General features: G+C 71.3%; 44 protein-coding genes, 1 tRNA gene and 1 pseudogene (1 of these 46 running past the window's edge). 23 read left to right on the top strand and 23 right to left on the bottom strand.

Going from position 1 to position 56,611, the window contains the following annotated elements:
* Positions 1-123, bottom strand: the 5' end (the start) of a protein-coding gene (locus tag ACIRD8_RS34165; RefSeq protein WP_404000480.1) for a cytochrome P450. 1,167 nt of this gene lie to the left of the window's left edge; 123 of the gene's 1,290 nt are visible here — the first part of the coding sequence; its start codon is at positions 121-123; its stop codon lies beyond the left edge, outside the window.
* 185 nt (positions 124-308) lie between these two features.
* The gene (locus ACIRD8_RS34170; protein WP_404000483.1) at positions 309-947 is read right to left on the bottom strand and encodes a proteophosphoglycan 5; all 639 of its coding nucleotides are present in this window, start codon (positions 945-947) and stop codon (positions 309-311) included.
* A 160-nt stretch (positions 948-1,107) separates the two neighbouring features.
* On the opposite strand from ACIRD8_RS34170, the gene ACIRD8_RS34175 reads away from it, so the two are divergent.
* Positions 1,108-2,016, top strand: a complete 909-nt coding sequence (locus tag ACIRD8_RS34175) for a hypothetical protein (protein ID WP_404000486.1) — start codon at positions 1,108-1,110, stop codon at positions 2,014-2,016.
* 54 nt (positions 2,017-2,070) lie between these two features.
* Here the strand turns inward: ACIRD8_RS34175 and ACIRD8_RS34180 are convergent, their stop codons facing one another.
* Positions 2,071-4,077: an FG-GAP-like repeat-containing protein gene (locus tag ACIRD8_RS34180; protein WP_404000488.1), complete on the bottom strand. Its 2,007-nt coding sequence runs from the start codon at positions 4,075-4,077 to the stop codon at positions 2,071-2,073.
* A gap of 468 nt (positions 4,078-4,545) precedes the next feature.
* On the opposite strand from ACIRD8_RS34180, the gene ACIRD8_RS34185 reads away from it, so the two are divergent.
* Together ACIRD8_RS34185 and ACIRD8_RS34190 are read left to right on the top strand one after the other, a co-directional pair.
* Complete coding sequence (locus tag ACIRD8_RS34185) at positions 4,546-5,799, top strand: GAF domain-containing protein (RefSeq protein ID WP_404000491.1); 1,254 nt, start codon at positions 4,546-4,548, stop codon at positions 5,797-5,799.
* A 109-nt stretch (positions 5,800-5,908) separates the two neighbouring features.
* Positions 5,909-7,432: an aldehyde dehydrogenase family protein gene (locus ACIRD8_RS34190; protein ID WP_404000494.1), complete on the top strand. Its 1,524-nt coding sequence runs from the start codon at positions 5,909-5,911 to the stop codon at positions 7,430-7,432.
* Between the two features lie 172 nt (positions 7,433-7,604).
* On the opposite strand, the gene ACIRD8_RS34195 is transcribed toward ACIRD8_RS34190, so the two are convergent.
* Positions 7,605-11,447: a S8 family peptidase gene (locus ACIRD8_RS34195; protein WP_404000497.1), complete on the bottom strand. Its 3,843-nt coding sequence runs from the start codon at positions 11,445-11,447 to the stop codon at positions 7,605-7,607.
* A 275-nt stretch (positions 11,448-11,722) separates the two neighbouring features.
* Between ACIRD8_RS34195 and ACIRD8_RS34200 the strand changes: the two genes are divergently transcribed.
* Complete coding sequence (locus ACIRD8_RS34200) at positions 11,723-15,388, top strand: S8 family serine peptidase (protein ID WP_404000500.1); 3,666 nt, start codon at positions 11,723-11,725, stop codon at positions 15,386-15,388.
* A 78-nt stretch (positions 15,389-15,466) separates the two neighbouring features.
* On the opposite strand, the gene ACIRD8_RS34205 is transcribed toward ACIRD8_RS34200, so the two are convergent.
* Entirely contained in the window at positions 15,467-15,775 is a 309-nt protein-coding gene (locus tag ACIRD8_RS34205) for a hypothetical protein (RefSeq protein WP_404000503.1), read from the bottom strand.
* Between the two features lie 159 nt (positions 15,776-15,934).
* On the opposite strand from ACIRD8_RS34205, the gene ACIRD8_RS34210 reads away from it, so the two are divergent.
* Positions 15,935-16,075, top strand: a complete 141-nt coding sequence (locus tag ACIRD8_RS34210) for an alpha-L-fucosidase (protein ID WP_404000614.1) — start codon at positions 15,935-15,937, stop codon at positions 16,073-16,075.
* A gap of 56 nt (positions 16,076-16,131) precedes the next feature.
* Here the strand turns inward: ACIRD8_RS34210 and ACIRD8_RS34215 are convergent, their stop codons facing one another.
* Entirely contained in the window at positions 16,132-17,013 is an 882-nt protein-coding gene (locus tag ACIRD8_RS34215) for an alpha/beta hydrolase fold domain-containing protein (RefSeq protein ID WP_404000505.1), read from the bottom strand.
* 160 nt (positions 17,014-17,173) lie between these two features.
* On the opposite strand from ACIRD8_RS34215, the gene ACIRD8_RS34220 reads away from it, so the two are divergent.
* Complete coding sequence (locus tag ACIRD8_RS34220) at positions 17,174-17,830, top strand: YceI family protein (protein WP_404000507.1); 657 nt, start codon at positions 17,174-17,176, stop codon at positions 17,828-17,830.
* Positions 17,831-17,834: 4 nt separating this feature from the next.
* On the opposite strand, the pseudogene ACIRD8_RS34225 reads toward ACIRD8_RS34220, so the two are convergent.
* Together ACIRD8_RS34225 and ACIRD8_RS34230 are read right to left on the bottom strand one after the other, a co-directional pair.
* Positions 17,835-18,008 (bottom strand): annotated as a pseudogene (locus ACIRD8_RS34225) (helix-turn-helix domain-containing protein); the annotation flags it as partial.
* Positions 18,009-18,101: 93 nt separating this feature from the next.
* Positions 18,102-19,421 (bottom strand): aminotransferase class I/II-fold pyridoxal phosphate-dependent enzyme, encoded by a 1,320-nt coding sequence (locus ACIRD8_RS34230; protein WP_404000510.1) that lies wholly within the window; start codon positions 19,419-19,421, stop codon positions 18,102-18,104.
* A 47-nt stretch (positions 19,422-19,468) separates the two neighbouring features.
* Here ACIRD8_RS34230 and ACIRD8_RS34235 point away from each other — a divergent pair, with 47 nt between their 5' ends.
* The 7 genes from ACIRD8_RS34235 to ACIRD8_RS34265 all read left to right on the top strand — a co-directional run bounded on the left by ACIRD8_RS34235 (position 19,469) and on the right by ACIRD8_RS34265 (position 28,748).
* Entirely contained in the window at positions 19,469-20,761 is a 1,293-nt protein-coding gene (locus tag ACIRD8_RS34235; RefSeq protein WP_404000513.1) for an MFS transporter, read from the top strand.
* 84 nt (positions 20,762-20,845) lie between these two features.
* On the top strand, positions 20,846-21,658 hold the full coding sequence (locus ACIRD8_RS34240) for an SAM-dependent methyltransferase (protein ID WP_404000516.1): 813 nt from the start codon (positions 20,846-20,848) through the stop codon (positions 21,656-21,658).
* A gap of 229 nt (positions 21,659-21,887) precedes the next feature.
* Entirely contained in the window at positions 21,888-22,688 is an 801-nt protein-coding gene (locus ACIRD8_RS34245) for an SAM-dependent methyltransferase (RefSeq protein ID WP_404000519.1), read from the top strand.
* Between the two features lie 175 nt (positions 22,689-22,863).
* Positions 22,864-25,140 (top strand): protein kinase, encoded by a 2,277-nt coding sequence (locus ACIRD8_RS34250; RefSeq protein WP_404000521.1) that lies wholly within the window; start codon positions 22,864-22,866, stop codon positions 25,138-25,140.
* A 2-nt stretch (positions 25,141-25,142) separates the two neighbouring features.
* Positions 25,143-27,479 carry a PQQ-binding-like beta-propeller repeat protein gene (locus tag ACIRD8_RS34255; RefSeq protein ID WP_404000524.1) on the top strand — a complete coding sequence of 779 codons (2,337 nt, stop codon included), beginning with the start codon at positions 25,143-25,145 and terminating at the stop codon, positions 27,477-27,479.
* Positions 27,480-27,580: 101 nt separating this feature from the next.
* Entirely contained in the window at positions 27,581-28,144 is a 564-nt protein-coding gene (locus ACIRD8_RS34260; protein ID WP_404000527.1) for a YbaK/EbsC family protein, read from the top strand.
* Positions 28,145-28,271: 127 nt separating this feature from the next.
* The gene (locus ACIRD8_RS34265; RefSeq protein ID WP_404000530.1) at positions 28,272-28,748 is read left to right on the top strand and encodes a hemerythrin domain-containing protein; all 477 of its coding nucleotides are present in this window, start codon (positions 28,272-28,274) and stop codon (positions 28,746-28,748) included.
* Between the two features lie 74 nt (positions 28,749-28,822).
* Here the strand turns inward: ACIRD8_RS34265 and ACIRD8_RS34270 are convergent, their stop codons facing one another.
* Complete coding sequence (locus ACIRD8_RS34270) at positions 28,823-30,352, bottom strand: hypothetical protein (RefSeq protein ID WP_404000533.1); 1,530 nt, start codon at positions 30,350-30,352, stop codon at positions 28,823-28,825.
* Positions 30,353-30,609: 257 nt separating this feature from the next.
* Between ACIRD8_RS34270 and ACIRD8_RS34275 the strand changes: the two genes are divergently transcribed.
* Positions 30,610-31,095: a hypothetical protein gene (locus ACIRD8_RS34275; protein WP_404000536.1), complete on the top strand. Its 486-nt coding sequence runs from the start codon at positions 30,610-30,612 to the stop codon at positions 31,093-31,095.
* A 23-nt stretch (positions 31,096-31,118) separates the two neighbouring features.
* Here ACIRD8_RS34275 and ACIRD8_RS34280 read toward each other — a convergent pair whose 3' ends face one another.
* Positions 31,119-31,631, bottom strand: coding sequence for a DUF1772 domain-containing protein (locus tag ACIRD8_RS34280; protein WP_404000538.1), 513 nt, complete (start codon positions 31,629-31,631; stop codon positions 31,119-31,121).
* A 193-nt stretch (positions 31,632-31,824) separates the two neighbouring features.
* On the opposite strand from ACIRD8_RS34280, the gene ACIRD8_RS34285 reads away from it, so the two are divergent.
* Together ACIRD8_RS34285 and ACIRD8_RS34290 are read left to right on the top strand one after the other, a co-directional pair.
* Positions 31,825-32,691 carry a septum formation family protein gene (locus ACIRD8_RS34285; RefSeq protein ID WP_404000541.1) on the top strand — a complete coding sequence of 289 codons (867 nt, stop codon included), beginning with the start codon at positions 31,825-31,827 and terminating at the stop codon, positions 32,689-32,691.
* A gap of 183 nt (positions 32,692-32,874) precedes the next feature.
* Entirely contained in the window at positions 32,875-33,675 is an 801-nt protein-coding gene (locus ACIRD8_RS34290; protein WP_404000544.1) for an N-formylglutamate amidohydrolase, read from the top strand.
* Between the two features lie 10 nt (positions 33,676-33,685).
* On the opposite strand, the gene ACIRD8_RS34295 is transcribed toward ACIRD8_RS34290, so the two are convergent.
* Both ACIRD8_RS34295 and ACIRD8_RS34300 read right to left on the bottom strand, forming a co-directional pair.
* Entirely contained in the window at positions 33,686-34,117 is a 432-nt protein-coding gene (locus ACIRD8_RS34295; protein WP_404000547.1) for a VOC family protein, read from the bottom strand.
* Positions 34,118-34,324: 207 nt separating this feature from the next.
* Positions 34,325-34,888 carry a TetR/AcrR family transcriptional regulator gene (locus ACIRD8_RS34300; protein WP_404000550.1) on the bottom strand — a complete coding sequence of 188 codons (564 nt, stop codon included), beginning with the start codon at positions 34,886-34,888 and terminating at the stop codon, positions 34,325-34,327.
* Between the two features lie 105 nt (positions 34,889-34,993).
* Here ACIRD8_RS34300 and ACIRD8_RS34305 point away from each other — a divergent pair, with 105 nt between their 5' ends.
* Positions 34,994-35,917 carry an NmrA family NAD(P)-binding protein gene (locus ACIRD8_RS34305; RefSeq protein ID WP_404000553.1) on the top strand — a complete coding sequence of 308 codons (924 nt, stop codon included), beginning with the start codon at positions 34,994-34,996 and terminating at the stop codon, positions 35,915-35,917.
* Between the two features lie 51 nt (positions 35,918-35,968).
* Here the strand turns inward: ACIRD8_RS34305 and rbsD are convergent, their stop codons facing one another.
* The 6 genes from rbsD to ACIRD8_RS34335 form a co-directional block, all read right to left on the bottom strand.
* Positions 35,969-36,358, bottom strand: coding sequence for a D-ribose pyranase (rbsD, locus tag ACIRD8_RS34310; protein WP_404000556.1), 390 nt, complete (start codon positions 36,356-36,358; stop codon positions 35,969-35,971).
* Complete coding sequence (locus tag ACIRD8_RS34315) at positions 36,355-37,284, bottom strand: ribokinase (protein ID WP_404000559.1); 930 nt, start codon at positions 37,282-37,284, stop codon at positions 36,355-36,357. Before ACIRD8_RS34315 ends, rbsD begins: the two co-directional genes overlap by 4 nt.
* A gap of 20 nt (positions 37,285-37,304) precedes the next feature.
* Positions 37,305-39,269: a substrate-binding domain-containing protein gene (locus tag ACIRD8_RS34320; protein ID WP_404000562.1), complete on the bottom strand. Its 1,965-nt coding sequence runs from the start codon at positions 39,267-39,269 to the stop codon at positions 37,305-37,307.
* A complete protein-coding gene (locus ACIRD8_RS34325) occupies positions 39,259-40,806 on the bottom strand; it encodes a sugar ABC transporter ATP-binding protein (protein ID WP_404000565.1) in 1,548 nt (515 codons plus the stop codon). The genes ACIRD8_RS34320 and ACIRD8_RS34325 overlap by 11 nt, the downstream gene beginning before the upstream one ends.
* Positions 40,803-41,819, bottom strand: coding sequence for a LacI family DNA-binding transcriptional regulator (locus tag ACIRD8_RS34330; RefSeq protein WP_404000568.1), 1,017 nt, complete (start codon positions 41,817-41,819; stop codon positions 40,803-40,805). The genes ACIRD8_RS34325 and ACIRD8_RS34330 overlap by 4 nt, the downstream gene beginning before the upstream one ends.
* Before the next feature lie 210 nt (positions 41,820-42,029).
* Positions 42,030-42,857: an SDR family oxidoreductase gene (locus ACIRD8_RS34335; RefSeq protein ID WP_404000570.1), complete on the bottom strand. Its 828-nt coding sequence runs from the start codon at positions 42,855-42,857 to the stop codon at positions 42,030-42,032.
* A 119-nt stretch (positions 42,858-42,976) separates the two neighbouring features.
* On the opposite strand from ACIRD8_RS34335, the gene ACIRD8_RS34340 reads away from it, so the two are divergent.
* Positions 42,977-43,594, top strand: a complete 618-nt coding sequence (locus ACIRD8_RS34340) for a TetR/AcrR family transcriptional regulator (protein WP_404000573.1) — start codon at positions 42,977-42,979, stop codon at positions 43,592-43,594.
* A 64-nt stretch (positions 43,595-43,658) separates the two neighbouring features.
* On the opposite strand, the gene ACIRD8_RS34345 is transcribed toward ACIRD8_RS34340, so the two are convergent.
* A tRNA-Leu gene (locus tag ACIRD8_RS34345) sits at positions 43,659-43,746 on the bottom strand.
* A 190-nt stretch (positions 43,747-43,936) separates the two neighbouring features.
* Here ACIRD8_RS34345 and ACIRD8_RS34350 point away from each other — a divergent pair.
* Positions 43,937-45,274, top strand: coding sequence for a DUF2254 domain-containing protein (locus tag ACIRD8_RS34350; RefSeq protein ID WP_404000576.1), 1,338 nt, complete (start codon positions 43,937-43,939; stop codon positions 45,272-45,274).
* 40 nt (positions 45,275-45,314) lie between these two features.
* Here ACIRD8_RS34350 and ACIRD8_RS34355 read toward each other — a convergent pair whose 3' ends face one another.
* The 4 genes from ACIRD8_RS34355 to sucC form a co-directional block, all read right to left on the bottom strand.
* The gene (locus tag ACIRD8_RS34355) at positions 45,315-45,692 is read right to left on the bottom strand and encodes an SH3 domain-containing protein (protein WP_404000579.1); all 378 of its coding nucleotides are present in this window, start codon (positions 45,690-45,692) and stop codon (positions 45,315-45,317) included.
* Between the two features lie 136 nt (positions 45,693-45,828).
* The gene (locus tag ACIRD8_RS34360; RefSeq protein ID WP_404000582.1) at positions 45,829-47,397 is read right to left on the bottom strand and encodes an aldehyde dehydrogenase family protein; all 1,569 of its coding nucleotides are present in this window, start codon (positions 47,395-47,397) and stop codon (positions 45,829-45,831) included.
* A gap of 270 nt (positions 47,398-47,667) precedes the next feature.
* Complete coding sequence (gene sucD / locus ACIRD8_RS34365) at positions 47,668-48,549, bottom strand: succinate--CoA ligase subunit alpha (protein WP_404000585.1); 882 nt, start codon at positions 48,547-48,549, stop codon at positions 47,668-47,670.
* Positions 48,550-48,551: 2 nt separating this feature from the next.
* On the bottom strand, positions 48,552-49,688 hold the full coding sequence (gene sucC / locus ACIRD8_RS34370) for an ADP-forming succinate--CoA ligase subunit beta (RefSeq protein WP_404000588.1): 1,137 nt from the start codon (positions 49,686-49,688) through the stop codon (positions 48,552-48,554).
* A 166-nt stretch (positions 49,689-49,854) separates the two neighbouring features.
* On the opposite strand from sucC, the gene ACIRD8_RS34375 reads away from it, so the two are divergent.
* The 4 genes from ACIRD8_RS34375 to ACIRD8_RS34390 all read left to right on the top strand — a co-directional run bounded on the left by ACIRD8_RS34375 (position 49,855) and on the right by ACIRD8_RS34390 (position 56,470).
* Positions 49,855-51,546: a thiamine pyrophosphate-binding protein gene (locus ACIRD8_RS34375; RefSeq protein WP_404000591.1), complete on the top strand. Its 1,692-nt coding sequence runs from the start codon at positions 49,855-49,857 to the stop codon at positions 51,544-51,546.
* A gap of 13 nt (positions 51,547-51,559) precedes the next feature.
* Positions 51,560-52,798 (top strand): formyl-CoA transferase, encoded by a 1,239-nt coding sequence (gene frc, locus ACIRD8_RS34380; protein WP_404000593.1) that lies wholly within the window; start codon positions 51,560-51,562, stop codon positions 52,796-52,798.
* Positions 52,799-52,800: 2 nt separating this feature from the next.
* Positions 52,801-54,957, top strand: a complete 2,157-nt coding sequence (locus ACIRD8_RS34385; protein WP_404000596.1) for an acetate--CoA ligase family protein — start codon at positions 52,801-52,803, stop codon at positions 54,955-54,957.
* A 124-nt stretch (positions 54,958-55,081) separates the two neighbouring features.
* The gene (locus ACIRD8_RS34390) at positions 55,082-56,470 is read left to right on the top strand and encodes an OFA family MFS transporter (protein ID WP_404000599.1); all 1,389 of its coding nucleotides are present in this window, start codon (positions 55,082-55,084) and stop codon (positions 56,468-56,470) included.
* Positions 56,471-56,611 lie beyond the last annotated feature (141 nt).

Genomic DNA, 56,611 nt, shown 5'->3' on the forward strand with positions numbered 1-56,611 from the left:
CCGGTACAGGGCCTGCGGATCGGTGTGGAACGCGGGTCCGCCGAGCGGCACGGGGGTGTCGGCGGCGTGCGCGGGGCAGCCGCCGCCCGGGGCGGACGCGGCGGATAAGGAGGGGGTCGTCATCGTACGGACTCCTGGGAGACGGCTTCGCGCGTTGCGGCCATACGATCAACGCGCCCCCACTATAGGGAGGTTGCGTGAAGCTCTGGGCAGCGTTCGGGCAGCGGACCTTCACGCGTGTCCCCGACCACCGTGACCGGCAGCTGTCCTGAGGAGTCACCAGGCAAGGGAGGGCACCCCGCCGGGTTCTACGCCGAGGGGGCCGCGAGGAACGCGCGGGCCGCCGCCGCCCCGGCGTCCACGTCCCAGCCGGTGGCGGGGACGACAGCGGCCACCATGCCGGCATCGACCTCGCCGTCTGCGGCGACGAGCGCGTCGATCGCTTCGAAGGGGGGCCGGCCCCCCGCGGAGTCAGGCATGCGCCGGACGGTGGCGAGAACCTTCCCCCGGGTCAAGGCGGTGGTGAGCACGGGCAGCCCCACACTCGTGAACCCGTCGTCGAGTTCGTAGTCGGCCCGGTACCAGGCCCTGCCGTCGAAGCCGTACACGAAGCCGAGGAAGAGCTCCGCGTCCCGGACCCGGCGGACGGGCGGCTCCCACCACTCGGGCGCACCGGCCAGCAGATCGGTCTCCTTCTCCTCGAAGAAGTCGGACGCCTCGGCGTAGAAGGTCTCCGAGTCGTTGCGGTCCTGCCCGAGCAGCACCGCACGGCCCTCGTCGAGGTGATGCAGATCGGCCCAGCTGCCATGCCCGTCGTCGTAGTGCCACACCGGCCAGAGCGCCTGGCACCGCTCACCGTGCCCTGACGCCGCCTGCACGGCGGCGACGGCCGCCCAACGCCCCCGCAGCGCCATCGGGTCGGGAAGGTCGAGCTGCACCAGGGCCATGGCCGTACTCCTTCGCGCGTCGTCGTGGCCCGGTCGGTCGCCGTGCCTTCTCCGGGATTCCGCGTCCCGGGGACGGGCTCCCGGCCCGCCGGACCACTGGGCGCGGGTCCTTTTCGTCGCACGTGTACCCTCGCCGGGCACCGGTATACGCTGCCTGATCATGCGCATATCAGCACACGGGCCGGCCGTCGGCGCCGCCGCAATCGTCACTGTCCTTCTCGCCGCGGTCACCGGTTGCTCGTCCTCCGGCTCCTCCGACGGTGACGAAGGCTCCAAGCTGCTCACAGCGCTCGGCAGCCTCGCCGAAGACGGCGGCACGAAGCAGGTGACCTTTCTCGACGCCGCCCGTCTACGGGAGTTGAGCAAGGACGACGCGAAGCGGTTCGCCTCCGTCTCGCAGCCGGCCAGTCCCCTGCTGAATCCCTCCCAGCCCGGCCTCCTCGGGCAGGAGTTCGAGGTGGCACAGATCGACACCGCGGTCGACACCGACGAGGCGGGGCACTGGGTGGGCTCGTTCGACGCGACGGCGGTCACCGGGTCGCTGAAGTCCAACGGCTATACGCAGAGCGAGAAGGACGGCCGGGAGGTCTGGGCGCACCCCGGCGGTACGGGGGCTTCGCTCCATGTCTCGGAGGACGAGATCTCCTACTCCACCCGGGACTCCGACGCCATGGCCGCGGTCGACCCGGAGGAGGGTGCCTCCCTGGCCGACGACAAGGAGTTCCGGCGGGCGGCCGAGTGCCTGGGTGACGTCTACCGCGCGGACTTCAACCCGATGAGCTCCTCCAATCCGGTACGCCTGGCCGCGCTGGGCCAGCGGGCGGGCTCGGCGGCCGAGAACACCGAGGTCCTCTGCTTCGTGGTCGAGGACGACGCGGCGGCCGAGAGCCTGGAGGGCGAGCTGCGGGAGGTCGTTCGTGCCGAGTCGCCGAAGTTCGACGGCACGAAGGTGACCGTGGAGAAGGGCGACCAGCCCGTGGTGCGGGCCGTGGTGCCTGACAGCGCCACTCAGCGGCCGGGGCGGCTGATCATCTCCGACCTCGAGCTGTGGATGGCGGCTGCGGAGTAGCCGCGCGGGGAGACGGCAGCGCTGCCGTCTCCCCGCGCGTCCTGCCTGCGGGTGTCAGAGGCACTTTCCGCTCAGCCAGGACTTCAGTTCCTTGGGCCAGGTGGTGACCATCGCCTGCGAGGAGACGGGGGTGGCGAACTGGTCCAGCTTCTCCTGCCAGGTGGCGTACTGGCCGGAGGCCGGCGGAGCGGGCTCTTCCCAGCCGACCGCCGCCGAGTCGACCCAGCGGGGGTAATTCTTGAGTGTGGCGCCGAGACCGGCCGCCTCGATGCGCTTCGTGAGTTCGGCCTTCAGGTCGGTGTTCTTGGCGCCCGTATAGATCATGATCTTCTGCGTGGCGACACGCTCCGCGATGGGTGCGATGACCTCGTTCCACGCGGTCTCACGGATGGACGCGTTCGTGCTGAGCAGTGACTGTCCGGCCTCGCCCTTGAGCTCCACGAACGCTGCCATGTTCTGGCTCCTGGCGCTGTCGAGCCATTCGCGGAAGGTGTACACGGTCTCACCGATGTACGGACCGTGGTCGATCGTGCGGCCCTTGAGCTGGTCGGCGCCGGTGGCCCACCAGATGTCCGTGACGTCGGCCTTGGGGCCCGTGAGGCCCCTGGTCGTGCTGTTGTGCCACATCACGCCCTTGGTGCCGTCCTTGGTGAGCTGGAGGTCGGCCTCCACACCGCCCGCTCCCCAGCTCTTCTGCTGCGCGAGCCCCTTCGGGTGGTTCGGCTGACGAACCTGGTCCCGCTCCCAGGCGTTCGCCCCGGTCGGGTAGCCGCCGTGCCCGTAGACCACCGGGCAGACGGGCAGCGGCTGTGGGCTGCTGTAGCGCTCGAACATGTGGACCCGGTCGAGGGTCCAGCCCTTGGGTTCCGCCCAGCTGTGCAGTGCTTCGCCGAGGGTGCCGTCGGCCTTGGCGGTGAAGGTGATGGCCTTCGCCCGTGTGTCGCTGTATCCGTAGAACGTGGCCAGGTCGTCGCGCCCGTCACCGTTGTAGTCGCCGGTGACGATGCGCATCTGGGACCGCTCGTACCACCCCGGCACGGCGTTCAGGAGCTCGCGCCGGTTGCCGAACTTGCCGGTGGCGTCGAGATCGAAGCCGATCAGGGCGTCGTGCCCGTCGGCGTAGTCGTACCAGGCGGCGAACTCGTCGCGGCCGTTGCCGTCGAAGTCACCGGAGTGCACGCTCACCCGGCCGAACTGCCAGCCGGTGGACTCCCAGCCGCGTACGGGCTCCTCGAACCCGCCGTCGGGCCTGGCCGTGAAGGCCATCAGCCTCACGGTGCCGGCGGTGTAACTGTCCAGGACACCGATGTCGTCGCGGCCGTCACCGTTGTAGTCACCGGTGGCGAACTTCATGCGGTCGACCTCCCATCCGTCGGCGGCGGTGCGCGCGAAGGACGGGGAGGGGGTGCCGAAACCGCCGTCGGCGTCGGCCAGGAAGGTGAAGAGCTTGTCGTCGCCGTTGCGGTAGTCGTACCAGGCGGCGATGTCGTCGCGGCCGTCTCCGTCGAAGTCACCGGCCTCGGCGGTGATGGCGTCGAAGGTCCAGTTGCCGGGGGACACGGCCCAGGAGGAGAAGTGGGCGGCGAAGGTGCCGTTGCCCGTGCCGAGCCAGGTGAGGAGGGAGACCCGCCCGTCGTCGTAACCGTAGAAGGCGGCGACGTCTCCCGTCCCGTCACCGTTGAAATCACCGGTGACACGCTTCATGTGCTCGGCCCAGAAGTTGCCGGCGGCCGATTCCCAGGCCCTGTTGGGTGCGGGGAAGCTGCCGTCCGAGTCGGCCAGGAAGGCGCGCATGCCGTCGTGGCCGTCGTCGTAGTCGTACCAGGCGACCATGTCGCTCCGGCCGTCGCCGTTGTAGTCGTGGCGGGGGCTCTTGTCGGCCGCCCGGACGGTGGCTGTGCGCGTTGTGCCGTCGGGCTGGGCGGCGACGGAACTGACGTACGGGAACCCGGTCGGTCCACCAGCGGTGCCGGTGGTGGACGCGACAGCCGCCGACGACTCCCCGCTCACGTCGGCGCTCGCGCTGCCGGTGCCCGCCTGCGGACCGAGCAGGGCGCACACGACAGCGGCGCTTATTATGCAAAGCTGCCCAAGAGGTCTCTTCATTCGGCTGTTCATTCATCCCCCACGTTTCATGTCCACTGTCACTGGACGAGAACGCGCCCGCGTTCCACGGACACGCTTCGCTCCGCCGCCCGAGGATCTGTCACCCCCTCGGCCGCCGGGGGTCCCCCCTCGACCCGGCAAAGCCGCCGATGATTAGATCACCGGCGCGCCGGTGTGGACAGCCCGCATGAAGTCAACTCCGCGGCGGCCGGGCACCGGAAGCCCCGCGGCGAACCGTAGCGGCGCCACGGGTACTCCTCACGTGGACGGCCTGCAGCGAGCACGACCGGGCGGCGGGCCGGCCACCCAGCCACTCGGGTCCTGAAGCCCGAGTCGGCACCGATTGCCCCGCCCCCGGCGGTTGTCGCGGGCGCCCGTTGCCCCGACGATGGGGTGGCATGCCGCCATGGACGGGAGGGCGAGTTGACGGATCCCTGGGTGGCTCTGGCCGCCGATGCGAACCCCGGCGTCCGGCTCGGTGAACTTCGGCGTGCGCACGAGGTGTTCACCTCCGACGGGCGACTGGAGACGCCGGTGCGTACCGTCGTGGGCCAGTCGTGGCGGCGGTCCGCCCGTGCGCGGGTCAGTCCGGACGGTGCGGCGCTGGTCGAGCTCGGCGCGGAGGAAGTCGGGCCGTACCGGGACGCACATCCCCTGGCCCGTGTCATGCCGATGATCCGTGAACTCATGAGTGCCTACGCCGTGGACGGCGAGCATCTGCTCGCGGTCTGCGATGCGCACGGCAGGCTGCTCTGGGTCGAGGGGCATGCCCGGGCCCGTCGGCGTGCGGAGCGGATGAACTTCGTGGAGGGCGCCCGCTGGGCCGAGTCGGAGGCCGGGACGAACGCGCCCGGCACGGCGCTCGCGGTCGACCGCCCTGTCCAGGTGTTCGGCGCCGAGCACTTCCTCCGGCCGGTCCAGCAGTGGACGTGCGCGGCCGCCCCGCTGCACGATCCGCACACGGGCCGGCTGCTCGGTGCCGTCGACATCACCGGCGGGGACGGGCTCGCGCATCCGCACAGCCTGGCGTTCGTACAGGCCGTGGCGCGCGCCGCCGAGTCCCAGCTGGCGCTCGTGGCGCCACCGCCCGCCACCGGCTCGGTACAGCTGTCCGCGCTCGGCCGTGACGAGGCGCTCCTGGTGGCGGGCGGGCGCAGGATCCGGCTCAGCAGGCGCCACAGCGAGATCCTGGTGACGCTGGCACTCCATCCGGAGGGCCTCGGCGGTGACGAACTGCTGATCGAGCTGTACGAGGACGAGTTCGTCCCCGCGGTGACGATCCGGGCCGAACTCGCCCGGCTGCGGCGGCTTCTGGGACCGGAGCTGCTGCGCTCGCGTCCGTACCGGCTGGGTCTGCCGGTGGACGCCGACTTCGACACCGTCACGCGCAGGCTGGAGTCCGGGGCGGTGGCGGCGGCGCTCGGCGCGTATGCGGGCCCCCTGCTGCCGCGTTCGCAGGCACCGGCCGTCGTCCGGCTGCGGCACCGGATCGCCGGGCAGCTGCGTGCCGCGCTGATCGCCCGGGGCGATCCGGGGCTGCTCGCCGACTGGGCGTACAGCCCGTGGGGTGCGGAGGACCTTCCTGTGTGGCGGGCGTTCGCCACGGCGGCGCCCCCGGAGAGGCGGGCGGCGCTCCTGGCCAGGGCACGGGCGCTCGACGAGGAGCAGCGCTCGTAGGGCAGCACACGGGGGCGGGCCGTGCAACGGCGTTGCAACGTCGCGCTCCCTAGCCTCGCGCCGAGGGCCGTCCAACGGCGGGCGGCACCGGATCCGGGAGGCCACAGAGATGACCCGTTACGCCGCGCCGGGCACCGAGGGTGCCATCGTCTCGTACGAGTCCCGTTACGACCACTGGATCGGCGGCGCCTACGTCCCGCCGGCCCGTGGTCAGTACTTCGAGAACCCGAGCCCCGTCAACGGCCGCCCCTTCACGGAGATCGCCCGCGGCACCGAGGACGACGTCGAGCGCGCCCTGGACGCGGCCCATGCGGCGGCTCCCGCCTGGGGTGCCGTCTCCGCGGGTGACCGGGCGAACGTCCTGAACAGGATCGCCGACCGCATGGAAGCGCATCTGGAGGAGCTGGCGGTCGCCGAGAGCTGGGAGAACGGCAAGCCGGTGCGCGAGACACTGGCCGCCGACATCCCGCTGGCCATCGACCACTTCCGGTACTTCGCGGGTGCGCTGCGCGCCCAGGAGGGCTCGCTCAGCGAAATCGACGACGACACCGTCGCGTACCACTTCCACGAGCCGCTGGGTGTGGTCGCTCAGATCATTCCGTGGAACTTCCCGATCCTGATGGCTGTGTGGAAGCTCGCCCCCGCGCTGGCCGCCGGGAACGCGGTGGTCCTGAAGCCCGCCGAGCAGACCCCCGCGTCGATCCATGTGTGGATGAGCCTGGTCGCGGATCTGCTTCCCCCGGGTGTCGTCAACATCCTCAACGGTTTCGGCGCGGAGGCGGGCAAGCCGCTCGCCTCCAGTCCGCGGGTCGCGAAGATCGCGTTCACCGGCGAGACGACGACGGGGCGCCTGATCATGCAGTACGCCTCGGAGAACCTCAAGCCCGTCACCCTGGAGCTGGGCGGCAAGTCGCCGAACATCTTCTTCGACGACGTATGGGCGAAGGACGACGACTTCCGGGACAAGGCGCTCGAGGGGTTCACCATGTTCGCCCTCAACCAGGGCGAGGTGTGCACATGTCCGTCGCGGGCGCTGATCCAGCGGGGACACTACGGCGAGTTCCTCGAAGCGGGCATCGCCCGTACCGAGCAGATCGTGCCGGGGCACCCGCTGGACACCGACACGATGATCGGCGCGCAGGCCTCCACCGAGCAGCTGAAGAAGATCCTGTCGTACCTGGAGATCGGACAGCAGGAGGGGGCGAAGATCCTGACGGGCGGTCAACTCGTCGAACACGGCGGTGATCTGGAGGGCGGTTACTACGTCCAGCCGACGATCTTCGAGGGTGACAACCGTATGCGTGTCTTCCAGGAGGAGATCTTCGGTCCAGTGGTCGCCGTGACGTCCTTCTCGGACTTCGACGAGGGGATCAGGACGGCGAACGACACGCTGTACGGGCTCGGGGCGGGCGTATGGACCCGGGACACCAACACCGCCTACCGGGCGGGCCGGGCCATCAAGGCGGGCAGGGTCTGGACTAACTGCTACCACGCCTATCCGGCACACGCCGCCTTCGGCGGATACAAGCAGTCGGGCATCGGCCGGGAGAACCACAAGATGATGCTGGAGCACTACCAGCAGACGAAGAACCTGCTGGTGTCGTACTCGCCGAAGAAGCTCGGCTTCTTCTAGACGCCACAAAGAGGGGCGCCTGACCAGGGGAAATGCCTGCCGGACGCCCTTCGCGGCGCACGGGGCGGCGAAGGAACGGGCACATCCCAGCGGACAGAAGCCATGTCCCCGCCGCGGCCGACGGCCGACCGGGATCCGCGGGCCCCGGTCGGCCGTCGGCCTTCCGCCTCGCCTACTTCAGGGCGTAGGCACGGGTGATGGTCTGCACGGTGCGGTTGCCCGCGGCGTCCCATGCCTCCGTCCTGAGGGTGACGAAGCCGTTGGTGTCCGTCAGTTTGGGGTGTCGGAGCTCGACCCGGAAGGAGTTGCTGTCCTTCCTCCGGACCTCGGCCGACGTCCAGGTGGCCCCGTCGTCGTAGGAAACCGAGACCTTGGCGCCGTCCATCGCGGTGGAACCGGTCCAGCCCTTGGCGCGGCCGGCGTTCACGGTGAAGGAGTACGCCTTCTTGGCCTGAACCTGGTTGAGTGCGTCGAGCGGTATGTCGTAGTCGAGCTGCACCGCCGGGATCGCCTCGCAGACGGTGGGCACGGGAGAGAACTCGGCGCAGCCCTCGACGGCCATCGTGGTCGGCGCGGCGGAGGTGAAGTTCCACTCGGTGCGGATCCTGCCGCCCAGGGTGATGCCCGGAGTGTCCTCGCCGGTGCGCGTGAGCTCCTGGACGAACCGGTAGCCGGCCTTCTCCGGGACCATCAGCGTGCTGGTGTCGGTGATCCGGTCGCCGTTGCGGTAGTAGGCCCAACTACTGCTCATGCCAGCCGCGTTGTGCCGTGCGTCGCTGTCCCTGGCCAGCACGGCCGTACGCGTCCAGACGTCGCTGCGGCAGAAATTGCAGGGGCCTTGAGCGTCCGCCGTCGGTCGCATCGGCGCGGCGAACCAGTGCTCCTCGTACGTCTTGCCCGGCGAGTCGTAGGCGCCGCGGGGGCGGTTCATGGTGCCGTCCGCGGTTTTCGTGCCGCGGTAGACCGACGGTCTGTAGGCCAGGTCGGGGCCCGCCAGCACGTAGTCGTCCCTGCTGGTGCCCGCGTTGACCAACTGCATGGCACGAATCGACGTCTCCTGGCCCGGGTTGTACGCGTGCAGCGTCTCCTGGCCGAGGTGGCGTACCTGGTCGGAGTGGAAGGTGTTCCTGACTTTCGCGAAGTCGTCCGAGTCCGCGCTTCTGGCAAGCCTGGCAGGAATCCTGCCCTCCGCGGCGAACGGTGTCGAGTAGGAGTAGCCCGACTCCAGAACGCCGCTCAGCGCGATGCCGACCTTGCCCTTGGCCAGCAGCGAGCGCAGGCTGCGCCCGCTGTCGTAGCCGGTGTTGACGACCGGGACGGTCAGATCGCCGGCGACCACCCCGATGCCCAGGTGCCCCGGGGCGGTGGGCGCCACGATCACGGCCTTGGCGCCGGCCGCCGCGACGCGCCGTACCTTGTCGTCCACCGCCGTCGGATCGGCAGCGGAGATGAGCACGGCCTTGCCCTTGACGTCGTGTACCGCGGAGTCCTCGGCGGTGCCGGCGTCGGCCAGTTGCAGCTTCCTGGTGCCCTCGAAGCGCGGGGCGAACGCCGGCATCGTGATGGGGATTGCGGCGCGCTGCGGTCCGGTGACCGAGAGCTGGGCGAGTGGCTGGCGTTGCGTGAGGAAGGTGAACAGCTCAAGAGTGCCGGTGGTGGCCGCCGGGCTGGGAACGGCACCGATCTTGCCTTCGGAGCCGTTGAGCAGACCGGCATCGGCGATGAAGCTGCGGTGGCCGCCGGCCCCGTCGTCACGGGTGATCTGGGTCATCCAGGCGGCACGCTGCAGCGGCCGCTTCTCGCCGGTGATCTTGACGGTGACGTCGGTCGCGGTGCTGCCCTCGACCGTCCGGGTCTGGTCCTCGCCGGCTACGTCGACCTCGGGCAGGGCGAACAGGTCCACTGCGTAGGTCCGCTGCGGATCGTTCGGATCCGCGGTGTACATCGCGCCCTCCATGGAGTACCGGCCCATCGGCAGCGAGAACGTCGTACTGCCCGAACCCGCCAACGTCGTCTGCAGGAAGTTGCTGTTGTCCATGCCGTGGGCGATCAGCTGTACGAAGCGGGGCGTGTCGCCGAAGCGGTCGGTGAACTTGACCGTGACGTCGTGCTGCTCGATGTCCATGACGAGGCCGACCGGTGTGTGCACGGATTGTCCGCTGTCGGCCGTGGCGGTGAGGTGCCCGCTGTACTGGCCCGCCGCCAGGGCGTTGGGGTCGAGCGTGACGGTGACCTCGGCGCTTCCGGCTGCGGGGACCGTGACCTTTCCGTCGCTCACCTGCGGGCCGGAGACGGTGACCGTGCCGTCGGGGACGGTGGCGCCGTCCTTGCCCTTGACCGATGCGGCGAGCATCAGTGTGGCGGCGGCGGTACCGGTGTTGCGAAGGACGATCTTGCGGGTCTCCTTCTCGTAGGTGCCCGGCTGCCATTCGACGAGACCGAAGTCGGCGGTCCCGGACAGTTCCAGCTGCGGGTCGAGCGCGGCCGCGACATCGACCCGCCCGTAGCCCTGCTGGTAGACGGTCTGGGTGGCGGCCGTCTTCGAATGAGCCGTCAGAGCCTCCTTGATGCGCTGACCGGACCACTCGGGGTGGCGCTGCTTGAGGATCGCCGCGGCTCCGGAGACGTGCGGGGTGGCCATGGACGTGCCGTTGGCCGCCGTGTAGTCGGCGTCGACCGGGGTGCCCATGGCCGTTCCTGCGGCGCGGGCGGCGACGATGCCGACTCCGGGAGCGGTGATCTCCGGCTTGATCCCCATGTCGCCGATACGCGGGCCGCGACTGGAGAAGTTCGCCAGGGCGTCGGCCTTGTCGACGGCGCCGACCGTGAGTGCCGCGTCCGCGGTGCCGGGCGTGCCGAGGGTGCTCTCACCGCTGAGGCCGTCGTTGCCGGCCGCGATGACGAACAGCGCGCCCGAGGATGCGCTGAGCGTGTTGACGGCGCTGGTCAGGGGGTCGTCGCCGGGAGTGGTGTCACGGCCGCCGAGACTCATGCTCACGACGTCGGCCCCCTGGGAGACCGCCCACTCCATCCCGGCCAGGATGGCCGAGGTGGGGCCGGATCCGTCGTTCCCCAGCACCTTGCCGATGACGAGGTCCGCTCCTGGGGCGACACCCTTGTACGAGCCGCCCGAGGCGGCGCCGCTGCCGGCGATCGTCGATGCGACGTGTGTGCCGTGGCCATGGCCGTCCTGCACCGCCTCGCCGGAGATGAAGCTCTGGCCGGCGACGATCCTCGACGTGATGTCGGCGTGGTTCAGGTCGGCGCCGGTGTCCAGCACGGCGACCTTCACACCCTTGCCGTCGAAGCCCGCGGCCCAGGCATCGGGGGCGCCGATCTGCGGCACGCTCCTGTCCAGTGCCACCTCGGCCTGGGCGTCGTACCAGAGCTTGGCGATCCCGGCGGATCCGGGGACCGCCCGGCCGTGTGCCGTGCCCGGCGCCTGCTCGACCGACCGCCAGAAACTCTTCGCGTCCTTCTTGTCGACGTCGACCGCGGCCAGTCCCAGCCCGGGCATCACCCGCGTCCGCGTGCTGGCCGGCAGATCCGCGGCCCGCTGCTTCAGTGCGGCGGCGGACGGTGTGCCCTGGAAGTCGACGATCGCCGGGAGTTCATCGGTGCTCGCGTCGCCGTGGCCGTCCTCGAGCATCCGCGTGACGTTGAACAGTTCACGGTCGACGGTGCCGGAGGCCACGACCGCCAGCGAGTCCTCGGGGTAGACGTAGAGATCGCCGTCCTGCCCGTTCAGGATCTGGAACCGCTCCGAGGAGCCCGTCCCGGACACGATGCTGACCGACTGCTTGCCGTCGGCATCAGTGGTCACGGCGACCTTGTCCCCGGTGATCAGTGTGAGCGTCGACGCGGGCGTCGTGGGGGTGGACAGCAGGCCGGGGGGATCCGGCGTCGGTGCGGCCGAGGCCGCGCCCGGGAGGCTCGTAGACGACAGGACGATGGCGATGGCCACCGCCCCACCGACCGTGCTGGAGCGCCGCCGCCCGTGGAAGGGGATGTGCATCAACTTCCCTCACTGTTCGAGAAAATGGCGTGCCGAAGGTCCGAAGCTCGTTCGGTACGGATGAGGAGTACGGATGAGGAACACCGAGGCGTTCGGAGCGCTGCTCGGGACACCCAACCTGCCATGACGCGTCCCCGTCAGGAACGGCTTCCGTGGCGGCTCTCCGCCACGGCACATAGCCGCCAGACGGTCCTGTGGTCAGCCGACGGCCTTCGAATACAGACTCGTCGCCGCACCCGGAACCACCCTTCCCCGGGTGCCCGAGGAGTACGTCGATGATCAGACTTTCCATGGGCGGCGGGAGAGCAGGGCTGCTCGCCGCGGGCATCTCGTTGGTGCTGCTCTCGTCAGGGCAGACCGCCGCTGCCGGGAACGCCGCCACTGCGGTGCCGGACACCTTCAGGGGGTCCCCCGCCTCGAGCACGACCGTCGTGCTCGTCACCGGCGACCGGGTCACCGTCACCGACCTGGGCGGCGGCAGGAAGACCGTCACCGTCGAGCGGGCCGAGGGCGCGACCGGAGCCGTACGCAACGAGATATCCGACGGCCGGATCACGGTCATCCCCGACGAGGCCCGTCCCTACCTGGCATCCGGTGCCCTGGACAAGCGGCTGTTCGATGTCAGCGGTCTCATCGAGCAGGGCATCACGGACGAGTTGCCGCTGATCGTCACGCACGGCAAGGGTGCGCGGGCCGCCACGCCGCGCGGCACCGAGACCGTCCGCTCCCTGCCCAGCATCGGGGGCGCGGCGGTGGAGGCGACGGATCCGGCCGCGTTCTGGCGGTCGTTCACCTCGCCCACCACCCGCTCCGCGGGCGGGAAGGTGTGGCTGGACGGCCGGGTCGAGGCCACCATGGCCCAGTCCAACGACCAGATCGGCTCACCGAAGGCGTGGGAGGCGGGGCTCACCGGCAAGGGTGTGAAGGTTGCCGTCCTCGACACCGGGGCCGACCTCACCCACCCCGACCTGGCCGGCCGGGTCGCCGAATCCAAGTCCTTCATCGAGGGCCAGGAGGTCGCCGACCGCAACGGCCACGGCACCCATGTCTCCTCCACGGTCGGTGGCAGCGGCGCCGGTTCGGACGGGCTGGAGAAGGGTGTCGCGCCCGGCGCCGACCTCGCGGTCGGCAAGGTGCTCAGCGACGCGGGTTCCGGCACCGAGTCGCAGATCATCGCCGGCATGGAGTGGGCCGCCAAGGACATCGACGCGAAGATCGTGTCGATGAGCCTCGGTTCCTCCGAGGCCAGTGACGGTACCGATCCGATGGCTCAGGCCGTGAACACGCTCAGTGCCGAGACCGGCGCGCTGTTCGTCATCGCCGCCGGCAACCGCGGCGCCCCGGGCACCATCGGCTCGCCCGGCGCCGCCGACTCCGCGCTGACGATCGGCGCCGTCGACTCCGCCGACAAGGCCGCCAGCTTCACCAGCCAGGGCCCCCGCTCCGGCGACCAGGCTCTCAAGCCCGACCTCTCCGCGCCCGGCGTCTCCATCCTCGCCGCCCGCTCCCAACTGGTCTCCGGCACTGGTCTCTACACGTCGATGAACGGTACGTCGATGGCGACCCCGCATGTCGCCGGTGTCGCCGCGCTGCTCGCCGAGAAGCACCCGGACTGGACCGGCGCGCAGCTCAAGAACGCCCTGATGTCCTCGTCGAAGACGCTCTCCGCCTCCTCCTACGCGCTCGGCGCCGGCCGGGTCGACGTGGCCGCGGCGATCACCGCGGACGTGACGGCCACCGGCTCCGCCGACCTCGGCTTCTTCTCCTGGCCGTACGAGGAGAACAAGCCGGTCACCAGGACCGTCACGTACACCAACTCCGGTGATCAGCCGGTCGACGTGAGCCTCGCCGTCGAGGGCGCGCCCGCGGACGTGGTCACCCTCGCCGACTCCACGCTCACCGTCCCGGCCCACGGCAGCGCGCGGACCACCGTCACCGGTGACGGCGCGAAGGCCCCCGTCGGCAGCCTCTCCGGCCGGATCGTCGCCTCGGCGGGCGGCGCCCCCGTCGCCCACACCGCGATCGGCCTGGTCAAGGAGGAGGAGCGCTACACCCTCACCGTCCACGTCAAGAACCGGGACGGTGCCCCGACGGCCGCCAACCTCGGCGTGAAGCTGCTCGCGGCGGGCTCCACCGCCTTCCCGGCGGCCGTCGGCGAGTCCGGCACGCTCGAACTGCGGCTGAAGCCCGGCACGTACGACGTGAGCACCTTCCTCGACGTGCGCGGCTCCAAGGGCAAGGACTCGCTCGGCCTCGGCCTCCTCACCGACCCCGAGATCGTCCTCGACCGCGACCGTGAGATCACCCTCGACGGGCGCAAGCTCAAGGAGATCCGGGCCGAGGTCGACCGGCGGACCGAGAGCCGTCAGACCCTGATGGAGTTCGACCGCAAGGCGAACGGTGCCTCCTACAGCGCCGCCGTGCAGATCCCGGTCAAGTACGACTCGCTCTTCGCGGCCCCCACCCGCAAGCCCGCCACCGGCACCTTCGAGTACCGGACCGTCTGGCGCCTGGGCAAGCCGATCGTGGAGGCGGGCGTCGGAGGCGACCGGCTCTCCGGCGCCACCCTCCAGCCGGGCACGACCCTGCTCGAAGGCCGCTCGCGGCTCGGGCTCGTCGACGTCGGCACGGGCACGGCCCCCGAGTACGCGGGCAAGAACGTGAAGGGCAAGGCCGTCCTGGTCCGCGCCGGCGCGCTGACGCCCGTCGAGGTCGCGCAGGCCGCCCAGGACGCGGGCGCCGCCTTCCTGTTCGTCACCGACGACGCGCCCGGCCGGCTGAACACCTGGTTCGGCACGGCGGCGTACGAGAACCGGCCCCTGGCCGTGGCCACCGTCAACGCGGCCGACGGGGCGCGCCTCGCGTCCGCCGCGGCGCGCAAGAAGTCCGTGGACCTGAACGGCACCCGCTTCACGCCGTTCACCTACGACCTGTCCGAGGGACACCCGGGCGCGATCCCGTCCGACCTGGTCTTCAGGCCGGGCGAGGACGAACTGGCCACCGTCCGCTCCACGTTCCACATGCCGACCGGCCGTCAGGAGCTCGGCGGCGAGTTCCGCTACTCGGTCACCGACACCTTCCCGATCGGCTTCGGCTTCAAGGAGTACATCTCCTTCCCCGCCGAGCGCACCGAGTACGTCTCCACCACTCGTGGCCAGGGCTGGCACGAGTCGGTCGACCTCGAGAACTCCCTGGAACAGCGTGGCGGGATCATCTCGTACCGCGGTGACACCCGCACGGACCGGGAGTGGTTCAAGCCGGTCTGGCACCCGTGGCTGGGCACCGGCCTCGGCTGGGGCCAGGAGCGGTCGGGCAACAACCTGCAGTTCAACACCCCCGGCTGGGGTGACTCGGGCCCCGACCACACGGGCTTCGGCGACGTGTGGAACGACGACACGATGACCCAGTTCACGGAGGTGTACGTCAACGGCGCCCGCGTCGACCGCACGATGAGCTCCGGCGCCTACGCCCGGAACGCCCCGGCCGAGGAGGCCGAGTTCAGGGTCGTCACCGACACCACGCTGGACCCGGCGCGCTGGCGGCTGTCGACCAAGGGCCACTCCGAGTGGACCTTCCGCTCCGAGGAGACCCCGGTGGGCAGTTGGGCCTTCCTCCCGCTCATCAACCTCGGCTTCGACGTCGACACCGACCTGAAGGGCGATGTGCGCGGTGGGAGCCGCCTGCCCGTCGGGATATCGGCGGAGTACGTGAAGGGCGCGCCGGACACCGGCACGCTCGGCGGCGGCACGCTGGAGGCCTCGTACGACGACGGCAGGACCTGGCAGAAGGTCGCTCTCAAGAAGTCGTCGCGCGGAACGGCCTGGACGGGGGAGCTGCGGGTCCCGAACAGCGCGGAGTTCGTCTCCCTCCGGGCGGGCGCGACCGACGACCGCGGTGGCTCGGTCACGCAGGAGATCATCCGTGCGGTGGGGGTGAAGTAACCGCGATCCCCGGCGGTGGATGAGGAAGGCCCGGTTCCGCGACAGAGCGGTTCCGGGTCTTCCTCGTTCCGGGGGCGTTCATCCGTCGGACGGCGTCACCGGCTTCGCTCGGGCCGGTGGAGGTTCGAAGGCGGTGCCGAGGGTGCCGGGGGTCACCGGCGTGCGCTGACCGGTACCCGCCACGGGCAGGCGGGCCCCGTCGGTGGACGGGTCCACGTAGGTGGCGAACCACGTGTCCAGACGCGCGGCCAACTCGTCGCGTGCGGACGCGCGGGCGGGGTCGGCGACGAGGTTCTCCCTCTCCCCCGGGTCCCGGTCCATGTCGTACAGCTCGTGCGGGCCGTGTGGGTACCGGTGGACGTACTTCCAGCCGGGGGTACGGATCATACGGACGGGTCCGTACTCGTCGTAGACGACCACCCGGTCCCGGGCTGGGGACGCGTCTCCCTCGCCGCCGAGGAGCCCGGCGAAGGAGTCCCCGGGCAGGTGCCGGCCGGGCTCGTGGTCGAGGCCGAGGTGCTCGACCAGTGTGGGCAGTACGTCGTAGTGGGACAGCAGGGCGTCGCACGTTGGTCGGCCGGCAGCAACCTGCTCCTCAATGTCGGCCCCCGCCCCGACGGCACGATCCCGCCACGTGAGCAAGAGTTGCTGCGCGCCACGGGAGCACGTCTGGCTCCGCGGACTTGACGGCGCCCGGCACCTTCCGGTCACCGTGAGCGGGGTCGGGACTCCGTCGAGGACGCTCACTCTGCCTCGGCGACCCACTCCACGACGCGCTCCAGCACCCGCCTGCCCGTCGGGTTCTGCTCGGACAGGATCGTGAGCTGGAAGACGTGCGGCATCGCCTCGTACACCTCGACGGAGACCTTGGTTCCGGCGTCGGAGGCAGCCTGCGCGAAGCGCAGTGTGTCGTCCAGGAGCGCCTCCGCGGCCCCGACCGTGAACAGCAGCGGCGGAAGGCCGTCCAGGGCGCCGTGGATCGGCGACTGCGGGGCCCGGTCGGGCCGGGTACCGCCCAGGTACTGGCCGATGAGACGGGTGAGCAGTGCGCGGTCGACGCCTGAGTCGTGGGCGGCGTTGTCGTCGATGGACGGGCTGGACAGGGTGAGGTCCGTGATCGCCGAGTTGGCGATGACGGCTGCCGGGAGGGCGGTGCCGGATGCCTTGAGGGCGAGCAGGGCGGAGAGCGCCAGCGTGGCACCGGACGACTCGGAGAACACGACGATCTTCGCGGCGGGCACCCCCTGGTCGAGCAGGCTCCTGTACACGGCGACCACGTCGTCCAGCGGCGCCGGGTAGGGGTGGGCCGGGGCCAGCCGGTAGTGCACGACGAGCACCGGGCGGGCGGTCGCCCGCGAGATCCGATGGGCCGTCAGATTCATCAGCTCCGGCATGCGGTGCTCGAAACCGCCCCCATGGACGTAGAGCACCACACCTTCCTCGACGGACGCCCCGCCCGCCGTCACCCAGACCGCGGACACTCCCCCGCTCCCGGGCAGCACCGGGCTCAGGTCGGCGTCAGCCGGCAACGCGAAGGACCGGCTCCCGAGGCCGGCCAGCTCTGCCATGACCGCGGCGGCGGCTGTGGTGGGGTCGGGCTCGGCGGGGATCCGGATGATGTCCATGATTCAGAGACCTATCAGGTGCGCTTCGGCACCGGCAACACATTTGGCCCACCACCGTCGCGCCCTCGATGGTTCACCGTGTGAAGGTTCGCTCCGGGGTTGGTCGGGTTTACTGATCATGCCTTGCGAGCGTTGCTTACGCGCGGGTAACTAACTGTTCATGAACCTCTTCAGCCGCAGCTCCCTGCTCCGTCGTCCGGAGCCCCGCACGGAGGAGCCCTCCTCCGCCCCGGCGGCCGCAGGCACGGCAGTTCTGCCGGATCCCGGTCTGGCGGCTCTCACCGGAGAGTGGATGATCGACCCCGCCCACAGCAGGATCGGCTTCTCCGTGCGGCACGCCATGGTGACGACGGTGCGTGGCGCGTTCCTGGAGTACGAGAGCCGGCTGTACTTCGACGGGCGTAACCCGGCACGCTCACGGGCCGAGATCTCGCTGGCCACCGCGAGCGTGGACACCGGTGTCGAGCAGCGCGACGCGCACCTGGTGGGGCGCGACTTCCTGAACGCGGCGAAGCACCCGCGCATCAGCTTCGTGAGCACCGCCGTGCAGCTCATCGGCAAGGACGTCTACCGCATGACCGGCGACCTCTCCATCCGGGGCATCACCCGCCCCGTGGTCCTGGACCTCACGTACATCGGTTACGTCACCGACCCGTTCGGCTACGAGCGCGTCGGGTTCGACGGGACCACCACCATCAACCGGTCCGACTGGGGTCTGACCTACAACGCCCGCCTGGCCGAGGGTGGCGCCATGGTGAGCGAGAGGCTCCGTCTGCAGTTCGACATCGCCGCCATCCGTACGCCGCCCGCCGCCTGACCCTTCAGGCTTCAGGTGACCGCGTGCCCTCCGCACCCCTGAACGTGGAGCGGTAGGCGCGCGGTGACACTCCCAGCGCCGCGTGGAAGTGCCCGCGCAGCGCGGTGCCGGTCCCGAAGCCGGCGTCGGCGGCGATCCGGTCGACCGGCAGGTCGGTCCTCTCCAGCAACTGCCTTGCCGGGCCCGTCGAGCACTGCTGTGCGCCGCGGCCGCGCTCCTGTCGTTGCTCGTGCGGCGTGCCGCCCCGGCCGGCCGGTCCGCCGGGGCGTGTCTAACCGCCGTACACCGCTTGTGACTCCGCGAGCGCGTCCGCGAAGTCGCTTGCGAAGCGCAGGGCTTCGGCCGGGGTGAGGGTTGCGGTGGTGACCCGCACCCCGGGAGGGGACGCGATGCGGAAGCGGGTTCCTGCCGCGGTCCACCAGCCCCGGGTGCGCAGGGCGTTGACGACGGCGGACTCGTCCCGGACGGGCACCCACACGTTGAGGCCGCTGACCCCGTGGGACGCGATGCCGTGCTCCCGCAGGGCCGCGCCCAGGGCGTCTCGGCGGGTGCTGTACGTGCGGGACGCGTCCGCCACCAGCCGGGTGACCGCCGGGTCGCCCAGCAGGTCCGCGACGGTCACCTGGAGGATGTGGCTGACCCACCCGGAGGTGAGCAGCATCCTTCCGTCGTGACGCGCGAGGGTGGCGGGGTCGCAGGCGAGGGCGGCCCAGCGCAGGTCGATCCCGAGGTGCTTGGACACCGTACGCACCTGGGCCCAGCGGGGCAGCCCGCCGGATGCGAGGGTCGCGGCGTCCGCGCCGGCGATGTCCGCGTTGTGGTCGTCCTCGATGACCAGTACGTCCGGGAAGTCGTGCAGCACGGACAGAAGTTCGTCCCTGCGGCCGGGGGTGAAGCGCGCGCCGAGCGGGCTCTGGCCGCGAGGGCTGCACACCAGGGCCCTGGCCCCCGCGCGCAGTGCGGTGCGGAGTGCCTCCGGGCGGATGCCTTCGTCGTCGACCGCCACGGGCAGCATGCGCAGGCCCAACGCCGGTACGAGGTCGAGGAGATGGTGGAATCCGGGGTCCTCCACGGCCACGGCGTCACCGGGCTTCAGCTCGGTGGAGAGCAGCCTGGCGATGCAGTCCAGGGCGCCGTGGGCGAACGTCACCGATCCGGTGGGTACGCCGTCGCGGGCGAACCAGGCGCGGACGGCGTCCTCCAGCACGGCGAACCGCGGGGCGGCGCGGTGCGATCCGGACACGGGCCCCACGCTCGCGGGCGGGGTCAGCACCGGGAGGCAGTCGGGGTCGGGGTGCCCGCCGGCCAGGTCGCGCAGCCCTTCGGGCACCTTGGGGGGCCGCCGCGAGGTGACGACGGGAGCGGACGCCACGACTGTGCCGCCACGCCCCAGGGTCACCACCACCCCGCGCCCGCGCAGCTCCTTGTAGGCCGCCGCGACCGTCCCGGCACTCACCCCCAGCGCCTCGGCGAGCCGCCGCACGGGAGGCAGCGAGGCGCCCGGCCTCAGCGCGCCGTCGGCCACCCGGCTTTCGACGGACGCCGAAATCTCTCTGGCCGTACCGCCCGCGATCCCATATTGTTCTGCCACAGAGCACAGTTTGTACCGATACAAAATATGTGTCAAGGGGGATTCCGATGGAACCGACGCCGAGCCGTGTGCCGTTCGTCCGGCGCCTTGCCATTCCGGGCGGCCGCAACGGACGGCGCATGCTGGTGATCGCCGTCATCGACAAGGTGGGCACCGGGCTGTGGGCCGGAGCGGCGACGCTCTACTTCCTCTACGTCGCACATCTGTCGGTCGCTCAGATCGGCCTGCTGATGGGCCTGTCGGGCATTCTCGGCATAGCCGGACCACCGCTCGCGGGGCGGCTGGCCGACCGCTTCCCCGTGACGCGCATCCTGCTGGGCGCCCAACTGGCCCGGGGCGCAGCACTCCTGGCTCTGCTGACGACGAACGACTACGCGCTGCTGGTGCTGTTCTCGGCGCTGGGCGCCCTGCCGGACCGCGCGTCCAGCGTCCTGACCAAGCTGTTCGCCGCACGTGTCGCGGGCCCCCAGCGCATCCGCTACCAGGCGATCCAGCGGACCGCCGCGAACATCGGGTGGGCCGTCGGCGCGGCCGGGGCCGCCGCCGCGCTCACCGTGGGCACCGCCGCCTCCTACCGGGCGCTCCTGCTCGCCAATGTCGCTTCGTATGTGCTCATCGCCGTCCTGACCCTCCGGTGCGCGGAGCCGCCCGCCCCCAGCCGCGTCGTCGCCGGGCAGACCTCCCCCACCGACGCCCCCCGCACCCCTTCCGGCCCCCGGGCCAAGGCGGCGACACCCTGGCGGGACCGCCGCTACCTGGCGTTCACCGGGTCGGAGATCTGGCTGTTCCTGGACGACAGCATCCTCCAGGTCGGGTTCCCGCTGTGGATCGTCCACGCCACCGACGCCCCGGTGGGGCTCGCACCACTGATCCTGGTCGTCAACAGCGTGCTGGTGATCGCACTCCAGGTCCCCCTGTCCCGCTTCGGCGAGACCCGGGCGGCCGCCCGCCGTCTGCTCGTCCCGATCGGCGCCGCCCTGCTGACGGGCGGGGTGGCGCTCGCCGCCTCGGCCGGCGGCGGCCCCTGGTTCGCCACCGGCGCCGTCCTCCTCGCGGCCGTCGCCTTCACGCTCGCCGAGATCCTGCACTCGATCGCGTCCTGGGAACTCTCCATCGCCCTCGCGCCCGGCGAGGCGCAGGGCGCCTACCTCGGCGTGCACGGGCTGGCCCAGTCCGCGCAGCGCAGCCTCGGCCCCATCGTCGTCGGAACCGCCGTCGGCGTGGGCCCGGTCGCCTGGCCGGTGCTCGGCGCAACCCTTGTGGTGGCCTGCCTGGTGCAGCACCGGCTCGTCGGACCGACCGCCCCGGCCGAACACCGCGTTGACACACCGGTGCACTGAACTGCTGTGCTGGTAGAGCCTCTTGGGGCGTACGTTGTGATGCGAACGGTTCAACGCCCCGGTGGAGAAGACGGAACGGTACTCATGACCGATCACACGACAGTGCCCGGCTCCGCACAGCAGAAGATCGACACGTCGGTGCCGCATTCGGCCAGGATCTGGAACTACTGGCTGGGCGGGAAGGACAACTACCCGGTCGACGAGCAGGCCGGGGACGCGTACAGCGCCGTGTTCCCGGGCATCGTCACCGTGGCCCGCAGCAGCCGTGCCTTCCTGGGCCGTACGATCGCCCACCTGGTCGTCGAGGCCGGTATCCGGCAGTTCCTGGACGTCGGGACGGGTCTGCCGACCGAGGACAACACCCACGAGGTCGCCCAGCGGCTCGCCCCGGACGCCAGGATCGTCTACGTCGACCACGACCCCCTGGTCCTCACGCACGCCCGCGCCCTGCTCACCTCCACCCCCCAGGGCGCGACCGCCTACGTCGACGCCGACCTGACCGACCCCGACCGCATCCTTTCGGCCGCCGCCGGGACACTGGACCTGAGCCGTCCCACCGCCCTGATCCTCAGCAACATCCTTGGCCATGTCGCCGACCACGACCAGGCGCGCTCGATCGTCACCCGCCTGATGGACGGGCTGCCGTCCGGCAGTTACCTCTCCGTCAACGACGGTTCGCGGGGTGTCGACGCCGACTACGAGCGGGCCCAGGACGCCTACAACGACTCCGGGGCCATTCCCTACTTCCTGCGCCCCGTCGACCGGATCACGGCGTTCTTCGACGGCCTCGAACTCCTGGACCCGGGAGTCGTATCGGTCCCCCTCTGGCGTCCGGACCCCTCCGCACCCACGCCCGGGCCCATCGGCGAGCACGGCGGCCTGGCCCGCAAGCCGTGACGGTCTGATCCGAGCGGAAGGTCCCTGACCGGCGTCGGCGGCGTCCAGTACGTCGCCGTCGGCCGGGCCCGCCGCACGGTCAACGGCTCGTCGGAGGCGCTGAGATCGGTGGTGCTGCGGCGGTCGGTGCCCTTGTGGGCGATCGGGCGGTGACCACGTGGAATCACCGGGGTACGGTGACCCGACACGAGCCCGACCGGGACGTTTTGGCCGCACGAGGTGACGAACGATGAACGAATACCCGCTGCCCACACCCCACCCCACGAACGCGCATCCCGCCCGGGTGTACAACGCGTGGCTGGGCGGCAAGGACCACTACCCGGTGGACCAGGAGGCGGCCGAACTCGCCGCGGGGGCGAACCCGACCATCGTGCCGTCGGTCCGCGCCAACCGGGCGTTCCTCGGCCGCGCCGTACGTCACCTCGCGGCAGCCGGGGTGCGCCAGTTCCTCGACGTCGGTACGGGCATTCCCGCCGCGGCGAACACCCATGAGGTGGCCCAGCAGGCCGCTCCGGAGTCGCGTGTCGTGTACGTCGACAACGACCCGATCGTCCTGACCCACGCCCGGGCCCTGCTGGTCAGCGGCACTGAGGGGCGGACGGACTACGTGCAGGCCGACGCGCGGGACGTGGACACGATCCTCGACGCCGCCTCGCGCACCCTGGATCTGGACCGGCCGGTGGGCCTGATGCTGGTGGCGATCCTGCAGTACATCAAGGACGCCGAGGACCCGTGGGACATCACCCGCCGCCTGCTGGACCGCCTCGCATCGGGCAGCTACCTGGTCCTGTCGCACCCGGCCGCCGACGTCACCGCCCCCGAGGTCGCGGAATCGATGCGGATCTACAACGAGCGTGCCGCCAGCCACGCTTCCGCCACTCCGCGCACGCAGAAGGAGGTGGAACGCTTCTTCGAGGGTCTGGAGATCCTGGAGCCGGGCGTGGTCACCCTCACCCGCTGGCGTCCCGGGCCGTCCGACACCCCGGACGACACCCTGCCGATGTGGTGCGCCGTCGCCCGTAAGGCGTAACAGCGGTTCTCCTGTCCCTGGTGGTCCGTTCGCGGAGGTTTCCGGCGCAGGCCTGCCAAGATCCGCCAGATGGCGGCCTGTTCCGGCCCCGTCCTCCGGCGGAACGGCCGAAGACCGGGGCCGACCCGTTGGTCCCACCACTAATCTGTGGGGCCACGGGGGAGGAGACGGTCTCATGAAACCACTTGGTGCTGCCGATCCGGCACGGATCGGGCCGTACGCGCTGGCCGGGAAGCTCGGTGCGGGCGGGATGGGCGAGGTGTATCTCGGGCGGTCGGCCGGCGGCCGGACCGTTGCGGTGAAGGTGGTGCGCATGGACCTGGCGCACGACCAGGCGTTCCGGGACAGGTTCCGCCGGGAGGTCGCCGCGGCCCGGCGCGTGTCGGGGGCCTTCACGGCTCCTGTGGTGGACGCCGACACGGAGGCCGAGATCCCGTGGATGGCGACGTCGTTCGTCGTCGGCCTCTCGCTGCACGCGGCGGTGGCCGAGCACGGGCCGCTGCCCGAGGACGCGTTACGGATGCTGACGGCCGGGCTCGCGGAGGCCCTGCTCTCCGTCCACGGTGCCGGAGTGATCCACCGGGACCTGAAGCCGGCGAACGTGCTGCTGGCCCTCGACGGGCCGCACGTCATCGACTTCGGGATCGCGCGGGCGACGGACGGCACGGTCCTCACCTCGACCGGTGCGGTGATCGGCTCGGCGCCGTACATGTCTCCGGAGCAGGCGGTCGGGCAGCAACTCACCCCGGCGAGCGATGTGTTCTCCCTCGCCTCCACGGTCGCCTTCGCCGCCGGTGGTGCCAGCCCCTTCGGGGACGGCGCCGGGGCCGCCGTCCTCTTCCGGGTCGTCCACACCGAACCGGACCTGACCTACGTCCCGGCGAGCCTGCGTCCGCTGATCCGGCGCTGCCTCTCCAAGGACCCCCGCGAGCGGCCGGCCCCGCGCGAGGTCATCACGTACGCCGAACTGGCCGAACGCGCCCGTCCCGCCCAGGGCTGGGCGGGCTGGCTGCCGGAACCGGTGGCGGCGGACGTGCTCTCGGTGCGGGCGGCCCTCACCGCGCTTCCCACCCCCGCGCCCACCGTGCCGCTGACCGGGCCGACCGAGGCGCTCCCGGGCGGCCCGGGCGCAACGGGCGCAACGGGCGGCCCTGACGGCCCGGGTGGGCGCCCGAGCAGGCGCACGCTGCTGCTCGGGCTGGCCGGCGGGACGGTCGCGGTGGCCGGCGGCGGGACCGCGTGGGCGCTCCTCCATGACCGGGACACGACCGGCGGGGGCGGCACGTCCGGGAGCGGCAGCAAGGGCACGGCCTCGCGCCCTTCGGGTGACGACGTCATGGACGCGAAGCTGGCCTGGCAGGTGCGCCAGTCCGTGGCCGGCACCCAGGTGATCGCCGCGAGCGGTGTCGTCGCCTGCGTGTCCGTGAGCCAGGTCACCGGGTTCGACAAGAGCGGCGGCACGAAGTGGACGGTGAAGGCGCGGGACCACGGCCTCGCCTTCTCCTCGGCGGGCAGCACCCCCCGGCCGGTGGCGGGGCTGCACGACGGCCGTCTCTACGTGGGCCTGAGTGTGATGCCCGCCGTGACACCGGGCGACCTGTCGGCCACCACCCGCACGGCCCTGCTCGGCTTCCGCGTGGCCGACGGCAAGGACCCCCGGCTGATCACGCTGACCGAGACCGCAGGGATGGGACTCTCGGCCTTCTGCGGCGTACGCGACGGCCGCGCCCACACCGTCACCATGTCGAGCCAGGGCACCGGTTCGGCGGGGTTCGGCCTGTGGGCCGCCGACCTCGGCTCCCGGCGGACGGCCTGGTACGGGAAGGCCCAGGCCACCCCTGTCTTCTGGGCCCTGCCCGCCACGGGAGGCGGCATGGTCTACGGGGGCGTGGACCGGGTGGTCGCGCTCGGTGGGAAGGGCGACGTCGCCTGGTCGAAGAAGATGAAGGCGACCGCGATGGCCGCGGCCGGGCCCTACCTCGTCCTGGTGGACGGCGCGGGGGTGCTGTCCGCGCGGGAGCCGGCGACCGGGCGGCAGGCGTGGAAGGCGGAGGGCGCGGTCGGCGCCTCCGTCCGGGGTGACGGCATCGCCACCGACGCCAAGGGCACGGTGCTGTACGCGTTGTGGAGCGACGAGGACGGTGGACCCTCGCTCGCCGCCCTCGACTGCCGGACGGGTGAGCGGAGGTGGAAGGTGCCGGTGCCTGCCGATGCCAAGGGCTCGGCCTACCAGGGCGCCCGGCTGCTGTGCGCGGACGGGAACGTCTACCGGATGGGGGCCGACGGAGTGGTGTGGGCCTTCGACGCGTCGAACGGCAAGCCCCGTTGGAAGTACACCGGCTGGAAGGGAACCGATCCGATGGAACTCGCCTGGAGCGCCGGTGACGGCCGGCTCTGCGTATCGAAACCGGACACCTCGACGGTCGCCGCCCTCAATGCGAACGGAGCCTGAGCATGGCCGCGTTGGAGCCTCTCGACCCGTCGGACCCGCCTCGTACCGGCCCGTACACACTGCTCGGCAGGCTCGGGGCCGGGGGCATGGGCACCGTGTATCTCGGGCGGTCGGCCGGCGGCCGGACCGTCGCGGTGAAGACCGTACGGCCGGAGCTCGCCGCCGACGCGGGTTTCCGGGCGCGGTTCGGTGCCGAGGTGAGGGCCGCCCGCACGGTGTCCGGTGCCTTCACCGCCCCGGTGGTCGACGCGGATCCCGAGGCCCCGGTGCCGTGGATGGCGACCGCGTTCGTGCCGGGCATCTCGCTGGGCGCGGCGGTGGCGGCCGGGGGGCCGTTGCCCGCGCGGGCCCTGATGGCGCTGGCGGCGGGGGTCGCCGAGGCGCTCACGTCGATCCACGCGGCGGGGCTGACCCACCGGGACCTCAAGCCGGGCAACGTCCTGCTGGCGCTGGACGGCCCGCACGTCATCGATTTCGGCATCGCACGTGCCGCGGACGGTACGGCGCTGACGGCGACGGGCACCGTCCTCGGCACGCCCGCGTACATGTCGCCCGAGCAGGCCACGGACGGTGAGGTGGGCCCGGCGAGCGATGTGTTCTCGCTGGGCGCCACACTCGCGTTCGCCGCCCGCGGCTCGGGCCTGTTCGACGGCGGGCAGCCCGTGGAGGTGCTGAAGCGGGTGGTGCGGGAGGAGCCGGATCTGTCGGCCGTGCCGGAGATTCTGCGGCTCCTGGTGGCCGCGTGTCTGGCGAAGGCCCCGGCGGACCGGCCCGCCCCGCGTCAGATCGTCGAGTACGTCGAGCGGAGCGCGGCCCCACGCACCGAGGGGCCGTGGCTGCCGCCCGCCGTGATGAACGCGATCGAGGAGGCGACGGCGGTGATGGCACCGACCGTCACCGCGCGCCCGCAGGAGCCCGCCGCGCCGTTCGTCCTCGCGCCGCCGCCGGGCCCGCCCGCCTACCCGCCGCCGCCCTTCCCGCCCGGGCCGCCGGCCGGGCCCAGCCGTCGCGGGCTGATCGTGGGGCTCGCGGCCGGAGCGGTGGCCCTGGCCGGGGGCGGCACCGCGCTGGGGCTGTGGCTGGGAGGCGAGGACTCCCCCGGGACCCCGTCGGACGCGAAGCCGTCGGGCCCCGGCCTCACCGATGACGGGCGCCCTCTCGACACCGACGTCGAGGCCACCCCGCTGTGGACGGGCGCGGTCTCCGAACCCCTGGTGCAGATCTCCGGGGAGAACGGGACCGTCGTCGGGTTCAGCGCCAAGCGGGCGTGGGCCTTCGACCGGGCGGGCAAGCGCGTATGGGGTCCGCTGGCCAATCTGCCGGACCCGGTGAACGCGAGTTTCGGCGGCCTGGTGGCCGCCGTCGGCGACGGGTTCGTGTACAGCGTCGTACGCGCGGGCCCCGGCGAGCAGAAGCGGGTCTTCCGGGCCATCCGCCTGGACACGGGCGCCGTCGCCTGGACGCTGGAGCTGACGCACAGGTCGGCGTCGAGCGTGACCGTGACCGGCGTCCTCGACGGTCAGGTCTATCTCACGGGCAACTGGCTGTCCCTCACCCTCGATCCGTCCCTCGATCCCGAGGACATGACCAAGAGCGGTACGTTCGTCTGTTCCGTCGACCCGGCGGCACGCAAGGTCGGCTGGCAGCTGGTGCTCACGAGCACCGAGACGCAGGGGAACAAGGGCGATCTGTCCGTGCCGTCCTCGGGGACGCGCCTGCTGTGGGCGAGCGCCAACACCGACGGGAGCGCCCCCACGATCGCGGGCCTCGACACGGGCGCCAAGGGCAAGGTCGTCTGGGAGCAGCCGTCGCCCGGGGGCGGGGCCAGCGCCATGGACGTACTGTCCCAGGGCGTGTACGGGCCCTGGCGGGACGGGCAGCACGCGTCGGCCGGTGGGTTCTTCCTGCATGTGACCGACCGTCTGTACGCCATCGATCCGGACAACGGCCAAGTGGCCTGGAAATCACCGGAGCTCGCCTACAAGGCCGTCGTCGCGAGCCAGGACGGGAAGACCGTCTACGCCGCCGCAGGGTCCGGTCTCGCGCTGGTCGTCCATGCCCTGGACGCCCGCACCGGGAAGGTGCGCTGGGCGGGATCACTCTTCGAGAACACCTCCGGTATCCCACATCTGCAGTGTGCGGACGACACCGTCTACGTGTGCACCGGCGACCGGCTGTGGGCCCTCGACTCCGGTGACGGCAAGGCGCGTTGGACGGCGGAGCTGGACTCCGCGGTGACCTATGGCCAGCTCCCGTTCTTCGCCGGGGACGGCCTGGTGTACGCCATGGGGCCGAAGGGCCTGATGGCCTTCGCGTCGAAGGTCCGGGCGGCCTCCTGAGCGGCCTGCCGTGGCTGTCACGCAGGGAGCCTGGGCTCTATCGTCGTGCCGACAACGCATCACCGAGGTTCAAGCGGATGTCCGACAAAGGATTGGTACACGTGCCCGAACAGTTTGCGTCCGTCCCGCAGGAGCTCGCGGACGTCCCCGGCGGCGACGCCGCGTATCTGCGGCTCATCTCGCTGCTCGACGAGAGCGGTGCCCGCTACCGCGTCATCGACCACGCCCCGGAAGGGCGTACCGAGGAGGTCAGCCGGTACCGGGGCCACCCGGTGGCGCAGGGGGCCAAGTGTCTCGTCGTCATGGTCAAGACGGGCAAGCGCACCAAGCGGTACTTCCTCGCGGTCGTCCCCGGAGACGCCCGGGTGGATCTGCTGGGACTGAAGGCCCTGGCGGAAGGCAGTTATGTGTCGTTCGCCTCCGCCGACAAGGCCGAGGCGCTGTCCGGGAGTGTCAGCGGCACCATCCTGCCGTTCAGCTTCCATCCGGATCTCGAACTCGTCGTGGATCCAGGGGTGCTGGAGCACGAGGAGATCTTCTTCAACGCGGCGCGGCTGGACCGCTCGCTGGCTCTGAACGCGCAGGACTACCGCGACCACCTTCACCGCGTCGGGGCGCGGATCCAGCCGATCACCGCACGGGAGCCGGAGACCACCGCGCCATGACCTGCCGGGCGGCGCCCTTGCCGTCCGCGGGACGCCCCGGCCAGCGGACAACAGGTGCTTACCCGCCCATGGCGCTCACCCCATCCCCTTGCCTCCCATAAGCCGCGCGTCCGGTTACGGTGGCCGCATGTGCCACTACTGCGGCTGCCGCGAGATTCCGCTGATCAAGGAGTTCATCGCGGAGCACGAGTCCGTCACCGACACCGCGGGGGACGCGCTGCGCGCCCTCGACCACGGCGATCCGGCACTCGCCGGGGAGCTGGTGGCCCGGATGGGCCGGGAGCTCCTCGCCCACTGGCAGGGCGAGGAGGACGGGCTCTTCGCGGTGATGGGCGGCGACGAGGAGTACGCCGGTTACATCGGCGCCCTGGTACGGGAACACCGCGAGCTCGCCGCGTTCCTGGGCCGTGTCGATCTGCGCCGTGGCGAGGACGTCGTACAGCTGCGGGAGGCGGTCGACGAGCTCCACCGGCACATCGCCAAGGAGGAGGACGGCCTGTTCCCGGCCTCCCTCACCGCGCTGTCCGGGGACGAGTGGGACCGCTCGATGGCGGCGTGGCGGGCAGCGCATCCTGACGCGCCCGGGGAGCTGGGCCGCTCGTGATCCCGGCCGGCCGGGCCCGGATGCGGGCGGCCCTTCTCCCCCGGTGCGTCAGGAGTAGGAGCCGCCCGGTCCGGTCAGCCGGATTTCGCGGTGGCGGCCGTCCGGCCGGTGGCGGGGCCCGGCAGCAGATAGGTCCGGTGGGGACCCGGGCCGCGGCCGGGCGGCAGGAGGACGGCCCGCGCACCGTCGACGGCCGGGGGCGGCACGTCGCCCTCGGCCGTGAGAACGGCGGCCGGTACGCGGCGTGCGAGAGCCTGGAGGGCTTCGGGAGTGATGCTCGCGTCGTGGCCCCCGGTCTGGCGGGAGACGCAGCCGGCATAGTAGGCGATCGGCACGGCCTGGTCCCCGCTGACCACGCACGGCGGGCGCACACCCAGCCGGTTCAGCTCCTCGGCGACCGCGGCGAACTCCTTGGTCGTGGCGTGGCCGACGCGGACGGCGTGGCTGAGCACGGAGAGCTGGACGGTGAGATGAGCGGCCAGGACCAGCGTCAGCGCCCCGACCCCTGCCGGGCGGCGGGCACGACGTGTCCGGGCGAAGAGGTGCACCAGGTACTCGGCCACCGGGACGGCCAGCAACGCGTAGGCGGGGAGCAGGAATCGGGGCGCGGCGTACTCGACCAGGAACAGGTACGGTACGGCCGTCGAGACACCGGCCGCCGTCGCCAGCAGTGCCGTGGTCCCTCGGCCCGCACGCCGGGCCGCCATGATCCCGCCCGCCGCGAGGAGGGGCAGCGCCAGCCACCACACCGCGGTGGCGGGGTTCTCCCAGCCGATGTCGCAGGGGCGGCACAGGGTCCGGCCGGCGAGCGCTCGCAGGTGGTCGTCGACGGCGACGTTCCACCCGAGGCCGCCCTGGATCTCGCCGGCCCGGTGCAGCCGCGCCCCGAGGCCCCCGTAACGGGCGTACGCCTCGGCCGTCCAGGGTACGCAGCCGGCGACGAGTCCGCCGACGAGTGCGGCGCCCAGGCGGGGCAGGCGTCGACCCGGCACCAGGGTGACGGCCAGGACCAGCGGGAGCGCGAGCCAGAATCCGTCGGCCGGGCGCATCAGGGCGACCAGGGCCACGGCGGCCCCCGCACCGGCCGTCTCCGCCGGCCCGGCGGAACCGCGCACGGCCCTCACGACCCAGCCGGTCGCGGCCAGGGCACCCAGGGCGCACCACAGGTTGGGCATGGCGGCGGGGCCGTAGAACAGGGTCGGCCACAAGCCGGCGAACAGTGCGCCCGCGCCCACGAGGACGGGGGTGGGCAGCACCTTCCGCCAGACCCACAGGGCGACGAGCAGTGCGGCGGCGGAGAGCAGGGCGAGATAGATCCGCAGCGCCGTGGTGGATGCGGTGAGCGCCGCGACGGGAGCGACCAGGTAGGAGATCCCGCGGGCGCGGGGGGCGCTGAAGAAGGCGGCGGGGGCGTTGCCGCCGACCTGGCTGACGTAGACCGTCTCGTCCCAGGCAAGGCCCGAACCCGGTACGACGAGGGTCAGTTGTACGGCGGCGAAGACCGCGGCGAGCGCCGTCAGCCACGGCAGTGGACCGGATGTCCGCCGGCTGGGCCGTTCGGCCGGGGCCCTCACCGCCGGGCGCAGTGGTGGGCACTCGTGCATGACCGCTCCTCGTCTCTCCGGGGGCCGCGGGACGGGGACGGCGCGGCTTGGGTCAACGAGAGAGGGGGGTCGGGGGTCACGTGGGGGGCAGTGTGCCGCGACCGGTGGCGGGACGCTGACTCCCGTGCCCCGGGGGCCCCTTGGGGGGTACCCCCTACATAAGTAGGGGCCCGGCTGCGTCGCTGGGGTGACGCGCCGGCCCCGGGTTGTGGGGTGGAATCAGAACACCGTCCCCGCACCGCTCCCGGAGGCCCCCCGTGACCGCCCGAACCGATCTGCCGACGAAGGCGAAGCGCACCGTCCATCCGTTGGTCGCGGCCTTCGTGCGCTTCGTCGTCTGCGGGGGCGGTGTCGGACTGGCGGCCAGTGGTGCGCTGGTGCTGATCGGCGGCCGGATGCCGCTGGTCCTCGCCAACGCCCTGATCACCGTGGTCTCCACGGTGATCGCGACGGAGCTGCACAGCCGGATCTCCTTCCGGAGCGACCGCAGGGGCTGGAGGGTCCATCTGCAGTCCGGGCTCACGGTGGTCGTGAGTTACGCGTTCACGACCGGCGCTCTGCTCGTGCTGCACGCCCTGCAGTCCGCCCCCTCAGCACTGGTCGAGCAGACCGTGTACCTGTCGGCGTCCGCGGCGGCCGGGGCCGGCCGGTTCGCGTTGCTGCGGGCCGTGGTCTTCACCCGGACTCCGGCGCCGTCGGACGCCCCTGTCCTGGCCCGGCAGGCGGTCGTCATCGCGGCCTGATCCACCGGGCTCCGCGAGATCCCCTAGGGGGTCAACTCCCGTACGCCCGTGCTGTGCAGGTGGAGCGCCCACAGCAGCACGCCGAAGGACGCGGTGTGGAGGACGGCGCGAACGGTGTTCCACATGACCCAGCGGTCCTCGAACGCGGCGCGCGCCTCCCGGAGCAGGTCGGGGGCCGCGTCGGCCGGCACCTTGTCGAGGGCGTCGTTGAGCGGGACGTTGCGTGTTCCGGTGACGAGGAACGCCGCCCCGTGGAGCACCAGCGCCGCGACGATCCAGGGCAGGGCTCCCGGGCTGTGGCCCTTCACGGCGAGGACCGTCGCCAGCACCAGCAACGGCAGGGGCAGCAGGAAGGGCGTGAGGAACCAGCCGTTGATGATGGCCCGGTTGATGTGCTGCATGGTCCGGACGAAGGCCCGGTCCTCACCACGGGCCAGGCCCGGCATGACGGCGTACGAGAAGGCGCAGAACAGCCCGGCCATCAGGGCGGCTCCCCCGGCCGAGGCGAGAAGGACCGCGGTCTGGAGTGTTCTCATGCGTGCTCCGAATCCGGCGCTGCGGCCCGTTCGACGAAGTGGACGACGCCCCCGTCGGGGTCGGTGACGGGTGTCACCGGGTACGGGAGGCCGGCGCTCCGGTTCGGGCACAGCCTGCACACAGCGCCGTCACGCATATGCCATACGATGCGCACACCTGTTCACAGTACTTCCGTTTGAGGATGCCCACGTCATGATTCTCGGTGTCACGTCCCGTTCAGCACGCGGCATGTCCGCCGCCGTCGCCCTTCTCGCGATAGGCGCGGTGGGCTGCGCCGACGCCATCGACAGCGCCAAGAAGGTCGTGCGACAGCGGTCGGTCTTCTCGCTCACCCCGGGCGACTGCTACAACCCGAACAGCGGGGCGGCCGAGAGCGAGGAGATCAGCGTCGAGATCGTGCCGTGCGGGGAAGCGCACAAGGGCCAGGTCGTCGGCGAGTTCACCATCGAGGGGGAGTCGGAGTACCCCGGTGACGACGGGACCTCGAAGATCGCCGAGGAGGGGTGCCCGGCGGAGTCCCAGAAGTTCATCTCCGACACCTGGGCGGTGCCCGAGGGCGTCGGCCTCTTCATCTACTACCCCACCAGCGAGAGCTGGAAGACCGGCGACCGGGCCGTGAGCTGCACCTACGCCAAGGAGTCGGGCACGTTCTCCGGCTCGCTCCAGGACAAGTCCCTGAACGCCGAGCAGCTCGCGTATTTGAAGGGTTCCAACGCGGTCTACGAGGCGCTGTGGGGCAACCAGCCCGAGGCGGACCAGATCGAGGACGACCTGCCCGGCTACAAGAAGCAGGCCAAAGCCGTTTCCGCCGCGCTGAACACCCACGTGACGAACCTGAAGGGTGTGAAGCAGCCGCAGACGGTGAAGCTCCGCGCGCAGCTGGAGGAGGCCGCCGACGCCTGGGAGGATGCTGCCTCCGCCGGGAACATGGATGATTTCTACGTCGCCTACGACCTGGGCTTCACCGGCATCGACCCGAACAAGTCGGTCGCCGCCCGCAAGGAGTTGAAGCTCGCCACCACCGTCCCGGCCGAGGACGCCGAGGTCTGGACCGGCTGATCCGGCCCGTACGGTGCGCGCCCCCGCGGACAGCCTGCGGGGGCGCGCACCGGCGTCCGACGGGTCGCTCCCCGCGGGGTGAAAGGACGCCGAAGGTACACTTCGGGGCGCCCGAGCGGTGCGGGCCCGGGCGCCGCCCCGCCCTCATCGCACCTCCCCCGGCCCACGTACGAGGAGCGACCGTTGAGCCCCGAGCCGCCGCCGTTCCGGCTTCTGCCCGGCGCCCCCGGATCGCCGGTGCTGCTGCACGTCCCGCACTCCTCCCGGACCGTCCCGGAGCACGTGCGCCACGGCATCGTGCTCGACGACGAGGCACTCGAAGCGGAACTCGACCACATCACGGACTCCCACACGGCCGGCCTGGCCGCCAGGGCCTCCGCGGCCTGCGCGGTGACGCCCTGGCGCTTCGTCAACGGCCTGTCACGCCTGGTCGTCGACCCCGAGCGGTTCCCCGACGAGCGGGAGGAGATGCTGGCCGCCGGCATGGGCGCGGTCTACACCCGCACCACCCACCGGGAGCGGCTCCGGCCGCCCGGTGCGGATCCGGTGCCTCTGCTCGACCGCTATTTCCATCCGTACGCCCGGGCGATGACCGAGGCCGTCGACGAACGGCTCGCCGCCACGGGACGTGCCGTCGTCATCGACGTCCACTCCTACCCGGTCACCGCGCTCCCGTACGAGCTGCACGGCACCGGCCCGCGGCCCCCGGTCTGTCTGGGCACCGACGGGTTCCACACCCCGCCCGGGCTGCAGGCCCGGGCGGAGGCGGCGTTCGCCGGATTCGGCGGCACGGGCCTGAACAGCCCGTTCCCCGGTACGTACGTGCCGCTGAAGCACTACGGGACGGACCCGCGGGTCACCGCGCTGATGATCGAGATCCGGCGCGACCTGTACATGACCGAGCCGGGCGGCCCGGCCGGCCCGGGTCTCGACGCGCTCGCCTCGGCACTCGCCGCGCTGGTGGACGGGCTCATGGACGTATGACCCGGAACGGCTACCTCGGCCGGGCGTAGGGCCGGGTCATGATCTCCATGTTGTGGCCGTCCGGGTCCAGGAAGTAGGCCCCGCGGCCACCGAACAGGCGGTTGATCTGCCCGGGTTCGCTGTGATGGGGGTCGGCGTAGTAGGTGACGCCGAGCGCCTGGAGCCGGGCCGTCATGGCGTCGAACTGCGCGTCGGGGACGAGAAAGGCGTAGTGCTGCGACTGCACGGGCTCGTCCCGCAGTTCGTAGTAGTCGAGGGTCACGCCGTTGCCCAGGTCGACGGGCAGGAACGGCCCGAACGGGGCGCCGACCTCCAGGCCGAGGACAGCGGCGATGAACTCGGCCGAGAGGCTGCGGTCCTTGGCGTACACGGCGTGGTGGTCCAGTTGGACGACGTCGACGCCCTGCTGGGAGTCGAGCGGGAGCTGCTGGGTGTGAGGCATGTCGATCACGTCTCCATGTCGTGGATTCCGCGGGAAGGGGGCGCCGCACTGGGGCGCCGGGCGGGATGACACGACGGAGTGGCGGGGCTCGCGCCCGCCACGGGCTCATGCAGCAGCCGGGCTGCTCTCTCGTACATGGCCCATGGCCGACCCGGCAGTCACGGCACCGACCTTACCGCGCGCCTGTGACGGCCGGGCGGTGAACGCTCAGGTTCCGTAGGCGTCGAGGCCCGCGACGGCGAGCCGGAAGGCGCGCTCCGCCTGCGCCTTCGGGTCGGTGTAGTTCTCGGTGGCCAGGGCGATTCCGACGATCAGGGTGAGCAGGTCGTCGACGGTGATGTCCGCCCGGACGGCCCGGTCGTCCACGGCCCTGCTCAGCAGTGAGGAGCAGGCCGCCCCGATGACGACCCCGCAGGAGTCCTGGCCGGCCTCGTCCTGGAGCGGCTCGTAGGACAGGACGTCCGCCAGCCCGCGCGCGGCGAGCGAGTAGGCGAGCAGTTCGCGCAGCCACTCCACCAGTGCGGTGCGGCTGTCGTGCTCGTCCTGGAGTGTGCGGGCGCGTTCGCACAGGACGTGGACACGCTGCTTGAAGACGGCGTCGAGCAGGGCTTTGCGGGTGGGGAAATGACGCCGCACGGTGGCCGATCCCACGCCTGCGACACGGGCGATCCGCTCCAGGGAGGCCTGGGCTCCCTGGGCCGCCACCTCCGCCTCGGCCACGGCGAGGATGTGCGCGTAGTTGCGGCGGGCGTCCGAGCGCTGGCCGGTCATGTTCTCCCCTGCGTTGATAAGTGGCGGGCCCCGCCGTATTGTAGCGAACACCAAACGGCGGGCCCCGCCGTTTCTGGGGCGTGCGAACCACCGAGGAGACAACTCATGACCGCTGCCGCATCACCGGTTCTCGTCGCCGGTGCCACGGGCCGCCAGGGCGGCGCCACCGCCCGCGCGCTGCTCGCGCAGGGAACACCGGTGCGCGCTCTGGTGCGTGACCCGAACACCCCCCGCGCACGGGCCGTCGAGGCACTCGGCGCCCAGCTGTTCGTCGGCGATCTCACCGAACCGTCGACCCTCGGCGCGGCCGTGGACGGCGTCCGGGCGGTCTTCTCCGTGCAGATGCCCGCCTGGACCGGGCAGGGTTTCGACTTCGCCGGCGAGGTGCGCCAGGCGGACAACCTCATGACCGCCGCGAGGGCGGCCGGTGTGGAGCAGTTCGTCCAGTCCTCGACCAGCGGCGTGGGGCAGCATGTCGAGGCCCCGGGCTGGGCCGAGGGGCGGTGGGCGATCATGGAGGCCCCGCTCGGCACGAAGGCCGCGATCCAGGACCGGCTGCGCGAGATCGACTTCCCGTACTGGACGTTGCTCAAGCCGTCGTTCTTCATGGAGAACTTCGAGCCGTCGATGCGCTTCTACTTCCCCCGGGGTGTCGAGGGCGGTCTGGTCACCGTCGTCCGGCCGGGCACGCATCTGGCGCTCGTGGCGGCCAGGGACGTGGGCCGGGCCGCGGCCGCCGCCGTGTCCGCGCCCGCCGCGTTCCACCGGGTGGAGCTGGAGCTCGCCGGCGACCACCTGACCATGACCGAGATCGCCGAGGTCCTCTCCCGCGCCCTGGGAGTGCCGCTGTCGGCACCGGACATGACGGAGGAGCAGGCCCGCGCCGCCGGCATGGGGGACATGGGGGCCACGCACGCGTTCATGGAGGCGGTCGGCCAGCCGGCCAGACCGCGGTTCGCCCGTGAACTGGGCCTCGATGTGACCGGCTTCGAGCAGTGGGCGCACGAACACCTGCGGGCCACGGCCTGAGCACCGGGCTCCGGGACCACCCGGTCGGCTGTCCGGGCGCGGGGCGCGGCGTCAGAAGAAGACGCCGCACCTCAGCAGGACGTTCGCGTACGGCCTGGCCTCCCCCGTCCGTACCACCAGGCGGGCGGACGCGGTGAGCGCCTTCAGCTGCTCGTGGGGCACGTGCGTCAGGCCGGGGAGGCGGGCGGTCAGGAGGCGGGCGGCCTCCGGGTTGGCCTCCCGTATCTCCTCGGCCGCCGTCGCTCCCTCCACGACCAGTTCGTCCAGCAGGCCGTCCAGGACGTCGGCGAACGACGGGACGCCCGCGCGGAAGGCCAGGTCGACCACCCGTGGGCCCGGGGGGATGGGCATGCCCACATCGCAGATCAGGACGCCGTCGCCATGGCCGAGTTCGGCCACGGCCCCCGCGAGGTGGCGGTTCAGGATGCCTGACTTCTTCACAGCGCGGAGACCTCTTCCGCGGTCGGGAAGGACGCCTGCGCGCCCTCCTTGGTGACGGCGGCCGCGCCGACCCGTACGGCGAACCGGGCGGCCTCCGTGAGCTCCTCGCCCAGGCCGAGCCGCCACGCGAGGGCGGCGGTGAACGCGTCGCCCGCACCCGTCGTGTCCACGGCGTCGACCCGGGGGCTCGGCACCCGTACGGGCTCGCCGCCGCGGGTGTCGGAGACCAGCGCGCCGTCCGCGCCCAGGGTGATCACGACCGAGCGCGGGCCGAGGGCGGTGAGCCCCCGCGCCCAGGACTCCGGTGTGGAGCCCGCGCCCTCCCCGAGGATGAAGCGCGCCTCGTGCTCGTTGACGACCAGCGGGTCGCAGGCGGCCAGCACCTCGTCGGGCAGCGGCGCGGGCGGGGACGGGTTGAGTACCAGCCGCGTCCCCGGCGCGAGGGAGCGGGCCGTCTCCGTGACGGTGTCGAGCGGGATCTCCAGCTGTACGGAGACCACGCGGGCCGACGCGAAGAGGGGGCCCGCGGCCCTGATGTCCTCGGGGGTGAGCCGGGCGTTGGCGCCCGGGGACACGACGATGCTGTTGTCGCCCGAGGGGTCGACGGTGATGAGGGCGACGCCGGTGGGCGCCCCTCCGACGAGGACCCCGTCGGTGTCGACCCCCGCGTCCTGCTGCGAGGCGCGCAGCAGCCGGCCGTGGGCGTCGTCGCCGACCCGGGCCAGCAGCGCCGTACGGGCACCGAGGCGGGCGGCGGCGACCGCCTGGTTGGCGCCCTTGCCGCCGGGGTGGACGACGAGGTCGGAGCCGAGCACCGTCTCCCCCGGTCCCGGGCGCCGGTCGACGCCGACGACCAGATCGGCGTTGGCCGAGCCGACGACCAGCAGGTCGTGCCGGGAGGGTGCGGAGCCCTCGTTCTTCTGCATCTGGGTGGGGCCTTTCGTGATCAGGAGAAGTCGGCGACGTTCTGCCGGGTGACGACCTTGACCGGCACCTTCACCATGTCGGCGATCTTCTTGCCGTCGGCCGCCTTGACCGCGTTCTGTACGGCGATCTTCCCCAGTTCCCCGGGCTGCTGGGCCACGGAGGCGTACAGGGTGCCCGCCTGGACCGCCGTCAGACCGTCGGGGGTTCCGTCGAAGCCGACGACCGAGACGGACTTCCCGGCCTTGCTGCCGAGTGCCTTGGCCGCGCCGAGCGCCATCTCGTCGTTCTCGGCGAAGACGCCGGTGATGCCGGGGTGGGACTGGAGCAGGTTGGTCATGACGTCGAGGCCCTTGGTCCGGTCGAAGTCGGCCGGCTGGGTCGCCACGATCTTGATGCCCGGGTACGCCTTGATGCCCGCGGCGAAGCCCGCTCCGCGTTCACGGCTGGCGGAGGTCCCGGCGGTGCCCTGGAGGACGATGATGCTGCCCTTGCCGCCGAGCCGGTCGGCGAGTGACTTCGCGGCGAGCTTGCCGCCCGCCACGTTGTCGGAGGCGACCAGCGTCGCGGTCTCCGCCTTGTTGACGCCGCGGTCGGCGGCGACCACCGGGATGCCCGCCTTGTTGGCGTTGCGGACACCGGGACCGACCGCGTCGGAGTCCACCGGGTTGACGATGACGGAGTCGACGCCTGAACTGGTGAAGTTCTCCAGCTGGTTGGCCTGTTGCGAGGCGTCGTTCTGGGCGTCGGTGACGGTGAGGTCGATCCCGGCCTCCTTCGCCTCCTTCTGCGCGCCCTCCTTCATCTGGACGAAGAAGGGGTTGTTGAGGGTGGAGAGCGACATGCCCACCTTGGTGGTGGTGCCGGAGGAACCGGACTTGAAGAAGGTCACGGCGGCGATGACGGCGGCCAGGCAGACCACCGCGATGCCGATCTGCATCGCTCCCTTGCGGCCCTTCCCGGGTGACCCCGGTGCGGCGGACGATCCGCCGGCGGACGCGGCACCGGAGCCGGCCTTGCGGCGCAGGGTGTCCAGCAGGACGGCGAGGGCGATGACGACGCCGATGACGACCTGCTGCCAGAAGGCGGACACGGAAAGGAGGTTGAGGCCGTTGCGCAGCACGGCGAGGATCAGCGCGCCGATGAGGGTGCCGGACGCCTTGCCGACGCCGCCCGCGAGGCTGGCGCCGCCGATGACGACCGCGGCGATCGCGTCGAGTTCGTACCCCTGGGCCGCCTGCGGCTGCGCGGAGACGAGACGGGAGGCGAGGACGATGCCCGCGACGGCCGCGAAGAGGCCGGACAGGGCGTAGATGGCGAGCTTCTGCTTCTTGACGCGCAGTCCGGAGAGCCGGGCCGCCTCCTCGTTGCCCCCGATCGCGTACATGGACCGGCCGATGTAGGTGCGGCCCAGGATGAGGGCCGCTATCAGGCCCATCGCGATCATCACGAGCACCGGGACGGGCAGCCAGCCGCCGAGCGTGTCACCGAGCACGGAGACGGAGTCGGGGAAGGGGATCGGCCGGCCCTGGGAGATGACCAGGGACAGGCCCCGGGCCACCGACAGCATGGCCAGTGTCGCGATGAACGAGGGCAGCTTGCCGTACGCCACGAGGGCGCCGCTGACGAAGCCGCAGGCGATGCCGGTGGCCACGGCGATGACGACCGCCAGCCAGACGGGCACCCCCGCCGAGGTCGCCGACCACGCGAGGACGGTGGCGGAGAGCGCGGCGACCGAGCCGACGGAGAGGTCGATGCCGGCCGAGACGATGACGAAGGTGACACCGAACGCGAGGATCGCGGTCACCGCGGCCTGGACACCGACGTTCAGCAGGTTCTGGGTGGTGAGGAAGTCACCCGAGAGCAGCGACATCGCCACCAGGAGGACGACCAGGGCGCTGAGCGCGCCGTTGTCGAGCAGGAGGCGGCGGAGGGTGTGTCCGGCGCCGCCCGCGCCCGTCTTGCTCGGATGCGTGTCAGTGGCCACGGGGGCTCTCCTCTGCGTTCTCTGCGTGCTGGTCGGGGTCGATCACGGGGGCGCCGCTGACGGCGAGTGCCATCACGGCGTCCTGGGTGGCTTCGTGGGCGGGGAGCTCTCCGGCGATACGGCCCTGGGCCATGACCAGGACCCGGTCGCTCATGCCGAGGACCTCGGGCAGGTCGCTGGAGATCATCAGGACGGCGTGTCCGGAGGCCGTCAGCTCGTTGATGAGCTGGTAGATCTCGACCTTGGCGCCGACGTCGATGCCGCGTGTCGGCTCGTCGAGGATCAGCACCCGGGTGTCGGCCAGGAGCCACTTCCCGATGACGACCTTCTGCTGGTTGCCGCCGGAGAGGGTGCGGACGTGCTGACCGAGGCCCGCCATCCGTACGCCGAGCTGCTCGGCGATGCGGGCGGCGGCGGTGCGCTGTCCCTTGACGTCGACGATCCCGGAGCGGGTCGCCGAACGGAGGGTGACCAGGCCGAGGTTCTCCTGGACGGAGGCGTCGAGCACGAGTCCCTGGCCCTTGCGGTCCTCGGGGACGAGCCCGATCCCGGCGCCCATGGCGGCGGTCACGTCGTGCTTGCCCAGCCGTTCGCCGAGCACCTCGACGGTCCCGGCGTCGTAGGGGTCGGCACCGAAGACGGCGCGGGCGACCTCGGTGCGGCCCGCCCCCACGAGTCCGGCCAGGCCGACGACCTCACCGGCCCTGACGTCGAAGCTGATGCCGTGGAACACCCCGTCGCGGGTGAGCCCCTGGACGGAGAGCAACGACGGCCCCGTGTCCGGGCGTTCGCGCGGGTACTGCTGGTCGATGCTGCGGCCCACCATGAGCTGGACGAGCTCCGCCTCGGGGGTCGAGGCGGGCACCTGGTCGATGCTGCGGCCGTCGCGCAGGACGGTGACACGGTCCCCGAGGGCGGCGATCTCGTCGAGGTGGTGGGTGATGAAGACGACGCCGACGCCGTCGGCGCGCAGCTGCCGCACGATCCCGAAGAGCTTGTCGACCTCCTCGGAGGTGAGGACCGCGGTCGGCTCGTCCATGATCAGGACGCGTGCGTCCAGGCTGAGTGCCTTCGCGATCTCGACCATCTGCAGCCGGGCGATGCCCAGTTCGCGGACCCTGACCCGGGGTGAGATGTGCAGGCCGACGCGGCGCAGGAGCACCTCGGCGTCAGCCTCCATGCGTCGGCGGTCGATCATGCCGAAGCGGCGGGGCTGACGGCCGAGGAAGATGTTCTCGGCGACCGTCAGATCCGGGACCAGGTTGAACTCCTGGTAGATCGTGGCGATCCCGAGCTTCTCCGCGTCCTGCGCGCCGTGGATGCGCACCTCCTCGCCGCCTGCGAAGATCCGGCCGCGGTCCGGGCGGTAGGCGCCGGAGAGCATCTTGATGAGGGTGCTCTTGCCCGCGCCGTTCTCACCGAGCAGGACGTGCACTTCGCCGCTGCGGAGGTCGAAGTCGACACTGTCCAGGGCGACGACGCCGGGGAAGGTCTTGCGTACGCCTTCGATGCGCAGCAACTCGACTGATTCGCTCACTCGTTGCTCCCGGGGGTGGAGGTGCGCTCGCCGCAGGAGCTGCGTACGACGAGGCGGGCGGGCAGGGTGACGGACTGCGGGGGGCGGCCCTCGACGATGTCGACCAGGGCGCGTACGGCGGCACGGCCGAGGTCGCCCGTGGGCTGGGCGATCGCGGTGATCGGCGGGGCGGTGTGGACGAACCACGGGATGTCGTCGAAGGCGGCGATCCCGATGTCCTCGGGGACGCGCAGGCCGCGTGCGCGGATGGCGTCCAGGGCGCCGAGCGCCATGAGGTTGTCGGCGGCGAACACGATCTGGGGCGGGTCGGGCAGCGCGAGGAAGCGCTCGGTGGCGCGCCGGCCACTGTCGGCCTGGAAGTCGCCCTGGCCGATGTAGGCGTCGGGCAGGGCGAGGCCGTGGGCGCGCATCGCTTCGCGGAAGGCCTCGACGCGTTCGTTGCCGGTGGTGGTGGCGGCCGGTCCGGCGATGATGGCGAGCCGGCGGTGGCCGAGCGCGTAGAGATGGGCGACCAGGTCCTGGATGGCCCGGTGGCCGTCGGCGCGTACGACGGGGATGTCGACGCCGGGGATCCAGCGGTCGACGAAGACCATCGGGGTCCCGGTGCGCGCGACGTCCAGCAGCAGCGGGGACTCGCCGTCGGCGGGCGACACCAGGAGTCCGTCGATCCTGCGGTCCAGGAGCGTACGGACGTGGTGGTCCTGCTGTTCGGGCCGCTCGTCGGCGTTGCCGATGATCACGCTGTAGCCGAGGCCTCGGGCCTCCTCCTCGACGGAGCGGGCCAGCGCGGTGAAGTACGGGTTGAGTACGTCGCTGATGACGAGACCGAGCGTGCGGGTCTGGTCGGTGCGCAGCGAGCGGGCCACGGCGTTGGGCCGGTAGCCGAGGGCGTCGACGGCGGCGAGGACGCGTCTGCGTGCGTCCGGGCTGACGGAGGGATGGCTGTTGAGGACGCGGGAGACCGTGGCGACAGAGACTCCTGCCTGGGCCGCGACATCCTTGATGCTCGCCATTTCCGGACCACCTCCTTGTGGTTTCCGTAAGCCTCGAAACCAGCGGATGTGGCCGTGGAATCGATTACACGGATGATTGGAATCGATTACATGGCGGAAAACAACCCCTCGACCGGTGGACGTGACCGGATCGTGACGCGCGGGGCGGTGCGGCCCGCGGGGGGCGGGCCGGGGCTCCGGACCGAGCGGTCCGGAGCCCCGGCCCACGGGTCACCGGCGCATGGCGGTGGGCTGGGCGTCGGTGCGCATCGCGGCGTCGGTGCCGCCGTCGACGTAGAGGATCGAGCCGGTGGTGAAGCGGGCCTCGGGGCGCAGGAACTGTTCGACCCAGAACGCGATGTCGTCGGCCTGCCCGAAGATCCCCAGAGGCATCGGCGTCGGGAAGGAGTCGGGGTCCGGGGTGGCCGTCACATCGGTGGACCCGGTCATCAGCGGGGTGATCACCGCGCCGGGCGCGATCGCGTTGAGGAGGACACCGCGGCGGCCCCACTCCGGCGTCACCGCGGTGCGCCGGACCCAGCGGGCGAGGGCCAGCTTCGACGTCGCGTAGGCCGAGATGCTGGGGGCCGACTTCACGATCGTGGCGGGCAGGGCGCCCTGGGCGGCGGCGGCGTGCTCGCGGGAGGCGTCCTCCTTGCCGTCCAGCAGCAGCTCCAGCAGGGTGTCGTCGATCAGCGGGACGGTCGAGGCCGAGTTCGAGCTGATCACGACGGCCCGGCCGGCGCCGGAGCGTTCCAGCGCGGGACGCAGACCCTCCAGCAGGGCGACCGGCCCGAAGTAGTTGATCGACGCGACCGCCGAGGCGTCGGGCATGGCCGGGCCCACGCCCGCGACGGCGGCCACTCCGTCCAGGGTGCCGCCGCTGATCCGGAGGGCCTCGTCGACGGCGTGCCGGCGCCCGGCCTCGCTCCCGAGGTCGGCGATCACATCGGCGTCCCGGAGGTCCACCCCGATGACACGGTGGCCCGCGGCGCGCAGCCGTTCGGCGCTCGCGGCGCCCATGCCCGAGGCGGAACCGGTGACGACATAGGTACGCATACAGCTCTCCTTCGGCGGTCCCCGGTGGGGGCCCGCGTCCGTTCAGTGGAATTCCATCGTAATTCAATCAGTGATTGAATGATGATGGCGACGTCTCCGGCTGTGGTGGAATGGGGCGCATGAGCCAGCCCGAGGCCTCCAGCCGAGACCGCCTCCTCACCGCCGCCAAGCAGCTGTTCCTGGAGAAGGGCGCCGACCAGGTGTCCCTGCGCTCGGTCAACACGGCGGCCGGGCTGAATCCGGGCGCCGTGCACTACCACTTCGGCTCCCGCGAGGGACTGGTGTCGGCGCTCCTGGAGCGGGAGCTGCGGCCGATGTGGAGCGGGCGGCTGGGCGCCCTCTCGGGTCCGCCCGGCGGCGACCTCCAGGTGCGCGACCTGGTGGCCGCCCTCGTCGAGCCCTTCGCCGAACTCGTCGGCACCCGGGACGGCCGCGTGCTCTGCCACCTCCTGGCGCGGGCGGCCCTTCCCACGGGCCAGGTCCTCAATGTCTCGACCCTGTTCGCGCCGGCGCCCTTCGAGGTGCTGCTCGGGCGCGCGCTGCCGGAGCTCTCGCCGCAGGAGGTCACCGAGCGCTGCCGGCTCGCCTTCAGCCTGGCGATGGAGACCTACGGGCGTCCGCTGGTCAAGATGCCCGCGGAGCCGTCGTCCTTCCCGCACACGGAGACGGTGATCGCGTTCCTCGTCGCCGGACTGACCGCACCGTCGTGCCACGCGCCGGGGGCCGACGCCGCGTGACCGCGCAACCGTTCGCCTGCGGTCGCACCACGCAAAAAGACCCCAGATGAACTGGGGTCTTCGCTGGTGTCCGAGGGGGGACTTGAACCCCCACGCCCGATAAAGGGCACTAGCACCTCAAGCTAGCGCGTCTGCCATTCCGCCACCCGGACAAGGTGTCTGTCGTCCCGGGGTGTTCCCCGTGGCGACAAAGAAAACAATACCAGGGGTTTGGGGTGCCTCTCACCTGCGTTTTAGGTGGTCAGTGCGGTGCACGCCCGGCCGGGACGGACCGGGCCCCGACGCGCGTACGTTCCGTGGCGTGCCGTGTACACGGAGTACTCCCGGGCTACCTTCGCGGGCATGAGTGGCAAGAGCGGCCCGAGTGGCACGAGCGCACGCCTCCCGCGACCGCCCCGCGCCCTGACCTCGCTGCGGGAGCGGCTGCGCGACACCTTCTGGTTCGCGCCGGCCGCGGGTCTCGTGGGCGCCTTCGCCCTGTGGCTGGTCCTCTCCGAGCTGGACACGAGGATCGTCGCGCACCTCCAGGAGGAGGGGGCGTACGAGGAACTCGGGGAGCTCCTCTCCTTCGCGGTGGACGCGAGGACCATCGTCACCACGGTCAGCGCGGCGATGATGACGTTCATCGGTGTGGTGTTCAGCATCTCGCTGGTGGCCGTGCAGATGGCGAGCGGGCAGCTCACCCCGCGCGTCGTGCGGATCTTCGTACGCAGCAGGATCAGCAAGCTCACGCTGACGGTGTTCCTGGCGACCTTCGCCTTCTCCCTGCTGGTCCTGACCTCGTACGAGGGCGGGAACGACCCGGATCCACGGCGGGTGACGTCGGTGCCGCTCCTGCAGAGCGTGCTGACCCTGGGCCTGGTCGGCCTGAGCCTGCTGCTGTTCGTCGCCTATGTCTCCTCCACCCTGCGGCTGATGCAGGTCGGCCCGGTCCTGGACCACATCACCCGCGAGTCGCTCACCGCGCTGGAGAAGCACGCCGGAGGGCCGGCGGAGGCGCTGCCGCTGGGGCCCGCCACGGCACAGGTGGTGCACCGGGAGGGTGCGGGGGTGCTCCGCGAGGTGAAGGTGGCACGGCTGGTGCGTACCGCGGCACGGTACGGGGTCGTACTGCGACTGCTGCCCCGCAACGGGGACTTCGTGGTGCCGGGTACGCCCGTGCTGGACGTCCACGGCGGGGCTCTGTCTCCTGCGCACGGCCTGCGGCGCACCCTCCGCGTCGGCGTCGAGCGCGCCCTGTACCAGGACCCGTCCTTCGGCCTGCGGCAGTTGTCGGACATCGCGCTGCGCGCGCTGTCGTCGTCGGTCAACGATCCGACGACCGCGGTGCAGTGCCTGGACCGGATCGTGCAGTACCTCGCCGTCGCCGTCCGTCTGCCGCTCGCCCCGCTGCACCACCGGGACCGGCGGGGCGACGTACGGCTCGTCCAGCAGGTGCCGGGGTGGACGGACCTCGTGGACCTCGCGTTCGAGGAGGTCCGGTGGTGCGCCCCCGCGAGCCCGCAGGTCACGCGACGGCTGCTGGCCGGGCTCGACGATCTGCTGCTGCTCGCCTCCGAGGAACGGAAGGAGCCGCTGCGCAGGCACCGTGCACTCCTGGTGGAAGCGGTGGAGCGCACGGTGCCCGAGAAGGCCGGGCGGACGTTCGCGCTGCGCCCGGACCGTCAGGGGATCGGCTGACCCCCTCGGCATGTCCGGGCACGCACCGGCCGGTTCGGAGCTACTTGAGGTATCCGCTGTAGATGAACCTGGCCCTGTTCGGGGTGCCGGGCGCATCGCTGTCGAGGTAACCGGTGATCTCGTACCAGAGGTTCCCTGCGGAGTTGATGCACTCGTAGTACAGGTGGGTCGTCCGCCCGGCGGCGATGTAGCCGGTGACGGTCGCGCTCCCCGAGGGGCCCGTGTGGACCGGGGTGCGGGCATTCGTCACGCCGGCCTTCCCGTATCCCTTACAGGTGAGCGTGGCCTGCGTGCTCACCCCGCCGGACGTGGCGAGGGTGCCGGCGGAAGCGGCACCGGCCGACGGGGCGGCGGTCAGTACGGCCGAGGCGACCAGGAGGGGCAGGGCGATCGCCGTCCACGTCTTGGTTTTCTTCACGAAGGGTTTCCTTACGTTCTGCGATTTCGTCTTCCCTTTGGCACGGCGCTGGGAACCAGCGACGCGGTGCGAAGATCATATGAGTGTCCACCGACAAGTTGACGGTGCATTACAGAGCCTTTAACTTCCCTCGCGCCTACGGCATGAGGTGGTAGTCGGGGAAGTTGCCCGGCAGCCGCTCCCCCGACGGGCCCTCGGTGACGGCCCGTACGAGCAGTTCGCCACCCACGAAGGCGCCGCGCCAGGACCCCCCGAAGCCGCCGAAGAGCTCCTCACGGTCGCCCCGTGAACGCGGCTTGCCGTGACCCGTCTTGAAGGCCCGGATCTGCGGTGCCAGTCGCTCGTACGTCGCCGGGTCGTCGGTGGAGAGGGTGGCGACCAGGGCCCCGTTCGACGCGTTCATGGCGGCGAGGAGTTCGGCCTCGGTGTCGACCAGGACGATCGTGTCGACCGGGCCGAAGGGTTCCGCGTGGTGGAGCGGGGAGGACGGGGGCGGGTTCAGGAGTGTGACGGGGTGGAGGTAGGCGCTGGTGTCCTGGCCGGGGAGGAAGTGGGCGTCCGCCGCGGACCCCTGGTGGAGGGGGACGGCCCCGCGGTCGATCGCCTCGGTGACCTGGTCGTGCAGTTCCTTGGCCTTGGAGGCGCTGATCAGGGGCCCGAAGTCCAGGCCGGGGAGCGGGTCCGAGGGGTGCTCCACCGCGAGGGGGTGACCGGTGCGAAGGGAGCGTACGGCGGGGAGGTAGGCCTCCAGGAACTCCGCGAACAGGGTGCGCTGGACGACGAAGCGGGGGTAGGCGGTGCAGCGCTGCTTGCCGTAGTCGAAGAGCTTCGGGATGACCGCGGTGAGGGACGCCCAGTCGCTGTGGTTCCAGATGCCCCAGGTGTTGAGGCCCTCCTGTTCGAGGATGTGCCGCTTGCCGAGGTCGGCGACGGCCGTGGCGATCCGGGCGCCGGTGTCCCGGCCGCCGACGAAGGAGACGCAGCCGATCTCGGCCGACCGGACGAGCGGTTCGGACAGTTCGCGGCCGCTGCCGCTGACGAGGGTGAGCGGAATCCCTTCGCGGGCGGCGAGCGCGCAGGCCAGGGTGAGACAGGAGACGCCCCCGTCGGTGGGGGTCTTGGCGATGACGGCGTTGCCGGCCAGAGCCTGTACGAGCATCGCGTGGACCAGCACGGACATGGGGTAGTTCCAGCTGGCGATGTTGGAGACGGGCCCCGCGAGAGGGGTCCGGCCGGCCAGCAGGCGGTCGCTGTGGTCGACGTACCAGCGGACGCCGTCGATGGCCCGGTCCACATCGGCCTGGGCCAGGCGCCAGGGCTTGCCGATCTCCCGAACCAGGAGGAGGGCGAGGAGTTCGCGGTGCTCGGTGAGGGCGTCGAGGGTGGCCGAGACGCGGGCGCGGCGTTCGGGGAGCGGGATGTGGCGCCAGGCGCGGTGCTGGTCGAGGGAGGCCCGTACGGCTCGGCGAGCGGCCGGGGCGTCGAGCCGGGGCGGGCCGGTGATGGGTGTGCCGTCGATGGGGCTGGTGGCGGGGAGGGTGCGGCCGTCCTGGTGCCACGTGGCGGCCCAGAGGTTGCGGGCACGGTCCTCGCCGAACGCCTCGGGGGCGGCGGTGAGGCAGCGGTGCCAGGCGTCCTGCCAGGCGGTTCCTGGTTTGAGGGTGAGAGGGGTGGGGGTGGTCGTCGCTGGCTGTGTCGGTGTCATCGGGTCTCCGCTCTGGGTGCGGGGTGCGGTGGCCGGTTGCGCGCGGGCGGGTGGTGCGGGCGGGCGGGGCGCCCGGGGCGGGCCTGTTCCCCTGCCCGCCCGTTCCCGGGACCGGGGCTCCGCCCAGGGCCCCGGTCCTCGGTCACCCCCGGACTTCGTCCGGGGGTCCCGACAGGCTCAGATAATGCGGCTTCGGCCCGGAAAGCGTGCCGCACCGCCGGACGAGCTCGGATAATGCGCCTTCCGGCCCGAAGGGTCCTGGCTCGGTCCTCAGCCGCGCAGCCTGTCCTCCGCCAGGCGGGCCGTCTCCGTCGGGGTGGCACCCACCGCGACTCCCGCCGCTTCCAGTGCCTTCTTCTTCGCCGCGGCCGTGCCGCTCGACCCCGAGACGATCGCCCCGGCGTGGCCCATCGTCCTTCCCTCGGGGGCGGTGAAGCCGGCGATGTAGCCGACCACCGGTTTGGTGATGTGCCGGGCGATGTGGGCCGCGGCGCGTTCCTCCGCGTCGCCGCCGATCTCGCCGATCAGGACGATCAGTTCCGTGTCCGGGTCGTTCTCGAACGCCGTCAGGCAGTCGATGTGCGTCGTGCCGATCACCGGGTCGCCTCCGATGCCCACCGCCGTCGAGAAGCCGGTCTCGCGGAGTTCGTGCATCAGCTGGTAGGTGAGCGTGCCCGACTTGGAGACCAGGCCGATGCGGCCGGGCTTCGTCGCGATGTCGGCGGGGATGATGCCCGCGTTGGACTGGCCCGGGCTGATCACCCCGGGGCAGTTGGGTCCGAGGATGCGGGTGCCGCGTTCCTTGGCGTGGGCGTGGAAGACCACGGCGTCGTGGACGGGGATGCCCTCCGTGATGACCACGGCCAGGCCGATGCCCGCGTCCGCCGCCTCGACGACGGCGGCTTCGGCGAACGGCGGCGGGACGAAGACGACGGTGACGTCGGCTCCGGTCGCGTCCATGCCGTCGCGTACGGAGCCGAAGACCGGGACCGTACGGTCGTCGAGGTCCACGGTGCGGCCCGCCTTGCGGGGGTTGACCCCGCCGACGATCTGGGTGCCCGCCGCGAGCATCCTCCGGGTGTGCTTCATGCCCTCGGCGCCGGTCATGCCCTGGACGAGGACCTTGCTCTCCTTGCTGAGGAAGATGGCCATGATCAGTGCCCTCCCAGGGCCAGTCGGGCTGCTCGGTCGGCTGCGCCGTCCATCGTGGTGACCTGCTGGACCATCGGGTGCGCGCGGTCGTCGAGGATCGCCCGTCCGCGCGCCGCGTTGTTGCCGTCGAGCCGGACGACCAGCGGTTTCGTCAGGTGGACGGAGTCGAGGGCCTGGACGATGCCGTCGGCGACAGCGTCGCAGGCGGTGATGCCGCCGAACACGTTGACGAAGACGGACTTCACCGAGGGGTCGGAGAGGATGACCGTGAGCCCGTCGGCCATGACGCGGGCCGAGGCGCCTCCCCCGATGTCGAGGAAGTTGGCCGGGCGGGCCCCGCAGCCGGCGACCACGTCGAGGGTGGACATGACGAGTCCGGCGCCGTTGCCGATGATGCCGACCTCGCCGTCGAGCTTGACGTAGTTCAGCCCCTTGGCGGCGGCCGCCGCCTCCAGGGGATCCCCGTGCGGGTCGGCGGTGTCCTCGCCCCAACGGGACTGCCGGAAGCCCGCGTTGTCGTCCAGGGTGACCTTGCCGTCCAGGGCGAGGATCCTGCCGTCCGTGGTGCGGACCAGCGGGTTGACCTCGACGAGCAGGGCGTCCTCCTGGGTGAGCACCCGCCACAGCGCCTGGAGTACGGGCGCGGTCCCCGGCGGGAGGGAGGCCGCCTCGGCGATCCGTGCCGCCTCGGCCGATGTGACGCCCTCGGCCGGGTCGACGGGGATCCGGGCCACCGCTTCCGGACGGGTGGCGGCCACCTCCTCGATGTCCATGCCGCCCTCCGCCGACGCGATGACCAGGAAGGTTCCGGCGGCCCGGTCCAGGACGTAGCTGACGTAGAACTCCTCCTCGATGTCGACGGGCTGAGCGAGCATCACCGTCCGGACCCGGTGGCCCCTGATGTCCATGCCGAGGATCTGGCGTGCGGTGACGACGGCCGCCCCGGGGTCCGCGGCAATCTTCACCCCGCCGGCTTTGCCCCGGCCACCAACTTTGACCTGCGCTTTGACGACGACGCGGCCGCCGAGCCGTTCGGCCGCGGCGTGGGCCGCGGACGGGTGGTCCACGACCTCGGCGTCCGGTACGGCGATGCCGTGATCCGCGAAGAGTTGCCTTGCCTGGTGCTCGTAGAGATCCATAGCCACTCCCGATCGTGCCGATTGTGAAAGTGCCGCACGCCCCCTGGACACCACCCACCGGATGCGGGATAACAAGCTTCATACAGTATTCGTCGACTGTATGCAATGTACCGCGAGAGCGGCGGAGCGGCTCCCGCACTCCCCTACGAAGGGACAGGACATCGCCATGCCAGAGGACAGCCAGGACAGCCAGAACCTCATCTCCGGTGGGCACTTGGTCGCCAAGGCCCTCAAGGCGGAGGGTGTGGAACGCATCTACACCCTCTGTGGCGGCCACATCATCGACATCTACGACGGCTGCGTCGACGAGGGCATCGAAGTCGTCGACGTACGGCACGAGCAGGTCGCCGCCCACGCGGCCGACGGCTACGCCCGGATCACCGGGAAGCCGGGGTGCGCCGTCGTCACCGCGGGCCCCGGGACGACCGATGCCGTCACCGGTGTCGCCAACGCCTACCGCGCCGAGTCACCGATGCTGCTGATCGGTGGTCAGGGGGCGCACACCCAGCACAAGATGGGCTCGCTCCAGGACCTGCCGCACGTCGACATGATGACGCCCATCACCAAGTTCGCGGCCACCGTGCCGGACACCGCGCGGGCGGCGGACATGGTGTCGATGGCCTTCCGGGAGTGCTACCACGGGGCGCCCGGCCCGTCGTTCCTGGAGATCCCGCGCGATGTGCTGGACGCGAAGGTCCCTGCGGACAAGGCCCGGGTCCCGGAGGAGGGGCGGTACCGGGCCTCGACCCGGGCGGCCGGCGACCCGGCCGACATCGAGAAGCTCGCCGATCTGCTCGTACACGCCGAGAAGCCCGCCATCCTGCTGGGCAGTCAGGTCTGGACGACCCGGGCCACGGACTCCGCCACCGAACTCGTCCGGACGCTCAACATCCCGGCGTACATGAACGGCGCCGGCCGCGGCACCCTGCCGCCCGGCGATCCGCACCACTTCCAGCTCTCACGGCGCTACGCGTTCTCCAACGCCGACCTGATCGTGATCGTCGGGACGCCCTTCGACTTCCGGATGGGCTACGGCAAGCGGCTCTCCCCGGCCGCCACCGTCGTCCAGATCGACCTCGACTACCGGACCGTGGGCAAGAACCGCGACGTCGACCTCGGGATCGTCGGGGACGCCTCGCTCGTCCTGAAAGCGGTCACGGAGGCCGCGAGCGGCCGGCTCAACGGCGGTTCGGTGAAGCGCAAGGCGTGGCTGGACGAGCTGCGCGCCGCCGAGCAGACGTCGATCGAGAAGCGGCTCCCCCAGCTGAAGTCGGACGCCTCGCCCATCCACCCCTACCGGCTGGTGAGCGAGATCAATGACTTCCTGACCGAGGACTCCATCTACATCGGGGACGGCGGCGACATCGTCACCTTCTCCGGACAGGTCGTCCAGCCCCGCACCCCGGGCCACTGGATGGACCCGGGACCGCTCGGCACGCTCGGCGTCGGGGTCCCGTTCGTGCTGGCCGCCAAGCAGGCCAGGCCCGACAAGGAGGTGGTGGCGCTCTTCGGCGACGGAGCGTTCTCCCTGACCGGGTGGGACTTCGAGACGCTCGTCCGCTACAACCTCCCCTTCGTCGGGATCGTCGGCAACAACTCCTCGATGAACCAGATCCGTTACGGCCAGAAGGCCAAGTACGGCGACGAGCGCGAGCGGGTCGGCAACACCCTCGGGGACGTCCACTACGACAAGTTCGCCCAGATGCTGGGGGGTTACGGCGAGGAGGTGCGCGACCCCGCCGACATCGCCCCCGCGCTCCGCAGGGCCCGTGAGTCGGGGCTGCCCTCGCTCATCAACGTCTGGGTCGACCCGGACGCGTACGCCCCCGGAACGATGAACCAGACCATGTACAAGTAGAGGAGCCGTCGGCATGACCAAAGCTCTTGAGGGCGTGCGCGTCCTCGACATGACACACGTACAGTCCGGTCCTTCCGCCACCCAGCTGCTCGGCTGGCTCGGGGCGGACGTCGTCAAGCTGGAGGCGCCCAGCGGGGACATCACCCGCAAGCAGTTGCGCGACCTGCCCGACGTCGACTCCCTCTACTTCACGATGCTCAACTGCAACAAGCGGAGCATCACCCTCAACACCAAGAGCGAGCGCGGCAAGGAGATCCTCACCGAGCTGATCCGCCGCAGCGACGTGATGGTGGAGAACTTCGGCCCCGGCGCCGTGGACCGCATGGGCTTCACCTGGGAACGGATCCAGGAGATCAACCCGCGGATCGTCTACGCCTCCATCAAGGGCTTCGGCGAGGGTCCGTACACCAACTTCAAGGCGTACGAGGTCGTCGCGCAGGCCATGGGCGGGTCCATGTCCACCACCGGTTTCGAGGACGGGCCGCCGCTCGCCACCGGCGCCCAGATCGGCGACTCGGGCACCGGGATCCACGCGGTGGCCGGCATCCTCGCCGCCCTGTTCCAGCGCGAGAACACCGGACGCGGGCAGCGGGTGAACGTGGCGATGCAGCACGCGGTGCTCAACCTCTGCCGGGTCAAGCTCCGTGACCAGCAGCGCCTGGAGCACGGGCCGCTCGCCGAGTACCCGAACGCGCAGGACACCGCGGACGCCGACGAGGTGCCGCGCAGCGGCAACGCGAGCGGCGGCGGCCAGCCCGGCTGGGCGGTGAAGTGCGCGCCGGGCGGCCCCAACGACTACGTGTACGTCATCGTGCAGCCGGTCGGCTGGAAGCCCCTGTCGGCGCTGATCGGCCGGCCGGAGCTGGCGGAGGACCCCGAGTGGGCGACGCCGGAGTCCCGGCTGCCGAAGCTCGGCAAGATGTTCCAGCTGATCGAGGAGTGGTCGGCGACGCTCCCCAAGTGGGAGGTCCTGGAGCAGCTCAACGCGCACAACATCCCGTGCGGCCCGATCCTCTCCACCAAGGAGATCGTCGAGGACGAGTCACTCGCCGCCAACGAGATGGTGGTCCGCGTCGAGCACCCCGAGCGCGGCGCCTTCACCACGGTGGGCAGCCCGCTGAAGCTGTCCGACTCCCCCGTCGACATCGTCACCTCCCCGCTGCTCGGTGAGCACAACGCGGAGGTCTACGTCGGCGAACTGGGCCTGGGCGACGAGGAACTGCGGCTTCTGAAGACGAACGGAGTCATCTGAGCATGGCCGGAACAGTCGAGACACAGGAGCAGGAACGCGTCAGGGCACTGCTCGACCGAGTCCGGGGCGACGGGCGCAGCGCGCTCACCGCCCCGGAGGGGAAGGTCGTCGCCGACGCGTACGGGATCACGGTGCCGGGCGAGGGCCTGGCCCGGGACGTGGACGAGGCGGTGGCGCTGGCCGACCGGCTCGGCGGGTCCGTCGTCCTCAAGATCGTCTCCCCCGACATCCTCCACAAGACGGATGCGGGCGGCGTCGTGGTCGGGGTGTCGGGCGCCAAGGAGGTGCGCGCGGCGTTCTGCACCATCGTGAAGAACGCGAAGGCCTACGCGGCCGACGCGCGGATCGAGGGCGTGCAGGTGCAGCAGCTGGTGCCGCCCGGCCAGGAGGTCATCGTCGGGGCGGTCACCGACCCGACGTTCGGCAAGGTGGTGGCGTTCGGCCTCGGCGGTGTCCTGGTCGAGGTGCTCAAGGACATCACCTTCAGGCTGGCACCGGTGACCGCTGACGAGGCGCGGTCGATGCTGGACTCGATCGGCGCGGCGGAGATCCTGAAGGGGGTGCGCGGGGCGCCGGCCGTGGACCGGTGGGCGCTGGCGGAGCAGATCCGGCGGGTCTCCCAACTGGTCACGGACTTCCCGGAGATCGCGGAGGTGGACCTCAACCCCGTCATCGCGTCACCGGACGGCGCGGTCGCCGCCGACATCCGGATCCTGCTGACGACCGAGGAGGTGAAGGAGCGGCGCCGCTACAGCCGCGAGGAGATCCTCGTATCGATGCGCCGGCTGATGGAGCCGCGTTCGGTGGCGGTCATCGGTGCCTCCAACGAGCAGGGTAAGATCGGCAATTCGGTGATGCGCAACCTCATCGACGGCGGGTTCGCGGGCGAGATCCATCCCGTGAACCCCAAAGCCGATGACATTCTCGGCCGCAAGGCGTACAAGAGTGTCACCGACGTTCCCGGTGAGGTGGATGTGGCGGTCTTCGCGATACCCGCCAAGTTCGTCGCTTCGGCGCTCCAGGAGGTGGGACGCAAGGGGATCCCCAATGCCGTGCTCATCCCGTCCGGCTTCGCCGAGACGGGTGAACAGGCCCTGCAGGACGAGATCGTGGCGATCGGCGAGGAGCACGGTGTGCGGCTTCTCGGGCCGAACATCTACGGCTACTACTCGACCTGGCAGGACCTCTGCGCCACCTTCTGCACCCCGTACGACGTCAAGGGGCCGGTGGCCCTGACCTCGCAGTCCGGTGGCATCGGGATGGCGATCCTGGGCTTCGCGCGGTCGACGAAGACCGGGGTCTCGGCGATCGTCGGGCTCGGCAACAAGTCCGACATCGACGAGGACGACCTGCTGACCTGGTTCGGCGAGGACCCGAACACCGCGTGCATCGCGATGCACCTGGAGGACCTCAAGGACGGCCGGGCGTTCGTGGAGGCGGCGCGGGCGACCGTGCCGAAGAAGCCGGTCGTGGTCCTCAAGGCGGGCCGTACGAGCGCGGGTGCCCGGGCGGCGGGTTCCCACACGGGCGCGCTGGCCGGGGACGACGCGGTGTACGACGACATCCTGCGGCAGGCGGGGGTGATCCGGGCGCCGGGCCTGAACGACATGCTGGAGTACGCGCGTGCGCTGCCGGTGCTGCCGGCCCCCAAGGGCGACAACGTCGTGATCATCACGGGGGCGGGCGGTTCGGGGGTGCTCCTGTCGGACGCGATCGTCGACAACGGGCTCTCGCTGATGGAGATCCCGCCGGACCTGGACACGGCGTTCAAGGCGTTCATCCCACCGTTCGGGGCGGCCGGCAATCCGATCGACATCACGGGCGGTGAGCCGCCGTCGACGTACGAGGCGACGATCCGGCTGGGGATGGAGGATCCGCGGATCCACGCGCTGGTGCTGGGCTACTGGCACACGATCGTCACTCCCCCGATGGTCTTCGCGGAGCTGACGGCCCGTGTGGTGGAGGAGTTCCGGGCGCGCGGGATCGAGAAGCCGGTGGTGGCATCGCTCGCGGGCGACACCGAGGTCGAGGAGGCCTGCGCATACCTGTTCGAGCGGGGTGTCGTCGCGTATCCGTACACCACGGAGCGGCCGGTCGCCGTGCTCGGCGCGAAGTACAGGTGGGCCAGGGCGGCCGGGCTGTTGGGCGGTGGCCGATGACCTGATGACGACGGCTCGAACCACGGGGTCTGCGGCGTACCGCTCGGCCGCGGACCCCCGCGCGAAGTGAGAACGGGCAGGGGGCGCTGGCCAGACTTCTTCCACGCAAGGGGTTCGATCGACAATGACGACTACAGACCTCTCCACATCCGTCCCCTTCAGGGAGGTGACGGATCGCAACGGCCGCACATACCGGCTCGGCGAGACCGACCGGGACATCATGGGACGAGCCCGCTGGACGATGGTGCTCTTCCCGTGGATCGGCATGCTGGGCATCAGTTCCTCGGAGTACGCCTTCACGTCCGCCGAGGAGACCCTGCACGAGGCCCATCTATGGAACAGCGGGCACATCTTCTGGCTGATGGGCGTCTGGGTGTTCTTCCAGGCGGCCGTGGCCTTCCCGGCCGGCAAGCTGCGCGAGAGCGGCCGGCTGCCCGCCAAGAGCGCCATGCTCCTCGGCGCGTCCGGCACGCTGCTGGGCTATCTGTCCCTGGCGTACGCACCGCACGTGATCGTCGCGTACATCGGCTTCGGCATGTTCAGCGGCATCGGCGCCGGTCTCGTCTACGCGACCTGCGTCAACATGGTCGGAAAGTGGTACCCGGAACGCAAGGGTGGCAAGACGGGCCTGGTCAACGGCGGTTTCGCCTACGGTTCGGTGCCGTTCGTCTTCCTGTTCACCTCGTACATGGACCTGTCCAACTACGAGGGTGTGCTGGTCTTCGTCGGTGTCGTGTGCTGCGCGACGGTCGCCACCGCCGGGTGGTTCTTCAAGGACCCGCCGAAGAACTGGTGGCCGGGCCATGTGGACCCGCTGAAGGTGTCGGACGACCCCCGCATCGTGCGGTCGCTGGCGAAGAACCCGCCGGCGGTCAAGCAGTACAGCCCGCGTGAGGCGGCGCGTACGCCCGTGCTGTGGATGATGTGGTTCTGTCTGCTGTGCACGGCGGGCATCAACATCTTCGGCATCGCGATGCAGGTGCCGTTCGGCAAGGAGATGGGGTTCGCGGGCGGCATCGTGGCCACGGCCATGTCGCTGAAGGCCATCGTGAACGGTACCGGCCGTGGTGTGATCGGCTGGATCTCCGACCGTTACGGGCGCCGGAACACCTTGATCTTCGTCTGTATCGTGCTGGGCGCCGCGCAGTTCGGTGTCTACTTCTCCGGGAACATCGGCTCGATGCCGTTCTTCCTGTTCTGCTCGATGGTCTCCGGATTCGGCGGAGGCGCCATCTTCCCCCTGTTCGCGGCGATGACGGCGGACTTCTTCGGTGAGAACAACAACGCCTCCAACTACGGCATGGTCTACAGCTCCAAGCTGGTCTCCGGGCTGGTGGGTTCGGGGATGGGCGCGGTCGTGGTGAGCAACTGGGGCTACGACGCGGCGTTCGCCATCGCGGGCAGCGTCGGCTTCGGCTCCGCGGTCCTCGCCTGCTTCCTGAAGGCACCGGGCCGCTCGGACGCCAAGCACGCCGGCCCGGTGACCGGGGTCGCCGGTCCCGGGGTGACGTGACCGTCCGGTCCGTTCGGACACAGCAGTGGGGGGGGCCGGGGCCCGGCCCCCCCCCAGCGGTGTGGCGGGGGAGTCGGCCCAGCGGCGCTCGCGGGGCGAGTGGCGGTGGGCGCAGGGCGTTGGGGCGGAGGCGGAGGGCAC

Origin of the sequence: Streptomyces sp. NPDC102451 (assembly GCF_044765485.1) — a bacterium.
Taxonomy (GTDB): domain Bacteria; phylum Actinomycetota; class Actinomycetes; order Streptomycetales; family Streptomycetaceae; genus Streptomyces.

What these genes read in the sequence shown, in the direction of transcription:
- ACIRD8_RS34270 (WP_404000533.1), bottom strand. Translation starts at nt 30,352, where the DNA reads ATGCACGAGTGCCCACCACTGCGCCCGGCGGTGAGGGCCCCGGCCGAA.
- ACIRD8_RS34195 (WP_404000497.1), bottom strand. Translation starts at nt 11,447, where the DNA reads ATGCACATCCCCTTCCACGGGCGGCGGCGCTCCAGCACGGTCGGTGGG.
- ACIRD8_RS34285 (WP_404000541.1), top strand. Translation starts at nt 31,825, where the DNA reads ATGATTCTCGGTGTCACGTCCCGTTCAGCACGCGGCATGTCCGCCGCC.
- ACIRD8_RS34250 (WP_404000521.1), top strand. Translation starts at nt 22,864, where the DNA reads ATGAAACCACTTGGTGCTGCCGATCCGGCACGGATCGGGCCGTACGCG.
- ACIRD8_RS34335 (WP_404000570.1), bottom strand. Translation starts at nt 42,857, where the DNA reads ATGCGTACCTATGTCGTCACCGGTTCCGCCTCGGGCATGGGCGCCGCG.
- ACIRD8_RS34205 (WP_404000503.1), bottom strand. Translation starts at nt 15,775, where the DNA reads ATGATCCGTACCCCCGGCTGGAAGTACGTCCACCGGTACCCACACGGC.
- ACIRD8_RS34350 (WP_404000576.1), top strand. Translation starts at nt 43,937, where the DNA reads ATGAGTGGCAAGAGCGGCCCGAGTGGCACGAGCGCACGCCTCCCGCGA.
- ACIRD8_RS34240 (WP_404000516.1), top strand. Translation starts at nt 20,846, where the DNA reads ATGACCGATCACACGACAGTGCCCGGCTCCGCACAGCAGAAGATCGAC.
- ACIRD8_RS34170 (WP_404000483.1), bottom strand. Translation starts at nt 947, where the DNA reads ATGGCCCTGGTGCAGCTCGACCTTCCCGACCCGATGGCGCTGCGGGGG.
- ACIRD8_RS34245 (WP_404000519.1), top strand. Translation starts at nt 21,888, where the DNA reads ATGAACGAATACCCGCTGCCCACACCCCACCCCACGAACGCGCATCCC.
- ACIRD8_RS34255 (WP_404000524.1), top strand. Translation starts at nt 25,143, where the DNA reads ATGGCCGCGTTGGAGCCTCTCGACCCGTCGGACCCGCCTCGTACCGGC.
- ACIRD8_RS34295 (WP_404000547.1), bottom strand. Translation starts at nt 34,117, where the DNA reads ATGCCTCACACCCAGCAGCTCCCGCTCGACTCCCAGCAGGGCGTCGAC.
- ACIRD8_RS34390 (WP_404000599.1), top strand. Translation starts at nt 55,082, where the DNA reads ATGACGACTACAGACCTCTCCACATCCGTCCCCTTCAGGGAGGTGACG.
- ACIRD8_RS34375 (WP_404000591.1), top strand. Translation starts at nt 49,855, where the DNA reads ATGCCAGAGGACAGCCAGGACAGCCAGAACCTCATCTCCGGTGGGCAC.
- ACIRD8_RS34385 (WP_404000596.1), top strand. Translation starts at nt 52,801, where the DNA reads ATGGCCGGAACAGTCGAGACACAGGAGCAGGAACGCGTCAGGGCACTG.
- frc (WP_404000593.1), top strand. Translation starts at nt 51,560, where the DNA reads ATGACCAAAGCTCTTGAGGGCGTGCGCGTCCTCGACATGACACACGTA.
- sucC (WP_404000588.1), bottom strand. Translation starts at nt 49,688, where the DNA reads ATGGATCTCTACGAGCACCAGGCAAGGCAACTCTTCGCGGATCACGGC.
- ACIRD8_RS34300 (WP_404000550.1), bottom strand. Translation starts at nt 34,888, where the DNA reads ATGACCGGCCAGCGCTCGGACGCCCGCCGCAACTACGCGCACATCCTC.
- ACIRD8_RS34305 (WP_404000553.1), top strand. Translation starts at nt 34,994, where the DNA reads ATGACCGCTGCCGCATCACCGGTTCTCGTCGCCGGTGCCACGGGCCGC.
- ACIRD8_RS34315 (WP_404000559.1), bottom strand. Translation starts at nt 37,284, where the DNA reads ATGCAGAAGAACGAGGGCTCCGCACCCTCCCGGCACGACCTGCTGGTC.
- ACIRD8_RS34220 (WP_404000507.1), top strand. Translation starts at nt 17,174, where the DNA reads ATGAACCTCTTCAGCCGCAGCTCCCTGCTCCGTCGTCCGGAGCCCCGC.
- ACIRD8_RS34175 (WP_404000486.1), top strand. Translation starts at nt 1,108, where the DNA reads ATGCGCATATCAGCACACGGGCCGGCCGTCGGCGCCGCCGCAATCGTC.
- ACIRD8_RS34265 (WP_404000530.1), top strand. Translation starts at nt 28,272, where the DNA reads ATGTGCCACTACTGCGGCTGCCGCGAGATTCCGCTGATCAAGGAGTTC.
- ACIRD8_RS34215 (WP_404000505.1), bottom strand. Translation starts at nt 17,013, where the DNA reads ATGGACATCATCCGGATCCCCGCCGAGCCCGACCCCACCACAGCCGCC.
- ACIRD8_RS34235 (WP_404000513.1), top strand. Translation starts at nt 19,469, where the DNA reads ATGGAACCGACGCCGAGCCGTGTGCCGTTCGTCCGGCGCCTTGCCATT.
- ACIRD8_RS34190 (WP_404000494.1), top strand. Translation starts at nt 5,909, where the DNA reads ATGACCCGTTACGCCGCGCCGGGCACCGAGGGTGCCATCGTCTCGTAC.
- sucD (WP_404000585.1), bottom strand. Translation starts at nt 48,549, where the DNA reads ATGGCCATCTTCCTCAGCAAGGAGAGCAAGGTCCTCGTCCAGGGCATG.
- ACIRD8_RS34280 (WP_404000538.1), bottom strand. Translation starts at nt 31,631, where the DNA reads ATGAGAACACTCCAGACCGCGGTCCTTCTCGCCTCGGCCGGGGGAGCC.
- ACIRD8_RS34360 (WP_404000582.1), bottom strand. Translation starts at nt 47,397, where the DNA reads ATGACACCGACACAGCCAGCGACGACCACCCCCACCCCTCTCACCCTC.
- ACIRD8_RS34340 (WP_404000573.1), top strand. Translation starts at nt 42,977, where the DNA reads ATGAGCCAGCCCGAGGCCTCCAGCCGAGACCGCCTCCTCACCGCCGCC.
- ACIRD8_RS34330 (WP_404000568.1), bottom strand. Translation starts at nt 41,819, where the DNA reads ATGGCGAGCATCAAGGATGTCGCGGCCCAGGCAGGAGTCTCTGTCGCC.
- ACIRD8_RS34200 (WP_404000500.1), top strand. Translation starts at nt 11,723, where the DNA reads ATGATCAGACTTTCCATGGGCGGCGGGAGAGCAGGGCTGCTCGCCGCG.